The sequence below is a fragment of the Algoriphagus boritolerans DSM 17298 = JCM 18970 genome (genome assembly GCF_900108085.1).
Lineage (GTDB): Bacteria > Bacteroidota > Bacteroidia > Cytophagales > Cyclobacteriaceae > Algoriphagus > Algoriphagus boritolerans.
In genome coordinates this window covers 1-57,671 of the sequence record NZ_FNVR01000026.1, presented here as the reverse complement: position 1 = coordinate 57,671, position 57,671 = coordinate 1, and the positions used below count along the sequence as shown (strand labels likewise).

The window sequence follows — 57,671 nt, the reverse complement described above, 5'->3', positions numbered from 1 at the left end:
GAGTACAGCAAACCTGTTGCTTATGTTATCTTGAGGATATTGTTTATACAAATCCTTTTGTAATTGTCTTTGGAACTCACTTGGAGAAGGTGATTTTAACTCAACTTCTTTACTAAGTGCTATTTTAGCGTTTCCACAGGCCATATTTTGATCTTCTGTATAATATGCAAAAGCATAATAAGTCTGCCCAATTGACGGAAACGAAATTGTTTCCAGACCTAACAGAAAGATTAATGGAAATAGATTTTTTTTGGAAATATTCAGCATAATTGGTAAACTTAAAGACTTTTTATTTTAAATCCACTATGTGGAATGCAACCCTTAAATTTTCATTTAATATTATCAGCCAGTTAGAGCTTTGTATAAATAAACTATTTAATTTTGCGCAATTAGTAAGTCAAATAACCACATTCCTTTTACCATTCAGGTTTAATTTTAATACCCGAATTCTTATTCAATTTCAAATTATAAATATTAGTCTTCGCACTTAAGTAATGTGGATTTCTCTTATAGCCTGATTTCCCTAAATGCGCAAGGCTAGAAAGTCCGACAGCAAGCCCACCACCAAGTCCTCCATACACAAGAATAGAAGTTGCCACATCACCTTCTTCTTCAAGTTCTGTATTTACAGTAGAATTTAAAACAGCAGCAGCACCCACTGTACCTAGCAAAAATAAAGATGCGCTCCAAATTGCCTTTTTGACAGCCTTTTTCTTATGGTATTTGTTCCAAAATTCAAAGTTTGATAAGATGCTATTATAATGCTCCATTAATATATTTCTCGCAAGATCATTTTCAAATTCATTCACTAGGTTAAATAAAAACTTCAGTTTGCCGGATTCATCTTTGAGTTCATCATAGCCTTCTATAATTTTAAGTACAGCCTTAGGATTTCCTTGATTTGCCAAATTAAGATTGTCCTTCATCATTGATCGCACCACCTCATTTTTTCTTGCATCTGCTTTAGCTTGAATTTCTCTAGCCTTTGCCTGCCTTTCAGCTTGCACTTGTTGCTCTTGTTCTTTTTTGATTCTTGCCTCTCTAATATCATTTCCAATTAAGCCACCAAGAGCTACTAGCCCCTCTACGGCCACAACGAGTTCATCTCCTTGGGAATAAGAGCCTCCCAAAAGCGAGGATGCACTTGCTACTTGACTTGAGGTGTTATTAGCCATTGTTCCCCATTGTGGCTGCCTTGATACCAATTCTGGACAACAGATTGGATCTCCCATGTTTCGAATATTAGCCTTAGTAGCTGTAATTAAACTACCGACTTTCGTTTTGTCAGTAGGGGTCACAGAATAAGTAGCTGAGCAAAATAACATGGCTAAATAGGCGCATTGTGAACATCCCTGAGCATCCTTTTCTAGTGTTAACCTTTTATAATGAGCCATTTCACTATTCTTGGCTTCAGTACATTGTGCCTTCAAATTGAATACAATTATAAAGCATAATAAAATCAAAAAAACAAACTTTTTCAGTGATTCATTCTTTACTTTAATAACCCAATCTAATAAGATGGCTGGTGCTTGGATTTGATGAACAGTAATTCTCATAGCAATTAACTAGTATTACAAATACGACTTTAATTTTTTATAATTACTTTCTTAAATACCCAAAAGAAGCGTTCATTATTTAATAAAATACCGCCTTGTTTAATATAGTAATGCTCGGTTATCAAAATATCAACATTTAACATTTATCCTTTTTTTTACAAAAAAACAAATACTGTAAAATTTTATAAAATCGACCCGCTTAGCGGGTAGTTATATGATCAAATGATCAAATTAACTAACCCTTTGACCTGGCTCAGGGCTAATCCCTGAGGCAGCGGCAGGAATTCCCATAAGTCCTGCCGAAGCCGACGCCTCTGGTGAGACTGCCACTTGACCTGCTCAGGTATCGACCCCAATCACTACCATCATTCGGAGAAGAACTCCACCAGTACCCACCAGAGCCAATGCTGTTGAATCCTCCAGTATCGGACCGGTGGCCTCCTGGAAGACCTGTGAAACCTGACTCATTGGTTGCTGCTATGTTTGGGGTATCCCAACTCGTAACCGATTTCATCTTGCCTCCGGCTAAAACCTCTCCTCCTAAATAATTCGTTAATATAGTCCACTCCGCATTCGTAGGAATATGCCAACCTTGTGGACAGAGTGTACCTGTATTTACCGCATACGAGTTGTAAAGTTTCCCATAGACCGCATCATTATTGGAATCATTGTTGTAATGAGACCAAGCTGGCCTACCCGTTGGGTTCCCGTTGTTCCAGATTGCAGCCCAGTCTTGTGTAGAGGCTGCCTGAAAGATATTACCAGCGTAGCGCAGGTTTTCTGCAAACCAAGTTTGCGTGCCGATTTTTACAGTTTTATAGACGTTGCCATCTCGGGGGTCGGTAAAGGTGCCGTATTCAGGTCCACAACCTTCGGTGACCTCATTGCCTTTGGCGGTATAGCAAATATCTACTACTGCTTCGGATGAAAGCCACTGGTATCCGAATGCTCCAGTATTCATTGCTCCTGAGGCGAAACTGAATAGCTTAAGCTGTTTTAAAAAAGATCCGAAGAAATTTTTATTCGGTTCAATTGTTACACAATCTTCAAGGAGACCACCGATATTATTTAAGGTTATCTCGGATACAGTTAACAGTACTTCACTTAGACTTGGATTGGTTCTCAGAGATGTTAGTGTTGAAATCGTGCCATAAACATTCGATGAAACCGAAATTAGACATCCCGCAGTTCCATCTCGGTCCAATTGTGGAAGAAGCCCAGTTAAAAGATTAATTGAATATTGTTTTAAACTCTCATAAAATGCTTCATCATGCTCAATGCTGCCATCACCTGCGCCGGGTTTTCCTGTCCGGAATTTGAAAGTGTATTCTCCATCCCCGGGGATACTGTAGGGATGATCAACTGGAGTCTCGAAAGTTCCTCCTGAAGCAGTCAATAATTCAGTAATAGAACCAGCAAAGATCTGAACCCCATCAACGGTAATTTTTTTTACTCTATCATTACCTTTGTAAATTCCAATCACGGTAGAAAATGAATTTCCGCTGTTATTAAAAGTAAAGTTCTTCCCAGCCATAAAAAGATTTACAGGTAGCTCTTTTTCATTTTGTGCTACTCTCAAGCCCGCAGATTTCAAAATAGAATTAAGCGTTGCGATCAGTGCCACATTTTCGACATCAAAAAGAGATCTGCCCTGTACGATGTTTTTTTCAATCTCTGCCTTCAGCGAAGGAAAATTGCTGTCTTTCAGAATAGAATCGATGAGTTTTAACATCCCTTCCTCTGTCAAATCAAAAAAGATCGGGGCCATTAAGACTAATCCTAAGGCTGTTGTGGTAGAATTAATCTCATTAGTTGGATTTCCCGGATATTGAAATCCCATCAACACAACCTCATCATTGGGATTGGAAACATATAATCCTGTAAATTTTCCATCCTTGGACAATCCATACTCCTCCCCTTGCACAGGGCTGTTTTCAATATTAGAAAATACAGTAAAAGAATTCACATCCAGTTTGCTTCCTTGCGGGAGAATAATTTTTCCTTTTACTTCCTGAGTGGAATTAATCCAATCATACCCCAAATCAATAGTTTGGCAGGCTGACAGAATAAATAAAATAAAGAATAAGACTAGTCCACCTATTCTATTTTTAATGTTTTGTAAGTCACGGTTCACTTTCTTTCTATAAAACTTAATATTATTGTTAATTGAAAATTTAAACACTTCTACTTTATCGATTCAAGGTTTTAAAAATCGTAATCAAGAAAGGCATTCAAAAACAGAAGTTTGTTGTTTGGTTTTATAGCATATAAATAGGTACGCCTAGTGCCTAAATGACGAACTAATAACATATAGTCACTTCCACTTGTGTTTTTGTAAGTTAGATTTTTCTCAATGCGCCACAGGGAGTTATCACTACTATAGGTACCTGTAAAGTCTTCCCTAAAAAATAATTTTGTCGATCCATTATCTTCCCATTCTCCTGGCATTTCAGAGTTATAATAATTTAAGGAATCAAATGCAGTAATTTTCGTCTGAAAAGTCAAAGGGCTTCCTGCAATATGATCTCCTTCTTTATCTTTGATTTCTGCGGAAAGCGTTCCCACAGCGTTGGGTTCGTTTGGCAGCTTCCAGACCACGCTTGCTCTTCCTTCTGCATCAGTCACCGTACTTCCGAGGCTGAGTGTTCCATTTAGAGGTGGGACGCTCCAGGTAACTTTAAATCCAGATTTCTTCCAGTCTCCATATTGGGATAGCGTATCCAGATTTATCTTCACCAACAGTTCCGTTCCTGCCGAATATTCCTGATTTATGGATCCATCATTGACCACTTTTAGGCATGCCTCAATTAGGTTTCCTTCATATAGCTGTAACTTTTCAGCCAGTTCAATTCTCAAGGAAGGTATTAGTGATATCGCAAAAGGTCCTGCGGGGCTTGCATTATAAATAAATTCGGCAGCTTTGTAGAGGTTACCATACAGATTCGCTTTAGAAGCCACAAACTTAACTATTCCAAGCTTGTTCGTTATAATGGCACAATCGCCTGATAATAACGCTTGAAAAACGACTTCTGCTACCGATTTTGTTGCTTCCCCCAAAAGCTCCGTTGGGGAAACATTAGTTGCTTCCGCAAGTGTAATACCCAATTTCGTGGCGATTTTCGCGGTCAACTCCGGCGCACAGCCTTTGATACCAATACCAATTACCGCATCCAGGAATGCAGAAGTCAAAATTGTCCCCATCCGAACAACATTTTTTGAAACCACTTCGCCATTTGATTGATTTATCTTTACTGAGTAACAATCATCTTTTAAAGCTAAAGTCGCACGTTCAATTTTTGGTATTTCACTCTGAAAACTTGGATTGATTGGCCTTGGCTCCAAAATATGACTAACCGGATTTCCTCCTGAATTTGGAATAAATTCTAAAAAAATATGGCTACTCACCTGATTGAAAACGGTCAATCCATTGTCCTTCTTTACAAAACTCGGAAAGTCTTCTTTTCCCACGTTGATCCTTCCTCCATTCTGATTAAATTCAGGAAAATAGGTCTTCAGAATATAGGAATTAACATTGAGCAATTGACTGATGAATTCGGGTTTGCCCGAAAATATAGGTTCTTTGTTTTTGAGAATTTCTCCTACTGTTCCTTTTAAAAGGCTGTACACCTGCTCATTTTGAATTCCCTGAATTAAGTCCCACTTTTGTTGTGGGGTCAAAGAGGGAAACATTGGAGCGAGTCCGACTACTCCAATTGTCACCGTCTCTTCAGTGATATTTACTTCGGAACTTGCACTATCAAGCTGCACCAAAGCCGTGATCTCTCCTGATTCGTTGTCTGTAAAAAATAAAATTGACTGGTTCCCTTTAGGACCATATAATTTCTCATTCGGATTATCCATACTCATAGAATCCAGTATGGTATGCGCCTTGTAATTACTGAAATCCAAAGATGAATCCACTATAATTTTTATTTCCTGGGAATCTAGGGGCTGAGGCTTGATGGCAATAGATGGTTCTAGTTCTATTTCATTGCAAGCGACAATAAAACAGACCAAACCTGCATATGTAAGAAATTTGCATAGGTTCATAAAAAGGTTAAAATGAAAGTTGGAACGAATAGGTCTTATCATTTTTTCTCATTGACTGGAAACTTAATTCCGATATAAATATCTGTGCTCTTAGATGATGAAGAAATAAGATTAGACAAGATTGAACCCGATCCCAACATCAAAGGACCCAATCTAAAGCCCACACCCCACATCACTCCAGAATTATATTGACGAAAACTTATAGGGCTATATATGCTTAGAGCTTTAGATTCAAATCGAGGGGATATCACCAAAGAATTTACGATGGAATTGGAGTACTTAAGTTCCGATCCTGCCAAAGAATAGGCCCCATGTAAGCTCAAATAAAGTCGCTTCTTCCAATTATAGTCCGCAAAAAATTGAAGGGAAGTAGGAAGCCCAATTACAGGATTAACGAGGGATTCTCCCCCTTCATAATTTTCATCTAATATTTCATCCAGCGATTTATCCTCAAAATCAGAAGCATTAATACTGGCATTCATTTCATAATTAAACTCAGAAACTCCAGTATAATTGACTTTCCCAAAATCAACTAAAGATAAACCCAAGCGAAGTTTATATGGACTAGATAGATAAAACGAATCAAATGCATCATCTTTTTTCAACTGCATTTCATAGACCACGCCCAAATCTCCCCCTATCCCAGTGGTACCTGATAGGATTGATTGTAGAGTAGAAAAATCAGTATTCTGCAAGTCCAATCCTTGAGTGGAAGCATAGCTTAATGTACCGCTTGTATTGAGTGTGTTGGAAATAGAATTAAAATTTACTCCCAGAGACGAGCTTGAGATGAAGAGACCTCCGGCACTTGTCAAGTATTTAATCGTGCCACCTACTCGAAGCCTTCTGTAGTTATTTTCAATTAGGACTCTTCCATAGGTAAGTCCCAACTCACCCCAAATGTGAACATTTCCAGACAAATTAGTCATTTGGGACTCAAAATCAGATTGATCATCAAATCCTTCTTGAACGCTTTCCAATAATTGGCCACTGATATTATTTACATTAAAAAAACCCCGAACTCGTGAGCTAACCGCAAGACCGCTTTTATCATTCAATCTAAACATGACAGAAGGGCCTAAAATATCAACATTCCCAAAAAAATTATTGTCGTTTGACGGAGAAGTGTCAGTGTCAGAATCAAAATTGAACTGAAAATCATTCTTTTGAAGTTCTCCGATATTTACACTTATGTAGTCATTCCCCACGAAAGCACTAATAGAAATGAAATTAAATTCTGCTCTAGTATTAGAGCCAGATACATTTGCAGGATTGAGCAAAAGTGAGTTAATACCCGAATAATTGTCTAGTGTATTACCAATAAAAGTCTGAGACCAAACAGAAAATGGCAGAGCAATTAGTAGAAAAACTGTAGCTATTTTTTTCATAATAGAATTGTATTTTTAAATTTCCAAGAAATTACTTTTTTATAACCCTATAAATAATCTTTAATCATTTTATTAACCCTTTTATCAGCATAGGAAGGGAAACTGCTGTCCAGATATAGGTCAGCTTCAATTAATTGTTTAGTTCTTAATGCACGTTCCAGGTAGGTATATCCGGATTCTATCTTTTTGTTTTTAAAGTTTAGCATAGCTAGGCTGTATAAAAGACGAGCATTATTGGGCTCTATCTTTAAAAGTTGGTCAGCTGATGATTCGAGATCTAATAGATTATTTTTAAATACATCTCTAGTTATTAAAAGAGTTTCAAACTTATTAGTCAATTTTTTGTCGGTATAATAAGATTTGATTTTATCAAAAAACGCTTCTTCATTTGTGAGATCTTCCAATCGAAGCGAGATTAAGAAGGCATATTCCAAAACCTTTTCAAAATCTTCAAATTGGTTGCTTATCAGTTTAAAGAAATTAAAAGCTTCAATAAATTTCTTTTGCTTAAAATTTAACATGGCTAAATGATAATTACTTCCATCCATTAAATCAGGGCTTGAAACTGATTGTAAAAAATTTATTGCTGAATTTTCATAATCATTAATATTAAAATAAATCATCCCTCTCAGGTAGAGGAAATTTAGGTTTTGAGGATCTAATTTCAATCCCTCGGAAGCAGTTGATAAGGCTTCTTTGCTAAACCCCAAATTCGAATAGGCATTAGCCAGCAAAAGAAGATAAGAGTAATCTGTTGAGCTTTGAATTTCCTTAGCCTTGCTGTAATACTGTATAGCTTCAGAATATTTTTTATTATTAAAAAATAGGTTACCCAATCCTACGTAGTTTTTAAAGTATTCCTTATCATAGGCAGAAACAGCATTTTGGTTAAAATTATAGTTTTTAAGATACTTTTTCCTCGAATCTTCAAGGTTTGAGATGATTTGGGAAAAAAGACTAAATGATTGGTCAAAAAGACCAGCTTGCGAATAATTTTCTGCCAATTCATATTTAATACTTTGAGAATTGGGATTTAGTGTAAGCAATCTTTCTAAAATAGGGATAGCTTCTTTATACTCTTTCTTGTATTTTAGTAGAATTGCCAGTTGTATCAAAGCACTTGGAGAATTTTCATTCACTTCCAAGGATTGATTGACAAGCTTTTCTGCAAATTGATAATTACCAGACCGAAGAATACCTTCAAATTGAAGGGAATAATCAGCCAAAACTTTTTCAATTTGTCTCTCCAATTTGAAATCAATATCAAGTTCGCGGGAAATTTTCAAATGATCCAGTGATTTCAGAAGATCAATTCCTCCAATGGCTCGTGCATAAAAATAATGGAAGGCAGGATTTGAATACTGGGAGCTAATGCATTGTTTTAAGTGATATTCAGCATCTTCCAAGTTATTTCCTGCTAAATAAATTTTACCTAATTCGAAATGACCATCAGGGGCTATTGGATTAATTTCTGTCGATTTTGTAAAATCAGCAATTGCAGCCTCAAAGTTATTAGCTAATAAGTGAATCCTTCCTCTTTCTATGTAAAAAAGGTAGTTTTCACCATTCTTGGAAATCAGATAAGAATAATCATTCAACGAGCTTTTATAGTCAAGAAGTATAGAACTAATTTCAGCTCTTGCCAATCTTGCTCTGATAAATTCAGGCTCTCGGGAAAGAATAAGATTCAATGGATCTAACGCATTTTTCAATTCTTTAGGGTCTTTGGAACTTTCATACATCTTCTGGATAAGTAGTGCCTTTCCCAATTCATACTCGATATTACTATCCTTCCCTTTGGATTTTTTATTAAGATCTTTAAGAAGGTCGTTATTGGCAGGCAATGTCAGAAAAAATGTAACATCCCCCTTTGCTAACACGCGTTTTTCTAAGATATCCAGATTCCTAAGAACATTTGAATCCTCTTTTAATTTTAGAATAGATTGATATCTTTTAATAGCAATTTCAAGATCCCCATTTTTATGTGAAGTGAAAGCTTGCTTAGAATAAAGCTCTATCAAATATTCCTCGGAGTTAAGTAATTGAACTTCATACAGCCGTTTGGACCGTCCCAACATAACTGTATTATAAGAATCATAATTTTTTATTTGATTTGCCTTTTCAAAATAAAATGTAGCGTCATCATACCGTTCCTCATTAAAAGCATATTCACCATCTCTAAGAAGAGAATAATATTCGGCGTCATAATTTGCTTCTGTATTAAAAAACGATTGCTCTTCTGAAGACACGGAATCTGAGTCACTATCTGATAAAAAGGAAATTGTTCTGTTAGTGGATTTTGTTACTTGTACTTTATAGCTTAGTAAGTGATCAAAATTAGGCTGCATCGTATTAGTCAAACTGGCAATCGTAACAAACCATTTACCATTATCATTTTTAACTAATTCCAATTCCAAACTCCTTTTAATTGGGTTGTATAATTTTTGTTCCTCGGAAAATGAACTTTTAAATGAACTTGTGTAATTGACAATCAAAAAATAATAATTCTTATTGAATACATCAGAAACTGTAATGTCATCAAAAAAAACAGAGAAGTCACTTGTTTTATTGTATTGCAGATTGAAATTTGCTAAATAGGTATTGATATCTACATTTCTTTTCTTATTGATCAATTCAGGATTTAGATCATCTTCAACAATTACTTTAGGGTCTTTAAAAAGCCGATTTACATTTTTAGAATCCAGAGAATTCGCAATTATTTCTTCGATTTCAGAATCATACATTTGATTATTCGAGATCAAATTTAATAACCCTTCAAATTCCTTTACAATTAATCTGGACTTAGATTTAATCTCTTTCACATCCCGTTCCTCTAATCCCTGTGCAAAAGTCGAAGAAAAAATAAAATAAATAAGTGCAATCAAGATCTGTTTCATCTGCTTTCTAATTTTTCAATATTCGAAATAAGCCAACCGGACTGTTTACCTGAAGTGTCAAAATAGGATACAAGTACTTTATATTTATCTAAAATCTTAAAACTATAATTAACATCAGTTATTGATTTAATCGCCATATTACCCCTCATGATTTCGTGAATTATTATTGAAAGATTATCCAATTCAAAACTCTCCTCAAAAATCCCCTGAATATCATTTTCACCATTTATAATTCTAAAAAGATTCGAAAATCTTAGATTATGATTACTTGGATTTATAAATTTCTGAGGATTCTGTGCGATAGTATTCCAAGGGTATGAGGTAGAATTTACATCCACAATTACCCATTTCATAGAACCATCGTTTAGCTTCTCTATTTTTAAATGAAAATTAAAATTAAATTGCTTTTCATAATATATAGAAGCTAAACTCAAAATACATTTGATGTCATCATCCCCAAATTTTAGATAATAGCCTTTTGCATCAACCAAATTCACAAACTCATTTACAAGTTCTGTATTTTTAACATTCTCAGAATATATCAGGCTAGACAGCAGTTTGCTTCTAGTCTCAGGAGGTAGTTTGTTTTTAATTATGTTTCCATTGCTGATGAAATTAAGTTCATTGTTAAATCGATCTACAAAGTCATCAATTTGTTTTACTTTAAGAGACCAGGTTTCATCGTAAAAGGAATTTTCCAAAGCTTGACTGTATACGTCAACAATGGATAGTTGAATAAGGATGACGAGAACATAGAAAGTTTTCATTTGGTATCGACAACTCCAATATCAGAAAGTAAGACATCCCAGACCATTTCTTTTTGTCCTTGCATGGACTTTTCCATTCCTTTTATGACCACTTCTACATCCTTCTGCGTCACATCTGAGTAAACAACCTGATTGTCTTTGTATCCCCGGAAAGTTTGCATGACAGTCAACGTCCCATAGTAATTACCGTCAGGGGCTTTTCTAAAATTTGATACGTAATTGATCTCAGCCCACTTTATTTCCACTTTATCATATTTGAGTAGTTTAAGGCGGGTCAAATAATCCCGGATCTTACGCTTCACTGATTGAGAATATCCAGTAGTTGAAACCTCTACCTGTACATCCTCATTTACAAACAATTCTACTGCTAGGTCAATCGCTTGATTTGCTGATTCAGGATAGGTTTCTTTACTGGATATTATGGCTAAAAAATTTGTGAAATCTTCAATTTTCTGAAGTGCCTTGTCGCTAAACTCTGCAAAATCAATATCAGTAAATTCATCTTCAGATTCGTTAAGGATTTGTGGATTACTTTCTTTTTGTAAGTTAACATTTGAGTCTATTTGATTTGAATTGGAACTATTGCTGTTCTCAATTCTAGAGCCCTCTGTAGATACTTGGTTAGATCCACCTAATTCAGTTCCATTGTTTGATGACGGATTACTCACCGTTTGCACCGTAGTGGTACTTGGCGCAGATGCCAAATTTGATGGTCTACCTGATGCTACAGGTGCTTGAGGTTCAGTTGAATTTACTGGAGTTTTACCTAAAGCGATAATTTTAGGTTGCATATATTCCAAAATAGCTTTGACTTCAGTAGGATTTTTGTAGAGAATATGTTTACCTGAACTATAGATAGCCAACAAAACTTCTTCTCCTTTAACTTTTAAAGTTGAATTTGTTTCAGAAATGAAAATCTCAACCTCACTTTTTGATATATTTTCGATTTTACCTTCCAAAATTTCAGCATAACGAGTGATTATAATGTCCTTATTGAGTTTTTTAGAAGATCTAATTTCTTCATAATTCACTTTACTCTCAGGCAGGAGAATGTATTGCCCGTTTTCAAAGAATATAAATGAAGCTTGAATAGTTTTTAAGGACTGGGATTTAGAGGACTTTTTTGTTGGGAGGTATTCTATAGTATTAGAATCAATACTTTCGACAGTACATTCAATCGGAATACCATCAGATTTGTATATCACATCTTGGGCTTCAACTCTAATGGAAAAGCTAACAAGAAGGCTTATAGCTATTATTTTTAATGAATTTTTCATATGATTATAATTAATTTTTAAAGGCAATATGGAATCTCGCTTGTTCGATAATCATCCCAGTGTGTGTCGTTTTCGACATACTCGATTTCATATGTTTATAATTTGTTTTTTAAAGGCCACATGGAATCTCGCATAGTTGATAATCATCCCAGTGTGTGACTTTTTAGTCATGCTCGATTTCATATTTATTATTTGTTTCTAATGACGGTCTGATTATGATTGGAAAGAGTCAATTCACTTTTTGTTAATAAGAAAGTTACAAAACAATAAATATTTATCTAAAGCTTTTAGAATTCTAAGGTCAATCTTTTTTAATCCTTTAGCCCAAATACGAATTTTGCTTTAATATTCACTGTGCTTATACTTGAAAACACTAAATCTAAACTTTCCAATTCCGGGTATTTCTCGTTATCCAAAGAAAACATAAATGGATCAGCCGATATACTTGAATAATCCAGCGTAAACTCTAAGTAACTTTTGCCATTACCGATTGGCATCAACTTTCCCAATCCTACGGTATATCCGTTCAATCTCTGATTCTTGATTTCGGGATTCGAACCTGTGAGACTAAGTCCAGAAGAGGTGATACCAGCCGATATAGTAAGTGTTTCTTTTGGATAAATATTGATTCTTAAAGTGGTGGGCAATGTGTTTAATTTAATTTGATCTTTGATGACTGTTGTAGAGTCTCGATTAATCTCCGGCAAAAACGAAGCATGGCTTGTGTATCCTTGGCTTATAGTTACTCCAAGATATTTAAAGGGATTATACGAAAATCCCAATTCCCCACCATACCCAAACCTTAAAGCCAGCCCATCTTCAGGAGAAGTCCATTGTTCCGGTCCGATGATGACTGGTGCTAACAGTCCAATATGGGTCGAAATGAGGGGAAGGGTGGATTCATTTTTTGAACTTTTTGAGATTAATCCTTCTTTTGGAGCTGATGAAACATCACTGGAATTGCCTGAGACTATCAAATTCTCTGGTAGCGGTTGATTAAAAACTTCTTCAAACCCATTTGAATAAATGATTTTCCAAATCGTGGATAAACGAATTGGGGTTTTAGATCCTAGACTTGTCTTTTCTTCAAAGATAATTTGAGTGTTGTCGATATTGACAACTGTCCCTTCTTTGATAGAGCGGTCGACCATAAATACTCTATCTTTTGCTTCTTGACTATATCCAGAAAAGGATAGTATTAGAAAAAACGAAGTGATCCAGAATGATTTCATATTATATTTTATTTATAAATATTATTCAAAACGTTACTATTCAATCAATTGCTTTTGAGTAATTAATTAAAAACTATTGATGCTTTTCTGCTGATTACTATCCCATTAAGGTCCTTCACTACTAAATTAATGTCATCTCTAACCCCTGAGTCAGCACCGGGAACGGTTAAAACATATGATTTATCAGGTTGAGTAGCTGAAATAGAAAAACTTATATTGTCTTGATATCCATCTGATCCTAAGACTGAAATCTCAACCAAACTACCAGAGGTTAAGCATTTAAAATCAGCAACTGCTCTATAGTCTTGTCCGTCTTGTGGAAAAGCAGGATCAATATTCAAAGTTCTAAGTCCAGTTTTTGCACCTAAATCAACAAATAAATCAGGGAAGGGTCCATTGGGGTTAGCCTTTTCAGAATTGCCGATCTGGTAAGGAATAGAAGAATATACCTTGGGGTAAAGAATTATATCTTCTTGGAACTTTCTATTTAAAAATTCAGAATTAGCTATATCAGCAAATTTAAGCGCCTCACCTACCAAGCAAGTTGCAGTAAAAGCAAATGCTAAACCTTCACATGCCAAGAATACTTGAGGGGCTAGAGCCCCTAAGCCTGCACATAGAACCTGAAATGCTGAGAATTCCCCTACTGCAAAATCTGGGTTATCAATTGTGCAAACATTTTCAAATACCTTTAATGATGCTTTAACATAATCTGCCAAATCAAACACAGGAGTTAACCCCTTTGGAATACTAGCTTCATATTGTCCGCTTAGATTTTGCTTAGCTGGAAATGAACCTAATAAATCTGATCCGAAAAAATCTTTGGATTCTTTCTTAACGATTACCCATACATCATCTCCTTTAGAGTCAGCGTTACAGGAGTTTATCAAAACCTTAACATTACCCGTAGAATTTAATGAAAGATTTTGATTGTTAGATTTAGCAAAAGGAAGTGATTCAATTTGGATTGACTTGCCGTGACGAGAATTTACCCCCAACCTATTTGAAGAGTTATTAGATCTCTCACTTCCAGAGCTTTTATTAACTAAATCAAATTGGGTATTCACTTGTGTCAAGCCATCACTACTCAATACGGACACGGCACCTTCCGTATTTGAAATCCAATCAAAATCAAACCTTGTACGATCTTGTGAAAAGGCCTTAACAGGTCTGCCAAAATTATCAATGAATACTTGAGTAGTATCTAAATTTGAAACAATGGTGATTTGATTTATAGAAATTGGAAGACCTAGTTCATCTTTTTCGCCCCAGAAATCATAAGAAACACCTTGGGTATCTACATAATTCAAGATAAGATTATCATCCGGACTTGTCATAAAAGTAAAACCGGATTTCTCGCTTTCTGAAATATCAATTTCAAAACATGATGTAAGCTGAAGTACGACTAAAATCCATGCAAAACAATGTTTTTTCATATTCAAGTCTTTAAAATTATTTAACTTCTATTTTCAGAATAATATGTGGCGATATAAATTTTAGCAGGATATAATCCATTCTTATCAACAAAAAGGAGAAAGGATAATATTATAGTTATCTTCATATATGGAGCGTTCTATATTTAAGCAATTTTCACAATTGATAATCGATTAATCCTTGATGCAGCGGCAGGACTGAGCACGTACCTTCTCGTAATACACTAGATAAGGATTGCTATCTGTATAATAAAGACTAAAGGAGTATGCATCTCTATCATCCCGGGTTGAAGAACTCCACCAAAACCCATATTTCCCCAACCCATAAAATGCTGCATTAGAGTTAAAATAACGCTCTCCTCCCGGAAGTCCTGAGAAACCTGACTCATTCGTTGCTCCTTGATTTGGGGCATTCCACCCAGTTTGGGATTTCATCTTTCCACCACCAACTAAATATCCCCCAAGAAAATCGCGTAAATACTTCCATTCCTCAAAAGTAGGAATATGCCAACCTTGAGGACACAGGGAACCCGTATTTACCGCATACCAATTATATAGTTTACCATAGACTGAGTTATAATTGGGATCATTGTTATAGTAAACCCATGCTGGCTGACTTGTTTTGTTGTAATAAATTTTCAGCCATTCCTCTTTTGAAGCCACCTGTGGAATATTGCCAGCATACCTCAAATTCTCTGCAAACCAAGTCTGAGTACCTATTTTGACTGTTTTATAGACATTTCCGTCTCTTGGGTCGGTGTAGGTGCCATACTCCGGGCCTTGAATTTTCACTTCTGCACTTAGACTTTTTTCGAGTCGGCCAAAATCCTGATTTTGGTAAACTAGTTTAAATTCAAACTCCTGAGTTTCTTTTTCATCGGTTTTAAAGGTTAAAAACAAGCTTCCATTTTCCTTTTTTGCAGATCCCGTAACCTTTGAATTTGTAATGCCAGCTATACTTAAATGGTCGCTATGTACTAAAGAGGACTTGGAGGTGAATGTTGGAAGCGTTGCCGGATTGGTTGGCTGATAGCCCAGTCCTAAGGAAAGTTTGAGTTCCACCTTTACCCAATCGGTCAGCAGCTGACTGAAGCTGCTCAGGTAATTCTTTACCTCAGGGTTCGTAGAACTTTCGTCCCCCTTATACAGGGTCCGGTAGTTCCTGGAAACAAACAACTCATAATCTTTACCATTTTCAAATACATAGTTCATCAACCTGTACCTACTCTCCATAGCATCATCTGCCACTTGTTGGACAAATTCTGCATTGGCATCAATCTGGGCAAAAAGCTCTTTGATGTCGAGCATCAGATTCCCAACTGCCCATCCTGCCCCAAGAACTGCTCCCGCAAAACTCCCGACGATAGGAATAACCGAACCTCCTGCAAATCCAAGTGAGGCAGCAGTTACAATCTTAGGAATATGCTTCACTACGGCAATCACGGCTTTCGTAAATTTCTGCATGAGCAGGCTGGACCGTTCTTCGATATTAATTCGGTGATCATTTAGAATTCTTCCATTGGGAAGCGCCGAATTAAATTCAGCTAAAGCAGCAACCACCTCATCCATCCACTCTCGATTGGCTTCTAAAAAATACGCCATGTCAGCCAATTCACTTTCTTTAAGCAAGGCCATTTTGGCAATCAAATCCTCGTTCTGCTTTTTCAAAATGGAAATATCACTTTCCAATAAGACTTTCTTTTCGCCTACTAGAAGATCTTTTGTTCTTTCTAGGTCTTGGATTCTCTCCTGTGATTGGGTGACTAAGGATTCCACAAAGCCTGAGGGAGCTCCGCTTAGGGTATGAGGTTTCACCTCAAATAAAATATTGAAAGGGGTATTATTTTCCTTGAATACCAACTTGTAGCTCCCCTGATTCAGCTTAGGGACCATAAAAGTCAGGATGTTGTCCTCAATGATCAAGTCAATTTTTTCTCCTTCCAGCGTGGTGCCCAAAATTTGACCATCAGAGAAGGTTGTTTTACCTAAGTCAATCGAGACAATCTGAAAAATAGAGAAACTCAGTTCCTGATCCTTGATCTCAAGGACTTCACCTTCATCGATTTTATTGGTCTGATCCAGTTCGATCTGGGAACAGCCTCCCAACACCATCAGGGAGATCAGAAAGGATAAAATGAGTGACTTATTCAAAGCTATTTTAATCTTATAATTAGAAAATATTACTCAAAATTGAAATTGTGCCTTTGTACTTGGGGATGAAGAGTAAGAATTTGGTAGGAAAAGCAGAGAAATTGGAAAATTCACTTTCAGCTAATCTCATTTTACATATCCTAACTTTGAATTATTTCTGATGGAACTTTACTTTATTTTTTGAAATCAAAAAGTCGCGTTGTTTTATCAGACTTTTCACAATAACTATATGCTATACCACTTACAATCGCAATTTTGATTGCGAATGAATCTCATTCAATACCTACTTCTAGGTATAATCGAAGAAAAGCTTAACTCCTTTAGCTTTTTTAAAGAAAATTCCCATTGACTGTCTTTTCATTGCGCAAGAGTGTACATAAGTTCTTAGTTCTACACATTTGAAGAGTTCAAACTCCCATGAAATAATTTGTCGATGCAAAGTGCAATTCATCACTATCAAACACATTTTAGTAAAAATCAATAATCTTTCTTCTTAAAAATCCGGAGTCCACTTCCATAAAAAGTTGCAAATCAGAAACTAAAGTCGTTTTTTTAGTCAGTCTTTTGATTTGTTCCTTATTTTTTGGCTGTTGATCCGGTTTTTACCAAATCATTTCGGATTTGAATCCAAAAATTGCCCAAAGGACCTTTAGTTCCTATACCTAGAAGTAGGTATTATTTAACTTTTGAAATCAATTAAATACATTTTGTGACACCATTTTTGACTCAGATCACCCACATTAGTTTTTTATTCTTTGGGCTGATGCTCCTATCATCCTGTGATCTTCCATCTCAAAAGGAGGGAAAACAGACTCCATTGCCATTTATCATATTGGCTGAAGACGGTCAGTCTGTAACCGATGCCTGGAAAAGTATAGAAGGTGATACCATCACCACAGGCAGGTTCAATCCTGGGATCAAGTTAAATCGCTGGTGGGTGAAAACTCAAGTAAAAAATAATTCCAAATTTGAAGATGAGTTTTTCTTAGTCCTCAATAATCCACACATTAACATGATTGAGGTATATATCAATGGAAATAATCATCCCGCCTTGATCACGGGCGATCGGTTTGCTTTTGATTCACGCCAATATCCCAGCAGAGATTTTGTATTTCCTTTTGAGCTCAAATCAGGTGAAAGCAAGGAAGTCCTGATGATCCTCGATAAGCGCGGGGAAACATTCCACATAGATCCAGAATTATTAAACGAAGGGGAATACGATGATAGAAGAAGGAATGAACATCTGATAATGGGGGTAGTATCAGGTTGGATGGCTTTAATTATCGTAATCACACTTTTTTTCTGGTCCGAACTCAGGCACAGAAGTGCCTTTTACTATGCCATTTTCGTCCTTTCGGTATTCCTATGGATCTTTTCTCATTGGGGAATGGGATTCCAGTACCTCTGGCCAGAAAGTGTGACTTGGGTAGGCAAATCCCGACCGGTGTTTAACCTCGCTTCCAATGTCGCTTTAATGCTTACGATAATTAACTTTTTCCCCCCAACTTCATCCCGAAAACATTGGAAAATTTTATTCCGAGGACTAATTTGGATCAACGGCCTTTTGCTAATTGCTTTCTTAATAATTCCGGAAAGTAATGTCAAGCCTGAAATAATTGCATTTTTTCTCAAAACGGTTTTGGTGCTTTCTGCCATTCAGATTTTGAGCATATTAAGCTACTTGATAGTTCAATATTTGGCTAAGACTAAATTTGCGGGATACTATCTAGCCGGGATTTCATTTTTATATTCCTTTTCCATCTTGATTTACCTGGATCAGGTCTCGGGATCTCTACAGCTTTCTCACTATTTATTGAATTTCGGAAGTGCTTTTGGCACCATGGGAGAAACGGGGCTGATTACATTCGCATATATGCGCCAGGCTTCACTGGAAAAGAAAGAAAAAGAAAAGCTCGCTCTGGAAATCCTCAAAAAGGAAAAGGATTATGCTGACCAAATCATATTGGCTCAAGAAGAGGAACGGAATCGATTGGGAAGAGATTTACATGACAGCATCGGTGGCATGTTAGGCACCCTTCATATGCGACTTCAGGGACTTAGGTTAAAAACCCAGGATCCCGAACTTCAGGCCATTCAGGTTTTGGTACATCAGGGAATCCAGGAAACACGGACCCTCAGTCATAACCTCACCCCTCCTCATTTGGATGAACTTGGACTGGTAAAAGCACTTGCCAACGAGGTAGAATTGTTAAATCAGGAAGTGAGCGTAAAAGTCCTATTCTATCACAAATTGGAAACTGAAATTCCCAAAGCGACAGAAGTGATGGTTTACAGAATTGTAATTGAATTAATCTCCAATTCTTTGAAACATGCCGAAGCAAGCGAAATTGCAATTCAACTGATTTCGGATCCCGAGAAGCTAGAATTGATCGTGGAAGATGATGGAAAAGGTTTCTCCGATGAACAAAAAATAAGAGGTCTTGGTCTTAATAACATCAACAGTCGGGTGAATTATCTGAAAGGTGAGTTGACGATTGATTCGAATTCCAATGGAACGACGACCTTAATTACAATACCAAATTAGAATCAATGTCAAAAATTACACTGTTTCATATCGATGACCACCCTCTTTTTTCTCAGGGTGTTTCTTCATTATTAAAAGGAGATCCTCAATTTCAGTGGCTAGGAGAGGCAATAGATGCTGAATATGGAAAAAGACAAGTCGCCTATCTCCAACCTGACATCGTTCTTTTAGATTATTTTTTGCCAGATACAAATGGAATTGCCCTAGGAAAGGAAATTTCAAAATTTTCACCACGATCCAAATTAGTGCTTTTTACTATGGAAAATAGCCCAACTGTGGTAAAACAAGCCTTAGAATCTAGATTCTTCGGTTTTATTTCTAAATCCGTGGAACGAGAGATCCTGATAAAAACTCTTACGAGTGTTGGTAATGGAGAAAAAATATTCCCTCAATTAAAAGATAAGGAAATCGAAAAAAATCTTGATTTATCCTTGTTTAATCAATTGAGTAAACGAGAAAAAGAAATTGCTTTAATGGTAAAAAAGGGATTCACTTCAAGTGAAATTGCAGAAAAGCTATTTATCAGTCTTTTGACAGTCAATACGCACAGAAGAAATCTTATTCAAAAGTTAGGTTTTAAAAATGTAGCGCAACTTTCTGCGTTTCTAAGTAATGTGAAAAATCATTAAGACCTATTTAAAATTTTAGGCGATGCGGGAGGCTTTAAGCTAGCGAGAACTGTGCAGCCGCTTTGTTTACAATGGAATAGGGGATATAAGTAAATAATGAATAGTTTATTTATATAAATACATCTTTGTTCATTTACACCACAACCCCAAACCACTTTGATTCAAAACCGTAAAGTAGTATGTAAAGTATCAAAGCATCTGATTATGTGGCCGACAATAAAACTTTTAGGAACAGTTTTCATCAGTTTCATCGCAATGATCGGAGCATTGGGCGCAGAAAATCCCTTTCCCCTTTTTGCTGTAGCCTGGGGGATTTGGATAATTTATATCGTTAGCCTACGATCAAAAAGAAAAAAGGAATTAGACAAAGAGCGGCTAATCAGGGAAATCCTAGATAAACTCTAGAATCCAAAAAGAAACTTCAAAGATGCAAAGGTTCCCAACAGGAAGAAGCTAAACGAACCAAAGCTGACAAGCGTAAAGGCCATTCTGGAAAGAAAGGGCTTTTTCAAGTGTCCGTCTTGGACCAGTGAAAGTATAAATCCAGTTCCAAGAAATAGGGTAACGATTAGAAGTGAATTCAACATATTAAATTTTACGGTTTGAAATTAATACTAGTTAAGCTGAAAAGACCAATCATCAAATTAAAAAGGGGGATTACTCCTCCCCCTCCTGGTCAATTCCAAGGATGTAATTGGCCGCTTGATGTGCCTTTTGGGCGGCATAGATCAGCATTTTTGGATCTTCCTTAAGCGGCTTAAGCCATCCCTTTAGATAAGCCAAAGAGTTTTTGAAATTGGCATCTTTGATCCCTGCAAAAGCATTCAAAAAGCTGGCTCCCATTTCGGCAATCAGTTCTTCTTTTGAATATTCCACCGAACCAAAGCCAACCAAAGCCGGTCTTTCTGCAAATCTTCCCAATCTGCTGGAATGACCTGTGCTATGGATCATTTCATGAAAGAGAACAGAATAATATTGCTCGTCTCCTTTGAAGGATTCCTTTTCAGGCATATTGATAAAATCTCTAGAAGGGCTGTAAAATGCCTCGTCTCCTTCATGAATAATATTCGGACAAGTGATGTAGCCTGAAATGATGGATTCGCAAGTTTCGATTGGGGAAAAAACCTTTCCTCGGTACCTTCGATGGAAAAGTCGATTCCTTCTATCTGATCGATGTTGAAAACTGTCTAGATAAAGGGGGTAAACTTCCTTCCAAAAAGGTCCTCGTTTTCTCCTTCTTCATTGGTAGCCTTTCCTTTTACAAACTTGGAAATCTTCCAGAATACGACTTTAGAGCCTTTTTCATTCTTCTTGACATTTCCGCCAAGTTGCTTTGCCTGATTGTAGGTCAGGAAATAAGGACTTTTGAATTTCTTGGAGATGGTCACCCAGGCAAGCCAAAGTGCATTGAATCCAAGATAGGGACGGTTCGAAGCATAATTCTTCGGAGAGTTTTTAGGACTCCATACTTGCTCCCAAGTAAGGTTTTCATTTTGGATACCTTCGATGATTTCGTTGGTAACGGTCTCCGCTAATTGGTTGAAATTTTCCCAAGCTTTCATGGTTGTAGAGTGTTAAAGTGTGACAGAAAAGGATTGATAAAGCGATAATTGATTTGTCTATCAGCCACATAAAGCCCAGTTATATCCAAGGATATTAGGAAGATCGACCCGACACTAAAACCGAGATTTTTCCCGAGTACAATGGGTAATTTTTTGGAAGTGAAGGGCGATATGTGGGCGTGAAGTGACATTTTTTTTATCCACTGGTACTGAGGTTCTGACCGACATGCAACCCATAGAGTGTGGTTCTGCGTAGGGCAAAAGCCTAGGATAAAAAACTGGGAGGCAGTCCGTAGGAGACCCTGTTTTTTAGATCAAGGCGGAGCGCACTTTTGACTGTTGCAGGTTCGCACTCAACCTTTGCATCGTCGTGTCATACACCGAAGACCGGGGGATATAGAAGGAAAAAAATGGAATGGAGCGCTCATCGACCGAAACGGACAAAAATCCCGATGTGCTCGGGAGAAAAATCGAAAAGAGGCTTGCCCCCCTAAAGGAGGCTCGGGCTATGGCTTCACGAAACAACCTTCCCAAGTCCCAGGCTTACCGGGTCTTGGGAGAAGGGTAAGTGGAGTGAAGCGGTAGCCGTGGGGAGTGAAAGCCCTTTCCTAGAGTGGAGAGCAAAGAGCTGTCATTTGCAAAATGGCGCGAATGAATCGAAACGAAAGGAGTGGGCGAAACGGAGAAACAGCTTAGAGATAGGAACAGAAATACTTTTGAACCTGACCATGGGTTTCAATAGATTGGAGGGATAGCCGGACCTAAAAAAGGACCTCCTTACTAACCTTAAGCGTCTTCTTCAGAATTAAGCAACACAAATGAAGTCCGGTAAATCCTCCCACTATAAGGTCCTTCTGAGTCTCCAACTCCTCCATAAATCACCAACTCTCCTTCCAGGCTTCTTAGGTGGGAGATAATTTCCTGAGGCAAAACAGGAATGGATAAATCCTCTTTTTTCAAGAACCTCATCAACTCGTAATTGAAGTAGAGATAATCAGTGGGATCAAACTTGAGGAACGTCACCGGAACCTCACATTTTGAAATCTCTCTGCTGTTAATTTGAGTGAAAGTATCATAGTTCAGTTTCTTACCCCAATAACTCAACAACACACAGGCATCAAAACCTATAGCTATAAAATGACGCTTTCGTTTTTTGGCTTGAAATTGTGAAGCTGAATGTTGCTGAGGCTCTGAAGCGGAAAAAGGAAGTGTTTTCATGAAGGAACTCCGGCTCTTAGGAGAGAAGACTTAGTATAAACTAATTTTATTTTTTACACATTTCAAGCTATGTTCAAGTAATAATTGTAACAGTTTACATTGCTTCGTCTCCATTTCAAATAATGTTTACCACTCCCCTAAGAGCAGAAACTGGATTATGGTTGTCGTCATGGGGAAAAGGATAAAACAAATTCTTTATTGCGACATTTGGACAGGCAATAGTGATTTTTGAAATCCCAAAAGACTTTAACTTCCCTGCAATTGAATTAATTTTTAATGAATCAGATACAGTGTTGGTCATCAATGAGTACTTTACGATTGTCTCTAAACACTTTAAAACTTCTTTCTCATTGGTCATTCCTATTATTTGAGGAACTTCTAAATAAAAAAAGGAAAAATCAGGTGATGAAAACACAGTATTCACAACATGCGATATTTGACTTCTTAATGGATCTTTGACATTCGAAACAGGTAACCAAGGATTTGATGGATTTATCAAAATTGAAGGGTTTAGAAATCCCAATCCCTTTTTCTCTCTCCAGAAAAGAGCAAAGCTCCTGGCATAGGCAAGGAAATTAATTGGCGGCTTCGTTGGTTGATAAAGTCTCGGGATCATTATATCCCTTTTTGGAAAAGCAGATTTATACACAATTGATTTGAAAATCACATAAGTGCAGGAATTGCTTTTGATTTTTTTAACATGTTGAATAACCCTCTGAAGATTCCAGTATTTCTTTCCCCTCACGGTTGATAATCCAACGTAGTAAGGAACCTTAAAAGGAGTTAAAACATAAATTCCTGGGGTCTTTTTTATAGAATTAGTTCCTCCAAAAGATTTAATATCTGAATTTTCCCCTTCAAGACTTCTCTGAATTTCTACAGCTTCTTCAAATGTTTTTAAGTCTGAAAAGTTTAAGTTTAGTTCCATGATTAATGTTTGTTTCTATGTAATATTCTATAAATCAAATTCAACTCCGATAACACATGGGCAAGCATGGAAATAATGGTGATTTCGAAACCCAATCCCAAAAAGATCAAGAGGTAAAAGCCGATAAAAAAGGCATTATGTAAAAATACGGGTTTCCATTATTTTTCCAAATTTTATAATACAACTATCTATTCATGTCTGAGGTATCCTCGGACAATATTTTTAGCCCGCTCGAGCACAGCATCTTTCAGCTTGACCGGTCGAACTACAATGATCTCATCTCCATGAGACAGTATCTCTGATACAAAGTCATAATTGATCTTGACCTGAAGCCTGACACGCACTCCCTCCTCTCGTTCTGATACCACCACCTGTGAGGAATGAAAAGGCATGGACTTGATGTATTGAGCCTTTAGTTTGCCGATGATCAACTCAACCTCTTCCACCGGCTGATCAAGTTCATTGCTGATTCCAAATACCCCGTTGTAATATTCCCGGAGATCAAAATCAGTACCCTTTCCCTTTTTTTTCACTTTACTGATCTCTACTTCCAGAATCCGGTCAAATGCAAATCGCTGAATCTGTCCATCTTCACTCTTTCCGATTAGATACCAGCGATTTTTGAATTCCTTAAGCACTAGGGGTTCGAGCCAGTGGTCACTAGGTTCGGTTTGGGTAAATGCCTGAAAGCTTATTTTGACAAAAAATCCATTTTGGATAGCATAGACCAAACCGAAGAGGTATTCGGTTCCCTTGGCTTTCCGCTCATCAAAAGAAACAAAACCCCCAAGACTCCTGGGCAAATGAAAGGCATTGATCAAGTCAAACGACGCCAAAAGCTCCATCTTATAAGGACTGGATTCCTTTTCGTCGATCTGATATTTCTGGAGCCGTTTATTATATTGGATGTCCACACCGTGCAAATCCCGAATCTCCTGAAGATCCCGCTGGAAAGTTCGTTTGGTGATCATTTTCAATTCTCCCTTCATCTGATAGAAGTTTTCTAACTTTCTGGAAATTTCTTCCCAAGAAAATCCTCCTCTTTTCTGTGCGAGATTGAGGATAATGGAGATGCGCTCGTAAACTTCCAGTTGTTTCATATGATTATAATTGTTTTTAATCAGCCATATGGAATCTTCGCATGACAGATAATCATTCCTCTGTGTGACACCGAAGGGTCATGCTTGATTTCATAGGATTGATTATTTTATTGATTAGATGAGATATTTTAGGGCTTTTTGCTAGAATTGGGAAGTTAAATTTATATCCTTCTCGATTACATACGGACAAAGAACGTAGGGAAAGCGACAAACCATGTCGCTGTAAAATAATTTTTGAAATATTTCCCCCTCGGACAAGTTTTGACGCTCTGAGTCATTGGTTTGTCACTCAAACCAAAACTCAAGACAATGGAAACAGAAAATCTCGCAGCAAAACAAACCGAACTTTCAAACCTTAAAATCTATCTGAAATCCAAGTTTTTCGGTCTAGATCAGGTCATTGATCAAGTAGTCACCAGTATGGCTTCATGGTATATCTTTCCTGAAAACCAAAAACGTCCCCTAATCATCAATCTGTGGGGAATGACCGGAGTGGGTAAATCCGACTTGATTCGACAGATTGTGAAATATCTCCAGTTTGAATCACAATTCTTCCAGTTTGACTTGGGCGAATTGGGACATGGTCCAATAGGAAATCCCCGTACCATCCTCTCCGAGACCTACCAGTTCAAAGGACCCGAGCCTCGGATTATTCTCCTGGATGAATTTCAACTGGGCAGAACGATCACTCGCATGGGAGAAGAAATTCCACATAAGGAACTGCGGGTTATCTGGCAACTTTTGGACAATGGAAAGATTGATCACATCGAGCAGATGATCGCCGGAAGACGAAACCTCAACTCGGTCTTATTCAAATTTGATTACTGGGTTAGCCAAGGAATGACTATCCATCAGGGCATGGTTTCGTCCAATTACTTTGGGTATTTTGAAGATGATGATGATGAGTCAGACGAAGTTGAAGAAACGCCTGAGAATGACGCTCGATTTATTTTTGACAAGAAAAGGCTAAAAGCCATTCTGGAAATCAACAAATCCCGCTTCGAAAATATCCATGAGCTCCGAAAGCATATCAAGACTTTGGGTACCTTGGAGATCAGGAAACTTCTGATGGATAGCCTGGCAAATACGCTGAAGCCTTCCGAACAGGACTTTTCTCAAACCTTGATTTTTGTCGTGGGAAATTTGGACGAAGCTTACCCTTTTGCCAAAGATCAATCACCCGACATTTCCCCGGACAAATTTTACAAACTGACAAAAGATATTAAGCTACCGAATATCAAAAGTGCTTTGTCAAGACGGTTTAGATCTGAGCAGATCTCCAGATTGGGCAACAATCACATCATTTATCCTTCCTTGAACGAACAGGCCTACAGAGCTATTATCGCATCAGAGCTCTTGACTATTTCAACCGATTATTTTGCAAAAACTCAGGCCAGACTTCACTTCGGTTCGACAATTATCGAATGGGTTTTCCAAGAAGGTGTCGTACCAACCCAAGGGGTCAGGCCGCTCAAGTCCACCATCAAGTATGGCATCGAGGATTTGATTCCACTGATTCTCATGGAGCATTTCAAATTGGAGTCTCAAATCTCCGACGTGGAAGCAAACTTCAATGAAGGCCTATCAATTTGCTTCAAACAGGACGAGGATATGATCTTGGAGAAAACCTTTCCTCTAACCCAGAAAGTACGACACCTTAAAGAAAGTCGAAAGGATGATCTGCAGGCAGTGGTGGCAGTGCATGAGTCAGGACATGCCATCGTACACATGTTTCTTTTTTCAAATTTACCGGACAAAATCAACTCGGTTGCAGCAGATTCGGACAGCGCTGGATTTATCACTCATGATGTGGTAATCCTCCGAAATCCGACCAACCTTCTCCATACCATCGCAGTTTTCTTAGCTGGGTTCTTGGCAGAAAAGGCCCTCTTCGGATTTGAAATGGTCTCTACCGGTTCTTCTGGAGATTTCGAAAAAGCAACAGAATTGGCAATGAACCATTTTAAGGAAAGTGGGTTTTCAGACCTTTTGATGAGGATTGCTCCTACGGAGGATCATTTTGAAAACCACTATCACAACATCGGGCCGATTGAAGATAAAGTCATGAAGTTCATGCGGAGTGCACAGGATCTTGCCGCGAGAATATTGGCAAGAGAGCGAGCCCTTTTGGTTGAAATGTCCAAGTATTTGGCTGATCATGCTTCGATGGAGCAAGAAGTTCTCACCCAGCTTGTACATGAGTTTGGAACCTACGACTTGGAGGCAGAATTAAAGGCCAAAAAATCAGGTTATAGACACCTTCTTTTCTCGGTGAATGAAATGGCTACCTCTTTCCAGTAGGAAAATTTACCGGGAATTTATTCGATTAAACTAAAAAATTGGATTGGTTGATTTTACAAAAAAGGGATGGAATTTGAGAGAAACTGCTCTTTCCATCCCTGCTTTTTTCTTCATGAATCAAGCCCAAATGATCCTTTTACTAAAGCTTGATTCTTCATTCAATTTCTTTTGGGAAAAGCGGAAAGTCAAATTCATGGACCACTAAATAATGTCCATTTCCTGACAGAAACTTTCCTCCATTATCCCAGTAAAGGGTAAGCATCCAATATCCTTTAAAATTGATACTGATCTTCTCCAAATTTGTATCAAAATCCTTTCTTGTACGCTTCAAGAAATCAAATCCTGTCATCAAAAAATCCCAATAGGAACTTTTCAATCCATCCACATTTGATAGATCAGGAATCCATCGATCAAAAAATTCATAATCCAAAAACTTCAGGCACTGGATTGGCAAATCCATTTCTCTAGATGCCATCGCCTCAAATTGAGTTCTCACCTCAAGGAATGAATTTCTAAAGTCAATAAAATTGTTCTTGTCCTTCAAAAAGAATACAAAGTCCTTAGGATCTAACGCATCGCTGTATCGCCCTATTTCTTTCATATAAAATTGAATCAACTGATCCCTATGCAAAGGCAATTGAATCTTAACCTCTTTTTCATACAGGTGGACATTCTGATCCAGTCCAAAATCCATTAGGGCAATGGTTGTACTTTCAGGGTTGCTATTATTCGAAAACCCAAACCAATTGATCACCAAATTCCCATTCGATAAAGCCTCATAGGTTTTGCCGGCCAGTGACACCCGTAGTAAAGTGCGACTTTTGAACCATTTATTTAGCTCGTTCTTTATTGCCTGCACTAATTTTTCATCAGAATCACAATTCCTCATCCAATACTCAGCCTCCGGAAAGTAAGTCACCGGGGCAAATCCACCAGTTGACAGCATCATGTGAACTATTGCCGAAGGCTCTGAATAATCACAACTATGGATCTGAAGTTTAAAAAAATCTTTTCCCATCCAACCCAAAGCCTTCAGGACATCATAAAGCACTTGCTTTGCCTCGGCTTTGGATTCAAATCCTAAGAGGTTAATGAAATGTGACTTTGTTTTGTCTTGCCTTCCCATCCATATGGGCTGGATTTTGGAAAAAAATTCGTCCAAAAAACTTTTATAATTTGGATGAATCTTTTTTAATGCACTGACAATACATTCAAATTCTTGGCTCTTTTCCATGCTTCAAAAAAAAGGAAGACTCCACCAAAAGATGTCGTTCAAAAATATTTAAGAATAAATTTTCGCCTCATTGAACTGGAAAACGGACAAATCTCTTCTTACAACTGTTGGGAAAATCGAAAAAATGCTTGGCCCAGTAAATGGGGTTAGGGCATTGTTCCCCGAAACGGCCTTTCCAGGTCCTCTGCTTACATTAATTTAATAAAAGGTATAGTGAAATGGAACTTTGCCCATGGGAAGTGAAAGCCCTGTTCCAGATTAAAGAAACGAAAGCTGTCGTCCGCAAAATGGTGCTTAAGGACCAAACTCGGGAAGTAGGCAAAACGGGGAATTTGCTTAAGGATAGTAGAGTAAATTCTTTCTCAGCAAAAGGGAAAAATAACTAGCAGAAAGCCTGACCGAAGGAAAAGCCCAATAAATAAAAAAAGTGAAAACTTAAATTCTCCACCTTTACAGTTCAAATCTATCAGCCATGTCCACCCAAATCTATGTCAGCAAAAAGCTGGAAAAACTGATCAAAAATTACATCACCCCTTCTGGTTCGACTGAAAACACAGGAATCTTGGGAAAATGGAATGCTACTGTCTTTTTTACCAGTGGAAGAAAAAATTGGTTGCTTTATAATCCAAAAACTCATTATTCCCTGATTTTGGAAAACCTCTCGGCGAAAGACTTGCCGAATATTAGGGAGATGATCGCCGAAGAGCTTCAACTCCAGCTAACTGTAGATGGCATCGATGCAACTCAAGAGCAAGTCAATTGGCTAATGGATGAAATTAACTTCCTCCCCACAGATGCTGATCGAAGCGCTACTGCTCATATCAACCAGCTCTTGTATATAATAGAATTTCATCAGCATCCTGAGTACTACAAGAGCCTTGCTGAGCTCAACTTCGATTTAAATGACAGAATATTCAGCTTGGATGGCTCTTCCAGATTTACTCAACTTACCAAACCAAAAGAGCAAATGAAAAAAATACTGGGTGTCTATCTGGCTTCAAGTCAAGACAAGCCCATCAACCCAAGCCAGTTGAATTGATTATTGAAAAACATTTTATATAAAAGCATCAATAATCAATTACTTCTTTTTTTGCAGTGTATTAATCATTTCGACTGTTTTATCCCCAGATGGTTAGCCTCGAAAAAGGCTTTCTTGGAAAATTAAAACAGAAGGCAGTATGTTAGGAGTCCGTGTCTCTTAGAGTTTTTAAGGCATTGTCCAACCCCGAATTTCAAACTATTATTTATTGTGCTGGATTGGGAAATTTACAATCGAAATCCCAGGCAACTGCCTGAAGCTTCGCCTTTAATCCCTTCAAATTATTGATTAAATCTTCAAATGAGGGCTTATCCCCATCGTAGATCATATCCTCTTTCATTTTGGCATAATCAGCCTCCCACTCTTCTATCACTTCAGCCGGGGGAATGGAATTCAGTGTTTTAGGGTTGTGGTGATTATAATCCACCTCCCCAACTCTTGAAAATTTGTAGCGGTGGGACACGATCGTTTCATACAACTCCTTGTCGCCGAATGCCGATGCTGCAATTCCTGCTTGGGCTAATTGGTGTACATCGTAGAGATGTCGACTTAGCCTATCTACTCGCATTTTTTCTGCCGGGCGGTGAAACTCCTCATGCAAGAGGAAAAGCTTTTCCAAAAATGTGCGTTCCGGATTTACTGTAGGAACTTCGAATAGAGGTGCCGCAAAATCTCTTTCTGCATACACTTCATCTATTAATGCCCCAAATGTCTGAAAAGTAAATGGCTCTCTCAACGAACGGCAACTGACCTCTATTTGTACTCTTGGCAGAACATATTCAGTACTTGGAACAATGAGATTCGGATAATAGATTTCCAGGACCCTTGGATCCTGATCGCTGTCTTTAGCTTCTATTACTTTGAATTCAAGTTTAGTAAATCCGTTTTCACGAAACTTTTCTTGTCTCTTCAAAGAAAACCCCTGTGGTATAGGCTCCCGCTTCTTTCCGTAGTCTGGTGATTTTCGTTTTTGAAATGTCGCCTTTGTAGCCATTGAAGAACTCCTTGTCGATTGCCAAATCAATATCTTCTGAAAACCGATTGATAAGTTTCCAGGCTTTACTGAGAGAAGTTCCGCCTTTGAATACCAAGTGTGCAGCGATCGGCATCTGAAAAATGATATCCAAGGCGCGGCTCACCCACCAATCTTTTTCTACGGCAAAGGCTGACATACCCATCTGCTCGGCTATTTGTATGTATGCATTCCGCTTGGTAGGATCAGGTACATTGAGCCACTTAATCATTGTTTGTTGTGTTTAGGGCTTTTCGCATAATGATCCTGATCCACTCTGGAGCCAGCTTGATATCATGTTCCAAGCGGTAGGGATCTTCTTTTGCCAAATGGCCTATGATGATATTCTCTTCCTCTTCAGTGACCTTGTCTTTCCCAATCTCTTTCAATGCCTGTATCACCAATGTGCTGATTTTTCCAATGGTGGCTAAATTTCTTGGGCTTGTTTTCTTAAAAACTATCTTTCTTTTGCCCAAGTCAATTTTTCTTGTAGAGCCGTCTGTGTAGTAAACCACATTCATCTGCACTTGTGTAGATAGTCCCAAAGCATTCAACGCCAAACTACCGGCAGGAACTATCCTAGCCTTATCTCTTCGCCTGATGGCTTCTGCAATATCTTCCGTACTTGGTTTTAACGGTCCTAAAATCGGGTCTTCAGCCAAGCGGGCATAGAGACCTCTTGCTACCCGATTCAATTCTTGGCGTTGCACCAGACGCTCCAATGCTTTTGACACAGCTTTAGCATTGCCTATTGATAAGAAGTCATCGACAAAAAATAGCGAACCCCTTGCCGCTTTTTTTATCTTTACAATCACCTTATTATCAATACTTTGAGTCATATTATTTGGCGTAATATGTCGCAAATATAGTATTTTTTTGCGACAAAATAATCATTTCATCCTTAACAAAAAGAGAAACTATTTATCACAGCGGTCAATCTGAGTTGTCACAAATCTTGTCGGAATTTGTGACAGGCAGCGCCCCACTATTACAGGATTTATTACCAATCCGCAACACTTCTCCCAACGCCCATTCAACTCACTCTGGATTTGAGGGGCTTAACCTCATGTAAAAACCCACACTTCAATCGTATGGAATTATTTCCAATAAATCCGGGAGGCAGTCCGTAGGAGACTTTGTTTTTTAGATAAGGGCGGAGCATACTTTTGACTGTTGCAGGTTCGCACTCAATCTTTGCATCGTCGTGTCATAGACCGGAGGATTAAGAAGGGAAAAATGGAACGGAGCAATCACCGACCGAAATGGACAAAAATCGATGTGCTTGGAAGAAAAATCGGAAACAGGCTTGTCCCTCTAAAGGAGGCTCGGGCTACGGCTTCATGAAACGGCCTTCCCGAGTCCCAGGCTTGCCGGGACTCAGGAGCAGGGTAAGTGGAGTGAAGCGGTAGCCGTGGGGAGTGAAAGCCCCTTCCTTGAGTGGAGAGAAAAGAGCTGTCATTTGGAAAATGGCGCGAATGGATCGGAACAAAAGGAGTGGGCGAAACGGGGGGAAATCACTTAGTGTAAATCGTATTAAAATCAAAGTAGCCACTTTTCTGAAAAGCGTCAAAAAATAGAAAAAAGCCATTTCGGGCTTTTTTTAAAATTCTTCGGAATCCGGTTCTTTGACGGAAACGTAAACCGTGTGGGTTTTTCCGTACTGATCAGGTTCTTTTAGCTTGGCGACATTGAACTTGATGTAAGTGTCTCCTTCATATTCAAAGGTATGGTCATGTAGCTCTTCCATTTTCAGGCTCACTTCCACGATGTTCTTATTTTCGACTTGCTTTCCTTTACCTACCTAATACTACAAAAGTAAAAATCGAATACTTTGGGTCTGAAAAATTTGCAAAGGCAAAGGACTTTTATCTTTTAAATTTACTAGACCAAATTTGACCCTAATGGATCTTCAAAAGAAATTAGATTCTTTTCAAAAATATGCTTTAACTGTAGTTTTTATGGCTCTATTATAAACTGAACTGGAAATTTCGCTTATGTTGGCGAATCCATGTTCATAAATTAGTTGTATTTGCAAGGTTTTTGAAGGGCTATAGCCTAGACCAAAAACTCCTGCAATGTCATTGTCTTTCCACAAAGCTTTTGCATCATCTCCCTTCACGGTAATTTTATCATCTCCTTCTCCAAAAATCATTGCAGAGGATAAAAGAAATGATGGCTGGGGTCCGCCAATAATACTGAACCGTTCTCCCAATTGAAAATCAAAAAGTAATGGAATATCTAAATAGCCATTTCTCACCAATGAATTAACATTGTCTAAATTCGTCTTAGCACCCTTAGTTGCAAAGTCAACACCAGGTTCAAAACGAATAGCACTTGAAATTGGAAGGGATGTAAAGGCGCCCAACGAAAATCCGTTTCGGAAATTGGTGTCCTTCCCTCCAGAATCTTCTCCTTCAAAGGTGGTTATAGAAAAACCCAACCTAAATCCATATTTAATGTCCTGAGCATTGATGGAGGTTGAAAATGCAAAAGCGAGTACTAAGAAGAGAATTCTTAACATGGCCATTATTTTTGAAGTGAATTGATTAAAGTGGATTTTAATATGTTCAAGAAAAAAATTTCATTGACTTCTGGACAAAATTTAACATTATTTAAGCGCTCATAATGTCTGGTACGACAACCATAAGACTAATGTTTTCCCATTATTAAATTATTATTTTTCCTGGGGTTAATTGATGATACTACACCTTTTTTAATTCCACAGAGATTAGGCTATAACCAAGTTTGATTCCTTTTTTGACAACTTATTTGCACCATCAGAGAAAAAATAAACTTCAATGAAAAAAGCCCTTTCGGGCTTTTTTCAAGATTCTTCAGAATCAGCCTCTTTGACGGAGACAAAGACCGTGTGGGTTTTGCCATACTGATCCGGTTCTTTGAGCTTAGCCACATTGAACTTGACGTAGGTTTCTCCTTCGTATTCAAAGCTGTGATTTTGGAGTTCAGCCAAGTTGAGGCTTACTTCCACAATGTCCATGTTTTCGACTTGCTTTCCTTTTCCGATGTACTTTTTTGAGAACGCCATAGTATTTTGGTTTTAGTTAAAATTTATGCAGGTCATTTAGGATGGCCAGGAAAGTGAGCAAAAATTAGAATTTAAAAACCGGGAGGCAGTCCGTAGGAAACCCAGTTTTTAGAAAATTCTGCTGCAAGCCCCAATTTTTTGAAACTGACAGGCCGTACGACCTTTGTGCATACAATTGGATAAAACCGGAATAGGGCCTCGTTTACTCGGTTGGGATTGCTTTGAAAACAACGATTTGGAAGTCTATTGCCAGCAAATGTTCAAGACTCGCCTTTGACAGAAACCTTCTGCTCTTTTCGAGACCAGAACCTACATCAGTTTACCAAAATCATTGAACGCGTTTTCCCTCAATAATTCATTCAACTTCCCTTTTCTAACCTTGTTGGCTTCCATCTGCTCGAAAGACAGCAGAAGCTTCATCAACATAAATCTCAGATCCTTATCGGTTAGATCAATCCCGTTCTGCCGAAATGACTCCTCTATAAAGGATTTGGCATTGTAGGGATAGACCACTTGACCTTTGAACGCTGCGTCGGCCGGGTGGACCACTTCATTATACATGTCCATAAGAACTATTCCATCATCAGCCTTGTCCAGTAGATTCAAGGCATTTTCTATTACTTTTTTGATACTCATAGGGGTGTATTAAGTTTCTTATTTAAAATTTGGCAATTGTTAGATCTGAGGAGTTTATCATTTGATCGAGGGGAATCCCATCAGAAAGTGGAACAGAAACCTGTAGGCCAACACGCGACTAGAATCGTCAGACCATTCTCAATAGGCTCGATAAAAGATGCTCTCTTCTAGAAATGGAACTGTATAGAGAAATGGGTAGAGCTATTTTCTATCTTCATTTTTCAAAACATCATCAGCATATTTAAACATTCTCCACCAAACATCTGAAGTTTCTTCTCCTCTTAAAATAGCTTTTGAATTTACTATTGATCCTCCCATTAACTCTAAATGCCCCAGTTTTGGAAAATTAAATATTGCTGGCAAATGGAATGACAAATCACGTTTAGGAGTTCTAACTATTCTCCATTTAAGTCTTGGATGATTCTTAATGATCAATTTTGAGACCAAAAGTGAAATATCCGCAGCAATGGCCAACCCTTTATTGGATATCACTTTACCTGATGATTCATCTGTTGAAAAGGGTGCTATTTGCAAAGTTTCAAAAACTTTTTTCCCTAACCCCTTTAATAATTTTTCATTATCACTAGAAAATTCTTCATCAAAAACTGTGAGCAAATACTCAACTCTATGGTCTTTTATAGACATGAACCAATCAAAATAAATCTTTGCTTGAGTATAGCTCCACTCTCGTGGCTTTTGAGAATTTACCTCTTCGGGTGGAATGAATAACGGGTAGTCTTTAATATTTATCATGAGCAATAAATGGGACTCTAATTCTATTTAGTTCAATTTGAAAATACTAGCAAGGACCCAAACCGGCCAAGAGAAAGGGATATCACTTTCAAACTCCAATTGAATGACTAGAACTTTACCAAGCTATTCAAAGGTAACCTCCTCTGCTAGTGGCAAAGTAACCTCTCCAGGAGGCAAAGCCTCATAGTCAAACTGCCGATAGACTGCCCCATCAGCCAAAACATTGACCGTCGCTGAAAGTGGCTGGAAAGAATCATTTGTTTCTCCTCCCAAGTGAACGGCGTTGAAAACTAGGCCTAGGCTATGGATCGGGGCTGAGGAAGTGGCTGAAATGGTTGGAACTTCTGGTTCAAAAGAAAGCGTGTAGGTATTACCTTGTTGGATCACTTGAGTCCAGTTGAGTTCGCTCGGTTGATCCAACACCAGAGCGACAAAAGTAGAGGTACCGCTCAACATACTGTGAACTGAAAATGTCACCAGATATTCAGTGTAGTTACCATCCATTTCAACTTCGATGGTCACCGATTTTTCAACAAATTTTGGAGTCTCATTCTCTGAGGAACAGCTATAAGAAAAAACGGATAAAGCGATTACTAACAGGTATTTCAGATTTCTCATGGCGTAAAATGGTTTAGTTTAAAGACTTGGAATAGTTAAATGTAAAAGACTGGATATGAATAAAATAAATGATTTGGCAGACCTAAATTCACCTACCCATTTCTTGCGTCTGATTAGGTAAAACGTCCAATTTGTTAAAATCCATGTCATAAAACTGGATTTTCTTCGATTCCGGATCTGCTTCGATAAATACGGATTGACTATTTTCCAAAGTGGCTTTTTGGCTATTACCCCGTCCTAAGCTGGAAAGTAGCACTTCCTTTTCCTGAAAATTTTCAAGCTCCTTGATCGGGAATCTGCTCAGTTCAGTTTCCAGGTGGAATCCATGATCAGGATAGAACTTTTTGTAGGAGAAATTCCCCTGCTCATTCCGCTTTTCAAAATCCAGTTTGATCCAGATGGAATCAATCATTTCTCCTGAGCCTTCCTTCATCTGACCGACTTCGCTCGAAGCCAATATCCTATTATCCATTTGCCTGTTTAGAATGGCTTTTTTATGGATGGATGCTCCTCTGAGTAAATTATAGGCTTCCTTTGCCGTCACGTCATTCCCCTTTCCATACGAAAATGTATTCTGGATCTGATCGTTAAGAGTGACTTTTACGCTATCCAAAAAATAATGATAGGGCTTCGAAGATCTCGAGAAATTCAACTCATAATTAACCTTGTCTTTTCCCAGGCTGCCATCCTTTTGCCTGGCATTAAATTCGGCTGAAACTCCGATTTTAAAGGACTCCTGTCGCTCAGAAACTTTAGCTTCCAGGGCAGCATTTAATGAAGTACCAAAGCCAAGGAATTTCAGGTTCTTTTTGAGGAATTCAAGATTATTATTCTCCATAATTTTGAGTGACAAGCATTTAAATATAGCAAAACCATATTAATTAAGATCTTTCCAATGCAGTTGGTTTAACTGATAAAAGGACTCAACTCCCTTTTGCTTAGGTTTAAATGTTCGGACGGTTTGAATGATTGCTTGTGAAATGCAGTAGGTTCGAAGAGAAAAGGTGAAAATCGATTCCTTCGAGATTTTATTCCTCTTTTGGTTTTTAAACTGAACACAATCATCGGACAAATAATACCCGCATTTCCGATCATAAACCAGATCCTGAACCTTACAATCCATCACCCTTCCCAAAATCGAGGTGCTAAACACCGTATTGAATTTTGCATTTTTTGAGACCTTCTTGAAAGCTTGGGTCAGCAAGCTCAAGTCAAACTTAGCCCCGATGATCAAGAAACCAGCTTCATCAAATGAAATTCTGGCTTTGAATTGATTGGAGAAGCAGATGAGGGAAGCATAGGAGTCGGAGACAAAAATTGCCCGTGAATTTTCTGAAAGATTAAGAGCAGAAATCCCTATGGAAGCCTGTTTATTCCGGTAAAGGCTCAGGATTTCACAATCCACATTCCTGCCTTGCTCATTAAAGAAATCAAAAACGATCTGGCCCGTTTGATCCTGATTGGCAAACTTGGAAAACAGACCTTGGATAGCCTTATCCACCCCTTTGTAGCTCAAAATATCAAAGGTCTCTGTCAAAGCCATTGTCTTGTTCGAAGCGTTTTTTTGGGTTCTTTCCTTCTTCCGTATCGATGCTGTTTAGGCGTCTGATGGCATTGATATCAAATTCTTCTCTAAGGGCTTTCGGGAGTGAGGAATCAGCTGAAATTTTGGAATATTCCTCCTTGATGTTGTTCAAGTCACGGATTGCATCTCTGTCCTTTGGATTTCGGGAAATCCGTCGCTCTACTTGCTTTTGAACTTCCTTGATGGCTTGAAGGTATCCTTCGCTGTAGGCTTTATCCTCCTTACTTTGCTTTCCGAGCAATTTCTGAACACCGGTAATCAGTAGGTAGGACAAGCCTCCATCCAGCAAAACTGAAAGGACTAAACCGGATTTATTTGATCTGAGGCCCTTTGGAGCAGAAGGCGAAAGTTGAAATGCTGTCCCATCTGCCAACAGCACAGTTTCCCCTTCCTTGTATTTCTTCTTTTGCTGTGGATCGAGTTCTTGCCCATTGACCATTTGGGGAGCTTTGATGTCTCGGGGATTGTAGGAGAGAAATTGTTTGGTTCGCTGATCGTACTCGATGATTTCGGTCTGAATATTCCCTTCTTTGTCCACATAGCTTTTTTTGATGTTGGCCAATTCTTTCCGGACCAGCTGATTCCGCTCAGAGTCATTCAAACTGGGATGTCGGTTCGGTTCCATGTAAACCGGATCAATCCGCAAGGCAGGATTCCCATCCTCTCCCCTTACTATGGAAAGTCTAGCCGGTAATTTATCGATGTATATATCCTTCCCTTTCAAGTCAGTCAATTCCACGATATCGGTCATTCCTCCATTTTTCAGGGCATTTACCTCCTTTTCCGGTATGGTAAACTTCCCGTTTTTGAAGACTCCGAAAATTTCCAGATCCTTCATCGGTAATCCATTTTGGCTTTTCATATGATTATAATTTGATTTTTAAATGCCATATGGAATCTTCGCATGCATAATTTATGATGCCTCTTTGAGTCGCATTGGGTATACTTTTTTATGGAAACATGCTTTTCTATCTTTGGTTAAACGACTAGAGAAATGAAAACAATCTCCATCATGAATCACAAGGGAGGAACGGGTAAAACCACCTCATCCATAAATATCGGTGCTGGACTTGCCAAAAAAGGCCTCAAAGTTTTGTTATTGGATATCGATTCCCAAGCAAATCTGACTGAGGGATTGGGAAAAGGTGACCCGGAATTATCTGTTTATGATTCCATCCGAGAGAATAAAAAGTTACCAATCCTACATGTCTCCGAAAACCTAGACTTGGTTCCCTCCTCCATCGATCTGTTGGGTGCTGAAATGGAGATCGTATCCAAAATTGGCCGGGAGCAAATCCTAAACAAATTGCTAAAACCTGTCCGGCCAGACTATGATTACATCATCATCGACTGCCCTCCATCAGTAGGACTATTGACAGTAAATGCGATGGTAGCGAGCGATGTAATATTGATACCGCTCCTAGGAGAATACTTCGCTTACAAAGGTGTAGATCGACTGCTGGGAATAGTACAGGAAGTTCGGGAAAGCCTTAACGAAAAGCTTGAGATCGGTGGAGTTTTCATCACCCAAATCAATCCTAACCGAATCCTAACCAAAACTATTGTGGAGAAACTCACCGAGGATCTCCAGGATAAAGTGTTCGAAACCAAAATCCGGATTAATGTTGCTTTGGCTGAAGCCCAACTCCAAGGACAAACCATTTTCGACTATGCGCCTGAGTCCTATGGGGCGAAGGATTATGAAATGCTGGTCGATGAAATTCTAAACCGATTAAACTGAACAACACATGGCTAAGAAGCTAAACGACCCAAGCAAGGGCAATAAAAACCTCGGCACCAAACAACGAGGTATCGGAGTGCTGATCAATTCAGAACCTGAAGTCCAGCAAAAAGAAAAAGGATCAAGCAAAGAATTTGATACTGAGGATGTGAAAATTTACTCCCTTCGGATTCCTACAGCCATGTTCGATAAACTTAAATATGAAATCGGCAGAGAGACCAAGGCTTCAATGCGGGATATGATTTTGAAGGCGGTGGCGGAGTATTATGGGATTTAGATTGAAATTCTTCTTACCTATTCGACTATTTTTTAAAAATTTTTAATAAATTAAAATTACATAATTGTTTAACTAAACTTTATATGTGATGGATGCACGATATCTAATTCTTTTTTTCCTTTCGTTTTTTCTGTTTTGCACTCCAGTTTTAGCACAAGAAACTGGCGAATGCGAGGAAATTGTCAATGAAGATCCCAATATCCTTAAACCCTGGATCGGTAATAACAACTACCTCCTAGGGGTTCTTGAACAACATGGGATTTTTCTCCCGGAGGATTATTTTAAAAGCTTGGATAATAATGGGAAATACAAGGGAAAGAATTTGGAACTTAGGGACGTAAGAAATCCCAGAAGCCAAGGTAAGGGCAAATCAGGAGCTTCCGGCAGGATCAGTGAGTTCCCTCCCGGAGGCACAATCTATTACCTGCCCGTGAAGATTTATAATCATGCAAATTCCTCCGGGCAGGGGGCATTCTCTAACCAAGACATCTACACATATTTTGGAAATGCCTTTAAAATTTTTAGGACGAATATAGGAACAGTGGAATTTTATATCCAATCTATTACACTCATCCCAAACTCACCCTATTATAACTTATCAGGCGATAATGCCAGAAATAGCATGTATAACGATTACTTTGATGGCAATACATTAAACATCCATTTGGTAAATGAGGCACCAGCAGCAGGAAGTGCCAAAAGACCTGGGAGACGGCTATATATTTCCAAGTTTTGGGCTTCAAAAGAATCCACTTTAGCTCATGAATTGGGACATAATTTCGGACTCAAACACACACACTATATTGGGACAGACGTTGAAGGAGAAGAAAAAATTAACGGGGAAGCAGACAACTGCGCGCAGGAACCGGTAAGCAGAACCATGTTGAAAGGAATTGAATGTGGCAATTTTAACAATTCCAAAAAATGCGAAGTGAACGCAGACGGATTCTGTGACACACCTGGCGATCCAGTTTTAACAGGAGCAAGCACAAGTGGTTGTTCAGTGACAGGGACACCATTGTACCCCACAGATAATTGGGGAGCTGCTTGGCAACCGGACGGTACAAACTTGATGTCTTATTTCCGAGACCGTGAGTGTAGAGATAAGTTATCTTATAGCCAGACAGCAGCAATATTCTGGGAGCTGCAAACCTCGAAATTCGATTTTAAACTTAGCTCCACCCGCAATAACATATCAGGTCCAACGCTCTTATGTCCTAATACGACATATACATATACTGCTCCTAATTTGGCTAGTTCCTACTACCTATGGCAGGTTCCGGATGGATGGTTGTTGGCAGGGCAGGGAAATCAGACTGTTAATATCACGGTTCCCAGCTGGGCACCAGGAAGCCATGAAATTTATGTCAATGGGTTTCCAGGGGCTGCAGTTAGTCCTATGAATGTAACATTCAACGACAATCAATTATCGATCAATGGTGCCGACATCATAGCGGGAGACGAGTATTGCAGAGCCTATTTTGTGGATTATATTTCAGGTTCTACTTACAATTGGACGGTATCTGCACCCGCCGGTTCCGGGGTAGTTATCTGTAGCGGACAAGGGACCAATACCATAACAGTTAAGGCAAGTGGAAATTCACCTTCCTTTTATCTTAACGTCTCCACACCAAGTCCTTGTGGAAGCACAGCATATGGGAGCAAGTATATCACAGTAAGTTCAGATGGAGGAGGGCCCATTGCTAGGACAGCATCTGACAATCTTCTTATTTATCCCAATCCTACCAGCGATTACCTGAAAATAAGCCTACCTGGGGTAGCTGACTTCGAAATCGAAAATGTATACATCATCGATGGGCATACTGGTGAAATCATAGAAAGGCAGGACTGTTATAAATCAAACGAAGTGTTAGACGTTCGGGGCCTACGGGCGGGGATTTACCTTGTCAAATACACAAAAGACGGTCAAATCCAACATTTCAAATTTCTTAAACGATGAAAACTATAAAATATCATATTCTGCTTGCGGCAAACCTCCTATTTCTTTCTTTATCATGTGTGGGAGATAATTCCACTGACCAACCTACCGAATGGTACCATATATTCCGCTTGGTGGATAAAGAAGGACGGGATTTCTTCAGTACCAACTCCGATTATGACCTTGAAAAAATACGGGCTTGTACTGAAATAAATAATATCTTTCGTTGTCTTGATAAAGATCCATTAAATGAATCTAACGATTTCTACATCAATCAAATCGGAGAAAAGACCTATCTATCACTATATAGCCCAATATCGAACTTTAAATCGACTGTCTACCTGGACTTTGGAAATGGGGATACGGATACCCTCACATTTTCGAGCAGGCCAGAAGAAATTCCGAACCCCTTCTGGACAAACATTAGAGAGTTCAATTTTTTGTACAATGGCAGGAAAGTGCATACCTACGACCTAAGAGAGAGGCAAAATGTCCTTTGGACCCAACTTCTAACTAAGAATATGCCGAATGACACGACTCGTGTAAATGAATGGGTGGTCATTACGATCACCAAGGAGGAGCGGGATTCCAATTGAAGTGAGGTGAATTCCGGGAATATTTGGAGGATTTACATATAATAGGTAATGTGGTCAAAATAGTTAGTGACATTGAACTGATATTTCATGCTAAAGACCAACTTTTAAGGAATTAAATCTGCCAAGTGGAATAAAGTGGCTTCGTTTTTCGTGGCTCTTTTTTCATGCTTCATCCTTCTTGTTTTTTGGCTAAGAAAACCCTTTTCTTATTGCGTTTTTGAAACTGCTCTATGTATTCCAGTGAATCAGAATTCCAGAATTTCAACAAGACATCATAGACTTGTCTGGAGCAAGTAACCTTCGGACGTTGGCTTACTTTGATTTTTGGTCGATAAGCCAGTGTGATTTCTGCGACTTCATTAAAGTGGAATGATTTAGTTAAAGCTTCCATAATTTTTTGAGTTTTGGTGAAACATGAATTATGGAATGATCCCAGCCCTGTTCCGAGCAAGGCCAAGCCAAAAAGGAATAAACCAGCGCTGGATTGCGGGTGAGCTTTATGCCGGAAGCTCTTGGCCGCCCCGAGGATAAAGGGCTAACTTATTCTGGAATTCAGGATTACCTAATCACCTATTTTTTAAAAAATTGAAAAATGCAATTGGCTGATAGCCATTTACCAGACAAAGCAATACCCCGTAAAAAAACGGAGCCATCGATTGGGAAATGATGGTCAATGAAATTTTAGGCAAATTATATTTAGCAAAAAATGGCAAAGAGGCTTAACAACCCGAGCAAGGGCAAAAAAACCTCGGCACCAAAAAGCGAGGCTTGGGGATGCTAATAAACTCCACCCTAAGTACCGCAAAAAGAAAAAGTATCAATTAAGCCTAATCTCTTTTTTCCTTAAATATTCTTTATTGCCTTTCCTCTTTCTGCTCTGTCGGATTTTATTTTTTCCCAACGCTCCTTCCCATAGATTTTGTGGAAATACTCATCATCTTCTAACGGTATATGCTGATCCTTATCAGGATCGAGATAAAGATTTCTTAAATCCCTATCTAGCTCTTCGTCTGCAATATTAATTTTCATTTTATAATTCTATTTTTGTTAACTCGATTTCCCTGGCGATGGCTCCGCTAGAATTCCAAAAGGTATCTTTGTTGGTCATAATAAATGAAATCTAGTTTTTATTATATCCATATTTCCCTCTAGTCAACAACACCCTTTTCCACCAACTTTCCCTCTGAAGGATCGTCTGTTTGTCAACAGTTGATTTATAAATATCTAAGATCGAGTATCGGAAATTCTCTTTTATATGCTCGAAATTCAGATTTTTAAAGTCCTCATTCCCCCCATTCCCATTTTTCACATAGTCCCGCCATCTCTGCAAAATCATCTCGTCGCCTGCCGCAGATCCCACATACCGCTTTCCATTTGAAATATCTGTGATCAGATAAACTCCTTTCTGATTCTGCAGAGCTGTTTTCCAATTATCTTTTTCAATCACACGGGATAACTCCTTCCATGAAAGGTTTACATTTTCGTAACCTGGAAAAATATCATTATCGAAGATATCAGGTAAGATTTGGGCAACTTCGCATTCCTCAATCACCGAAGAAGCCCAACGAATCATAGTTTGGGATTTATTCTTAAATCTCACTATCAACCGTCCAAAGTATTTTTCATATTCTCGGATCACTTCGTATTCATATCCAACGCCATCCATTTTATCCAAATCCTTGGTAACCCTTCCAACATGGAACAAAAGCCATAGGTTGTCATTCCTGCTGATCCTAACAAACCCAATCGTGATTTGACCCTCTTTGTATGATTTTTTACTTTTATAATTCCAATACTGACCTTCCAGCAAAACTTCATCATTTCCATTTTTAAAATCCTCAATAGGATCCCAATTGTCCCGAAACATCAAGTTAAACCGAACTTTCACATTCGGAAGATCTTCTATCTTCAGAATATCATTTAGTTTGATCATTCTCAGTTAGTAGTAGTTCTTTAAAATTCATGTCAAATTCTTTTTCCAAAAACTCTCTTGTCGTTCACTGATTTTGAATGTGGCTTAGGAGTATCATGGTATTTAAGGGAACTCAGGGATATCTACTCTTGGATCTCTAATTTCAATTTCAATTGATCTTATTCAAGATCCAAGGAACGAGACCGGAACTGACTGCCAATTCAGCAACTTTATCCAGATTCCAAACTTCAAGCTTTTCCATGTTTGACTGAAGGTTTAATTTTGGTGAGTGGAAAACATAGTAAAACTTATCATAAGATTCCGAACTATCTATTTCTTCAAAACGATCTTCGTAGTCTTGAAATTGCTTCAAATTTGTAGCGCTTTTTACTTGGACTAAAATCCTTTCACCTGTAACAGGTGCAATCAATTCAATATCCTTATCTTTTTGAACACCGCCTATACTATTGGTTCGAAGATATCCAGCTTGTCTAAAAATCAAGTCAATGAAGACTTCAAAGTCTTTCGGCATAAGTTTTTGAATACATGCAGCAAGACTGAATTCCAACCTCCTTAAATCTTCTTTGACTTCAATTACTTCAGGAAGCTCCTCTCCATTAATTTTCCTTACCAGATACTCAAGGTCGTCCACATTACAAATAGTCCCTTGGAACCCTTGTGTTTTAAGTAAATTTCCACTTAGATTATCGGCCAGTAATGGTTTCCCATCAATCGATTTATTGGACCATTCTCCTATTACCATTTTCTCTTTTTCTCCATTGTCTATCCCAACTACTTCCTTTTTTGCGAAACACCAATAGAGATGTTGGTCATGAAAAGTTATCCAAAGCACGCTTTTATCAGATTCGTAGAAATGTCTGATTTGGTTTGCGTAGGAAGTTATTGTTTTAGGAACTTTACCACTATATGCCTTAGAAACAGAACCCGTCAAATCTGCTAATATGTCTTCATGTTTGACTTCTTTATAGCTTAATTTCAAAACACTTTTTTCAAAACATTCCTTTGCCCAACTTCCTTTTCTTCCTAGCTTAATAAACATTGCCTTTGACGGCTTGATTTTATCTTTCATTTCGTATGATTTAAATTAATAATTAATACCCCGGATACTTCTCTCCCCATTCCTCATCCGGCTCATAGGTATTCCCCTTAACCCCAATAGCAAGGTCCTCTCCCATTTGAAGCACGATATCCGAAAACTTAAGTCCTGATTTCCATTCCTCTGGAATTCCTTCTAAACCATGGATCAAGCCAAGTATATTTCCGGTAATGGAACCTGTAGAATCGCTATCTCCGCTGTGATTGACTGCTGCCAAAACTCCTTTTTTGAAATTTTCCAAGTAGTGCAGCGAACAGAGTAAACTGATAGCCAAGGCTTCCTCCGCTACCCAACCACCACCTAGCAACTCAATATGTTCTGCTTTCAATTCTTTTTCCTTGAGTCTATCATGAAGACCAATGGCGCGAAACAAAACCCTATCAAGTTCTTCAAAGCCTGGTTTTCCCATCAATAAGTCAATCACTTTATAGATACATTTCTCCAAAGGAATATGCTGACAAAGTCCAGAGATTATTGCCGCAAAAAATCCCCCACTCAGATATCCAGAGGGATGCCCATGAGTCAAGGCAGAAAACTTGCATCCCATATCAAAGGCTAAGGCCATATCGTCCGAAAAAATCAATCCCACAGGTGCCATTCTCATGACTGTCCCACAACCCTTGCTATCATTAATCGGCTCATCGATGGTCCCTGCTATTCCCGAAGCCAAGGAAGAAATACAGGTATTACCGGGCGCTCTTCGTTTATATAACTCCTTTCTTTTGATAAGCCAACCCTTTTCTATGTCATACACTCCTTGGGTAGGTTTGGCCTGAAAAGGAAAGTCTTGGGTAAAAAGCCATCTCAAATAAGAATGATAAACAATGGTATTCTCTGCCCCTCCAATACCCCGCTGCATGGATCTATTCCATGCGCGCAAAAGTCCTTCTCCAGTGAAAAGGGTCATTTGTGTATCATCGGTAAATTCTCCGAAACCATCTTCAAATTCAACAAAAGAGTCAATTCCGTTGACTCCATACTTATTTTGAATTTGTGGGAACGATAAAAATTCTATTGGTGCACCAAGTGCATCTCCGATGGCCCCTCCCATTAGGCAACCCTGACAAACATTCTTTTTATCGAATTTCTTCAGCCCATAATCATGCATGACTGACCAGACTTGATAATAGGCTTGCAGCTTATCTTCCTGACTCGGCGTTTTGGCTATTTTCCCTTTGAAATTTGGGTAATCTAATTCTGCCATCTGCCGAAGAAGAATCTCTCCCATCTCCTTTTTAGATGCAAAAACTCTCCAATGATAATCCCCTCCCGGAGTATGATGGATTCGATCTTCGGGAAAAATTTCCTCCAAATCCCTTTTCACCCTTGCCCTCACCAAAACTTGCTCGGAATCATCTCTATGCTGTACGATCGAGAAAAATCCATTTTTGCTAGCTATCCACATAATTAAATCAGTATGCATAAATCTAAAAAATTAAGCGATATAGAAAAAGGCAACTCAATACTTTAGACACTAAATGTCACAGATATTTTAACTTAAGATGATCTGTTTATCAGATCATTTAAATCCTCATAACCTGTATAATAGCCTCTCTGATCAGTAACCTCCGTTTCTACCCTCCAAATCTCTACCTCTTTTGAGGGCTCGATTTTTAAGTTGGTTATCTGCTTGCAAAGTTTGTCCCTACTCCCTCTCAACATTGTCAAATCCCAATCGATAGATAATCCCTCTTGGAGACAGTATTGGTACAGTCGAGCAATTTTCATAAAGCTATTGGTATATCTCTCGCCCGTAGTGTCATTATCCAAGTAGAGCTCTACTTTCTGCCTTTCCTTTAAACTATCTAGCATCAAACGCATACTTAGATTAGCTATACTGTTCAAAATGATGGCTTTGAAATCTGTCGCTCCGGAAAGCTTCAGATAGCTAAGAAAGTCAAACCACCCTTCAAAAACCTTAATGCTTTTAACAGTCCCAAGGACCTGAATCGAAATACCACCTCCAAGAATATTACCCTTAAAAATAGAGGATCGGAGTACCCATCCACCCGATTCATTTGGAAAACCCACTGCGAAATATCGCCTTCCCTTGTTCCGCCAATGCACCTCTTTGGCAAAGGCAAGCACTCAAAAAATGGTCATTTGGAAAGATTGATACAGGGGGCTGCTTTAAGATTGATTAGAACTGGCAGAAGCTTCAATGTGCCTAAGTGTTTTTGCAGTAATCCCCACTCAATCTGGTTCCTTGGCTTCTTCCCAATTTGTTAATGAAAATTTCCTCACGAAAGTAGAGAATTCCTAGATCGGCAGGGTTCACTTCTTTCCAGCTTTACTACCCCACCCTCGATTCCGAGTACAAATCGTATGCTGCCACCAGCAACTGTCTCCCGGGGGAATATCCATACTTCTCATGCTCCCCGATTTCACTTCGATTTATAGCAAATCCGGGTAGATACTTTTCGTCCAACTCATCCCAAAAAATCAACAAATAGCAGTAAGAAATCGGGCTGGCTCTTCCTGCCTCCATCCAGGAGTTAAAGAGCGCTTCGTCAAGAGATTTCGGATATTTCAGTCCTTCAAACATGCAAAAAGAAAGGTATGATCTTTGGCAAAAGTAGGGAAACCTTATAAATGTCAAGTCGGGAAACAGCTCGAACTGAAATTTGAAAAAATCTTAAAATGCATACTCCAATCCTTCACCTCGAAAGTTGGGAGTCCGGATAGGATTTCTTTTTGGACTTCAATTCATTCAATACACGTCAATAATCCGATATCGAAGTCCATTGAACTGAATAGTCTCCCCCTTTTTCTTTCCTTTCATCTCGGTATAGATCGGAGCATGGGTGGACAAACCAAAGACTGAAACTTCATTTACATCCACTGATTCGATGGAAGTGCTGATGAAAAATATCCGTTGATCAGTCACCACCACAGCACCTTCTTCTATTTTATCACAACTCAAGCTCGAATCTATATTTTCCAAAGTCATCAGTTCATTTTTCAAAAAGAGAAGCTCATGCTCCATCCTTATCAAGAGATCATTCTGCTCTGAAGTACCTCGACCTCCTTGGCTTTCAGATTCGTCTTTGGTAGTGATCTCTGCTTTGAGCCGAGCTACTTCTTTTTCAAAATCGGAAATAGTCAGTTGCTGCTTGATGATACAGGCGTGTAGAATACTGCCTTTCGAAGGTCTGGAATGCATGATTGAGTCAGATTAATTACCACAATGATACCTAACGCCAAACCTGATTCATATGACGAAAATCAGCAAAGAAAATGATTTAGGGATGAGTCCCAGTTGACCGGCAACAAGCCAAAATATTGGTAACCTTTCTTTGCCCGATGAATTATGCCAATCCTCCACTTCCACATAATCCCTTAAATCATGACCCTGTTCCCTTTCTCCGCGCTTTCCAAAATTGCTTCAACAATTCGGATATCTCTCAGACCTTCTTCCCCCGGCACCAGATAGGGATTCCCGGACATTATCGCAAGTGAATCCTGATCCATTTGATTGGCTTGCTGCCAGGGCACATCATAAGGAAAGTTGATTTCTCCAAGGGGACTTTTGCCTTTATTACCCGCATAGCCTTGGAAAGGTGACATTTCGATCATCCCCTTTTCACATTGGATCGTCAGAAAGTTGATATTCTCCGCAAAAGAGGTCTTGATCTTTCCGATTACCCCTCCCGGAAATTCCAGCTCAGCTTCTACGATTTCACCCAATCCGTCTTTGTAGATTTCAGGACGCTCTGTCCAGACTTTGGCAGAATTTAGGGCAACAGGTTCCATATTAGCACCTAACCTTGCACCCTGAATCGAATAGACGCCCATATCATAGATCACCCCTCCACCCATTTCACGCTTTTGCTTCCAGTGATCCGTTCTTCCTTCCCGATACCCTGCTGCGCAATCCACCCCCAGTACTTTACCCAATAAACCTTCTTTGACAATCTTTTGGAAAGCCTGGGTATTCGGTTCGTGCTGACAGCGATAGCCGATGGATAGGCCAACGCCATTTGACTTACAGGCATCGATCATGGCCTGGCATTCTTCCACAGTCACCGCCATGGGCTTTTCGCACCAAACCTGTTTTTTAGCCTTAGCTGCTCGCACCACATACTCCCGATGCATGGAGGGAGGCAATACCACATAGACTACATCGATATCCGGATTATCCGCAATCGTGTCAAAATTCTCGTAGTTGTAAATGTTCTTTTCCGGAATATTGTATTTAGTTTTCCAAGTCTCAGCCTTGGATGGTGTACCAGTGACAATACCGGCCAAATAACAGTGCTTGGTGATTTGGAGTGCCGGAGCCAGCAGGTCTGTGCTATAATAGCCCAGGCCAACCAAAGCCACGCCGAGTTTGTCTTTTCTTGAATTAGTAGTGCAGGCAAAAAGGCTGGAAGGAGTCAAAAGTCCGATTCCGGTGGCCAAGCCGAGGGTTTTGAGTGAATCGCGTCTGGATGTCATTTTTACTGGTTTAATTAGGTAAATGCTTAATGATATGAATGCGTAAAAAGCAGTTCAATTCTTAAAATTCAATATAGTTTAAACTCATTGAGTATCAAAAAAATGATAAATTACATCACACAATCCTTCCCAAATTTCATGAAAAAGCTCCTTATCGTTATCCTAATGGTTTTGCCAATCCTCTCCTTTGCTCAAACCAAACCTTATCTCACCGCAGCGGATGCTGAAAGAATTACAGCTGCGGCGGAGGCCAAAGCCACAGCCGAAGGCTGGAATGTCGTAATTGCCATTCTGGATGAGGGCGGAAATTTACTTTCCTTAAAACGAATGGACGGGGTGCAAATCGGTTCGATCGATGTCGCCCAAGCCAAAGCCAAATCCGCTGTTTTTTTCAAGAGACCTACAAAAGTCTTTGAAGAGGCCATGAAAGGTGAAGGTGGTGCCCGAATCGCTACACTTCCCAATGCCGTAGGTGTCGAGGGCGGACTTCCCATCTTCAAAGACGGGATCATCGTCGGCTCAATCGGTGTCTCTGGCGTGACCTCTGCCCAAGACGGAATCATTGCAGAAGCTGGAGTGAAGGGGTATTGAAGAAGAGTGAAAGATAAAGTCTGAAATCAGAAATGAGACATTAGGCTAAAGCCTCATAAAGAATAGGCTCTTTGATGGAATGGGCTAAAGCCACATTCCTATTCAACATCTTCGGTAAACAAAAAACGGCTGAATCGCTCCAGCCGCTAGATTGACCTTTGAGGTTTTCAAAAACCTCGAAGGTCTTTCCTTTTAGGCAACTTTTATATTCCCCCAAATTTGAATAATTTTTCTAAATGAAAGACAATGAACTCATTCCAAGTGACTTCTACCACATTTTTTCAAGAACCGTTGGTCATGAAGTTCTATTTCGAACTGAAGATAACTATTCCTATTTCCTTAAAAAATATCACCAGCATTGCTCAATTTCCTTCCAAACCTTTGCTTATTGTCTTCTGCTAAATCATTTTCATTTTTTGGTCAAAGTGAATGAAAACACAATTTCAAAAGCAGCACTTGCTTCTTTTTCTAATTTCCTTAATGCCTATTCAAAATCATATAATAAATTCTACGAGAGGCATGGGGGATTATTTCAAAGAAAATTTAAAAGGAAACACATTGATCAAGAGAGTTACTTAACACAAGTGACCATTTATATCCATCAAAATCCCCGTAATCATGGAATCTTAAATGACTTTACAGAATGGAAATACTCTTCTTATCAAGCGTTAGTTTCAACCAAGCCAACGAATCTTGAAAGAGAATATGTTCTAGATTGGTTTGGGGGCGTGGATCAATTTCAGGAAAACCATCACACTACGACTAAGTTTGAACTGCCTGAAGAGCTTTCATTGGAATAAAAAAGCCCTCTAAAATATTCAAGAGGGCTTGGATGAAACCCTTAGGATTTATTAACTCAACGGTCATTTATTTTTTGAAACCTTCGAGGCCTGAAAGACCTCAAAGGTTAGGTATACATCGCTCCATTCACATGCAGCACTTGTCCGGAGATGTAGCTGCTCATATCTGAGGCTAAAAAGACACAGGCATTGGCCACTTCTTCCGGCTGTCCGCCCCGCTTCATCGGGATGCCTTCTCTCCAGCCCTGAACCGTCTTTTGATCCAAAGCTCCCGTCATTTCAGTTTCGATAAATCCCGGCGCCACGGCATTGCAGCGGATATTTCTGGAGCCCAGCTCCAAAGCTACTGACTTCGTAAAACCGATAATTCCCGCCTTCGAAGCCGCATAATTGGCCTGACCTGCATTTCCTTTCACACCAACTACAGAAGTTATATTGATGATCGATCCGGCTTTGGCTTTCATCATCGTGCGGGAAGCTGCCTTCACGGTATTGAAGCAGGACTTCAGATTGACATTCATGATTTCGTCCCACGCTTCTTCGGTCATCCGCATCAGTAGATTGTCACGGGTGATTCCGGCATTATTGACCAAAATATCCAAAGCACCAAAATCTGCCACTACATCAGTAATCAATTGCTCAGCAGCTTTGAAGTCCGAAGCATCAGACCGATACCCTTTGGCTTTGATTCCGAAGGCTGCAAGCTCAGCTTCAAGCGTCTGCCCTTTTTCCACACTGGACAAAAAAGTGAATGCGACATTAGCCCCTTCCTGCGCAAAACGGATGGCGATCGATCTGCCGATTCCCTTTGAAGCTCCTGTGACCAAAGCGGTTTTTCCTGAAAGTAATCCCATGAAGTTTAAAATTTTGTCTGGTCAAAATTAGAAAAAAAGCCCGGAATTCTACTTTCTGAAAAAATGACGATTCCCTTTTTTATTGAAAACCAAATCATTAAATCTTTAAAAATAAATTTCGCAAAAGATAAATGGGGAATTTGAAGATTTGCTAAAATTTTTAACTAAAACTCGTAAAATATTCAGTTTAAGCAGCTTTTGAATGTCACCACCTGTCTGAATTCCAATTTTTTTCTGAAGCCAAAAGGCCTATTTTTGCAGAGTTTCAATTTGTAATCAAACAAGAATAAGATATGTCTTCGACAAAATTTGACTTGATCGTGCTGGGAAGTGGACCTGGAGGATATGTGGCTGCGATTCGTGCTTCCCAACTCGGACTGAAAACTGCCATCGTGGAAGCGGCAGAGCTAGGCGGCATCTGCCTCAACTGGGGTTGTATCCCGACCAAAGCTTTGCTGAAAAGCGCGCAGGTTTTTGAATACATCAATCACGCATCCGACTATGGAATCACTGTAAAAGGTGCTGATGTAGACTTTACCGGAATGGTCAAGCGAAGCCGTGGCGTAGCAGATGGCATGAGCAAGGGGGTTACTTTTTTGATGAAGAAAAATAAAATCGAAGTGATCACAGGTTGGGGTAAAATCCAGCCGGGCAAAAAAATTGAAGTTGCGGATAAAGACGGGAAGAAAACTGTTTATTCTGCCGACAACATCATCATCGCTACCGGTGCCCGTTCCAGAGAATTGCCTTCGATGAAGATCGACGACAAGAAAATCATCGGCTACCGAAAAGCGATGACTCTCGAAAAGCAGCCAAAAACCATGGTAATCGTTGGTTCGGGCGCTATCGGAGTCGAATTTGCCTATTTTTATAATTCCATCGGTACCAAAGTGACTATGGTAGAATACATGGATCGAATCGTCCCTGTAGAGGACGTGGAAGTATCCAAAGCTTTGGAAAAAATCTACAAAAAAGCAGGCATGACCATCATGACTTCCTCTGAAGTGACGGCTGTAGATACTAAAGGTACTGGCTGTAAAGTGACGGTAAAAACTGCCAAAGGCGAAGAAACCCTTGAATGTGATGTGGTTCTTTCTGCAGCAGGGGTAGTTTCCAATCTGGAAAACATCGGCTTGGAAGATGTGGGGATTTTGGTAGAAAAAGGTAAAATCATAGTTGACGAATACTACAAAACCAATATGCCTGGCTACTATGCCATCGGTGACGTGGTGCCGGGTCCAGCTTTGGCACACGTAGCCTCAGCAGAAGGAATTACTTGTGTGGAAAAAATCGCAGGTCATCATCCCCAACCTATCGACTACAACAATATCCCCGGCTGTACCTACTGCTCTCCGGAGATCGCATCCGTCGGCTATACTGAAGCAAAAGCTCTTGAAGCTGGGTATGAGGTGAAAGTAGGCAAGTTTCCTTTCTCGGCTTCTGGCAAAGCATCAGCAGCGGGAGCAAAAGACGGTTTTGTGAAATTGGTGTTTGACAAAAAATACGGAGAACTACTTGGAGCGCACATGATCGGAGCTAACGTGACGGAAATGATCGCTGAGATCGTAGCAATCCGCAAACTGGAGACCACAGGGCATGATTTGGTCAAAACCATCCACCCGCATCCGACCATGTCTGAGGCAATTATGGAGGCTGCAGCTGCGGCTTACGACGAGGTAATTCACCTTTAAATGAAAATAAATAAGCACTAGGCCAAAACATTCGGCCTAGTGTTCTATTTTTAAGGGTATTCCACTACAACCCATTGACTTTTGCAGGAAGAACAACTTATCGAAGGACTTAGAGCCAGAGACCGGAAAACCACGGAATACCTCTACGAGAAATACTCTAGGGCGCTATATGCCGTAATCGCCAGAATACTATCGGATCAGGACATTGCGGAGGAGGTTTTCCATGATGCCTTTATCAAAATCACCAAAAAAATTGACTCTTATGAAGAGTCAAAAGGGCGCCTATACACTTGGATGGCCAACATTTGTCGCAATTCTGCCATTGATAAACTACGCTCCAAAGAAATTTCCCAATCCGGTAAGACCAACGGAATTGATGACTTCGTATATGGTCTTGAAAGCCAGTCAGGAACTATGGAACAGGTGGAGGGGATAGGAGTCAGAGAGTTGATCACTCAACTAAACGAAGATCAACGATTCATCATCGATCACATATATTTCAAAGGATATACGCATTCGGAGGTCTCAGAAGAATATGATATTCCTCTCGGCACAGTCAAATCCCGTGTCAGGGCTGCACTTCAGGTATTAAAAAAGAACTTAGACAGAATCTAGTGGACATTCAATCATACATAGCATCCGGCAAACTGGAACTCTTCCTCTTGGGAGAGTTGACTGAGCGCGAGCGTGAGGAAGTTCTGGCCCTGGCAAAAACTTATCCCGAAATCCAAAAAGAATTGGATGAGCTCGAGGAAGCCATGTTTTCCTTCGACAATCTGACCGGACCTACACCCTCGCCGAAGGTAAAAGACAAAATATTTGCCAGCCTGGAGGCTGACTTCAGAAAAGACGAGCCTAAGAAGGCACCATCTGTGGCACCGGTAGAAACCAAAGTAGTGAAGTTGTCCCCTTGGAAAAACTTTGCGGTTGCGGCATCTCTTGTAGCCCTACTGGCCAGTGCGGCGGCGATTTATTTCGCAGGAAAATATTATGACACCGATCAAAAATTCACCGCATTGCTGCAAGATCAGCAAGTGATGGCAGACAACCTGAATCAGGTCAAGCTGCAATACGAAGAAACGGACAATCGACTGGATCGCTTGGTCGCAGGTGATTTCAAGCGAGTGGAGATGAAAGGCGAAGGTTTTGATATCCAAAAAGACGCCAAAGTGGATGTTTTTTGGGATCAAAGCGCACAGGAAGTATTTGTGGCAGTCAATAATCTGAATTCACTTTCTGCTGAATTCGATTACCAACTCTGGGCGATTGGGAAAGACGGTCCGGTAGGAATCGGGCTGGTTAATCCCGGAGAGAAATTTACACTCCAACAGATGGAAGCTGTAGCAGAAGCTGGTGTCTTTGCCATCACCATCGAACCAAAGGGTGGGTCTCAGTCTCCAACACTTGAAAAACTGGTGGTATTGGGAGAAGTTGCTTAATACCTTAATTACCGAGAACATTAAGCCTGCTTTGCAAAGAGCAGGCTTTTTTCATGTCTTTTGCTAAACTTACCTTTTCAAAAAGCACTAACTATACCCATGGAACTCCAACTCTCCACTCCTGCCCTGCTCTTTTCGGCCATCACCCTATTGATGCTTGCCTTCACCAACCGGTTTTTGGCCATAGCCACTTTGATTCGCAGCCTGCACAAAAACTACCTCAAAGAACCTGATTCAGAGCTAATCGTCGAGCAAATCCAAAATCTCCGGAGCCGGTTGACACTCATCAAAAACATGCAGCTCTTCGGAGTATTCAGCTTTTTATTATGCATCATTTGTATGTATTTACTCTTCCAAGGCTACACTCAGGCTGCCAATTGGGTATTTGTGGCAAGTATGCTTTCCTTGCTGATTTCCTTGGCAATTTCCCTGATCGAAATACAGATTTCAACTAAAGCACTCAATCTGGAACTCTCAGACATGGAGGAAATTTTTGAAAACCGAAAAGGCAGTTTAGATATCTTCTTTAAAAAAGATCCTGAAAATGAAAATGAGTAACTATTACCTCTGGATAACAGGACTGTTCATCGGACTGATTTCCTGCAGTTCTCCCAAGTCCAAACAACATGAAGTTGAACTGGATCAATCGGAGCAGAATTCACATCAAATCCAAGTTAATTCACTCAGTGATACAGAAGATTTTTATACTTGGACCAATGACCGCATTCCCATGGTCTCCGCGCATCGTGGCGGGCCATATCCCGGTTATCCTGAAAATGCGATCGAAACTTTCTCCAATGTGTTGAAATTCACTCCTGCAATCATCGAATTGGACGTAGCCATGACCAAAGACTCCGTTTTGGTGCTGATGCACGACGATGACTTGTCGCGGACTACCACCGGAACTGGCAAAGTAAATGAAGTAACCTATGAATACATCCAAAGTCTATTTTTGGAAGATAATGATGGAAATCTGACGGATTTCAAGGTTCCCACGCTGGAAGAGGCATTGATTTGGTCCAAAGGAAAAGCATTGCTAACAGTAGACATCAAGCGATCTGTCCCTTATGAAAAGGTAATTGAGGCAGTTAGGAAAACTAAGTCGGAAGCTCAAGCGGCGTTGATTTCCTATTCGTTTGAAGCTGCTAAAAAACTAAACCGTATGGCACCGGAACTAATGCTTTCCGTAACCATCCGAAATGAAGAAGAGATCGGCCGCCTGGAAGAGACTGGAATCCCATGGAATCGGGTGATTGCATTTACAGGAGTAGCAGAGCGATCTGTTGAATTTAACCGAGCTATCCACGACAAAGGCGTTTTCACTATCCTTGGTACACTCGGAAACCTGGATAAAAGTGCAGAAGCCAGAGGAGACGAGATGTATATCAGCTTTGTCCAAAAAGGAGCAGATATTCTCGCCACAGATCGGCCCATCGAAGCTGCCAAAGCAATCCAAACTTTAGCACCAAAGACAAGTTCAAAATCAAAGTATTTCACCCATGTTGATTGACTTAAGAAGTGACACGGTGACCCGGCCGACTCCGGGAATGAAAGAAGCGATGTTTGCCGCCCCTGTGGGGGATGATGTTTTTGGAGAAGATCCAACAGTCAATGCGCTGGAGGAAAAAATCGCCAAGCTCTTCGGCATGGAAGCGGCACTTTTCTGCCCTTCCGGTACCATGACCAATCAGATTGCCATCCGCCTCCACACCCGAATTCAGACCGAGGTGATCTGCCATCAGTATTCACATATCTACCTCTATGAAGGCGGCGGCATCATGGCCAATTCCCATGCATCGGTCAAGCTTTTGCCCGGAGATTTGGGGAAAATCACCGCTTCCCAAATCGCCGAATCGATTAATCCTGACGATGTGCATGCTCCGGAAACTACCTTGGTTTCTTTGGAAAACACCATGAACAAAGGTGGGGGAAGCATTTATACTTTGGAAGAAATCAAGCCCATCCATGCGTTTTGCAAAGAGAAAGACATCAAACTTCATCTGGACGGAGCCAGATTATTCAACGCTTTGGTAGAATCAGGCGAAAGCCCGGCTGAATGGGGTGCACATTTTGACACGATCTCGATCTGCCTGAGCAAAGGTTTGGGTTGTCCGATTGGGTCAGTTCTTCTTGGATCAAAAGCAGACATCAAGCGAGCTAGAAAAGTCCGAAAAGTATTCGGAGGAGGCATGCGACAGGCTGGTTTTCTAGCTGCTGCGGGAATTTACGCGTTGGACCATCAGGTGCTTCGATTAAAAGAAGATCATGCTAGAGCAAGAGCTTTGGGGGAAATGCTAGGCAAGCTTTCCGTTGTATCGGAAATTTTCCCTGTGGCAACCAATATTGTGATTGCGAAACTAGAAGGGACTACTCCCGAGGAATTCATGAAAAAACTTGCTGATCATCAAATCAAGTCAGTCAAATTCGGAAAGGACTTAGTTCGCTTTGTAACCCACTTAGATTTTGGGGATGAAGCTTTGGAGGAGTTTGGGAGAAGGTTAAGGATAATTTTCGGATAAGCCTTACAAAGTAATTAATAATTAATTGTCCGGCCAGTCCACTCGAATGTATCCATCCGACCAACCCATGTTGTAAGTAAAAAAATTTTATGTAGGGCGATATTCTTTCCAGTTAGAGGGTAACAGCTGGTAGAGGCTTTTGTGGTTTATACTTTGGATTCGTTCGAAGACATCTTTGAGCCATTCAAACTCATTGATATTGTTTTTTTTGCAGCTGGCCATGAAGGAATACATCGCTGCGGTCATCTCAGCCGCCTCATGGGAACCGGCGAAGAGGTAGTTTTTTCTTCCTATGGCAAGTGGACGAACCGCATTTTCGACCAGGTTGTTGTCGATTTCCATCTGTCCGTGGAGTACATAGGCACTCAGTCCGGCCCATCTTTTATGGGCGTAAGCAATGGCTTTGCCCATGGGGCTCACCGGCCGATAGCGGTATTGGTTGTCCCCCAGCCACTTGCCCAGACTCTCTAGAATCGGATCAGCATACTTTTTTCGTGCTGCCGTCCGTAGTTCCCAGTTCAGATTTTCTTCCCTCATCTTTGCTTCTAGCAGATAGAGCTTCTGGATTTCGTCCAGCACATAGTTGGCCTGCTTTTCATCGTCTTTGACTGCGTCCACGAACTTGCGCCTGGCGTGTGCCATACAAAAAGTGAGATGGATGTCGGGATGGTTTTCAAACAGGGCATCATAGACTACATACCCATCGGTCTGGATGATTCCCTTAAAGTCTGCCAGCATGGATTTGGGGCCGGATTGATCCCGGCCTCTTCGGTAGTCAAACAGCACGAGCCTGTCCACCGG

General features: G+C 39.5%; 59 protein-coding genes (1 of these 59 running past the window's edge). 17 read left to right on the top strand and 42 right to left on the bottom strand.

Annotated elements, in window-relative coordinates; translation table 11 throughout:
- The 11 genes from C4S61_RS17365 to C4S61_RS22105 all read right to left on the bottom strand — a co-directional run.
- Positions 1-267, bottom strand: the 5' portion of a protein-coding gene (locus C4S61_RS17365) for a hypothetical protein (RefSeq protein WP_103926071.1). The gene continues 138 nt to the left of window position 1, outside the view; only the first 267 of its 405 coding nucleotides appear in the window; its start codon is at positions 265-267; its stop codon lies beyond the left edge, outside the window.
- A 149-nt stretch (positions 268-416) separates the two neighbouring features.
- Positions 417-1,556: a hypothetical protein gene (locus tag C4S61_RS17360; protein WP_103926070.1), complete on the bottom strand. Its 1,140-nt coding sequence runs from the start codon at positions 1,554-1,556 to the stop codon at positions 417-419.
- A gap of 259 nt (positions 1,557-1,815) precedes the next feature.
- Positions 1,816-3,597, bottom strand: a complete 1,782-nt coding sequence (locus C4S61_RS17355; RefSeq protein ID WP_103926069.1) for an FISUMP domain-containing protein — start codon at positions 3,595-3,597, stop codon at positions 1,816-1,818.
- A 164-nt stretch (positions 3,598-3,761) separates the two neighbouring features.
- The gene (locus tag C4S61_RS17350; protein WP_146064432.1) at positions 3,762-5,648 is read right to left on the bottom strand and encodes an Ig-like domain-containing protein; all 1,887 of its coding nucleotides are present in this window, start codon (positions 5,646-5,648) and stop codon (positions 3,762-3,764) included.
- Positions 5,645-6,994, bottom strand: a complete 1,350-nt coding sequence (locus C4S61_RS17345; RefSeq protein ID WP_103926067.1) for a DUF5723 family protein — start codon at positions 6,992-6,994, stop codon at positions 5,645-5,647. The genes C4S61_RS17350 and C4S61_RS17345 overlap by 4 nt, the downstream gene beginning before the upstream one ends.
- A gap of 47 nt (positions 6,995-7,041) precedes the next feature.
- Positions 7,042-9,891 carry a tetratricopeptide repeat protein gene (locus C4S61_RS17340; RefSeq protein WP_103926066.1) on the bottom strand — a complete coding sequence of 950 codons (2,850 nt, stop codon included), beginning with the start codon at positions 9,889-9,891 and terminating at the stop codon, positions 7,042-7,044.
- Positions 9,888-10,658, bottom strand: a complete 771-nt coding sequence (locus C4S61_RS17335; protein WP_103926065.1) for a hypothetical protein — start codon at positions 10,656-10,658, stop codon at positions 9,888-9,890. Before C4S61_RS17335 ends, C4S61_RS17340 begins: the two co-directional genes overlap by 4 nt.
- A complete protein-coding gene (locus C4S61_RS17330; RefSeq protein ID WP_103926064.1) occupies positions 10,655-11,935 on the bottom strand; it encodes a hypothetical protein in 1,281 nt (426 codons plus the stop codon). The genes C4S61_RS17335 and C4S61_RS17330 overlap by 4 nt, the downstream gene beginning before the upstream one ends.
- A 311-nt stretch (positions 11,936-12,246) precedes the next feature.
- Positions 12,247-13,167 (bottom strand): hypothetical protein, encoded by a 921-nt coding sequence (locus C4S61_RS17325; protein WP_146064431.1) that lies wholly within the window; start codon positions 13,165-13,167, stop codon positions 12,247-12,249.
- Positions 13,168-13,229: 62 nt separating this feature from the next.
- The gene (locus tag C4S61_RS17320) at positions 13,230-14,603 is read right to left on the bottom strand and encodes a hypothetical protein (protein ID WP_103926062.1); all 1,374 of its coding nucleotides are present in this window, start codon (positions 14,601-14,603) and stop codon (positions 13,230-13,232) included.
- Positions 14,604-14,774: 171 nt separating this feature from the next.
- A complete protein-coding gene (locus tag C4S61_RS22105; protein WP_200820609.1) occupies positions 14,775-16,751 on the bottom strand; it encodes an FISUMP domain-containing protein in 1,977 nt (658 codons plus the stop codon).
- Between the two features lie 763 nt (positions 16,752-17,514).
- On the opposite strand from C4S61_RS22105, the gene C4S61_RS17310 reads away from it, so the two are divergent.
- Together C4S61_RS17310 and C4S61_RS17305 are read left to right on the top strand one after the other, a co-directional pair.
- Positions 17,515-19,296, top strand: coding sequence for a sensor histidine kinase (locus C4S61_RS17310; protein WP_146064430.1), 1,782 nt, complete (start codon positions 17,515-17,517; stop codon positions 19,294-19,296).
- Positions 19,297-19,301: 5 nt separating this feature from the next.
- Positions 19,302-19,925 carry a response regulator transcription factor gene (locus tag C4S61_RS17305; protein ID WP_103926060.1) on the top strand — a complete coding sequence of 208 codons (624 nt, stop codon included), beginning with the start codon at positions 19,302-19,304 and terminating at the stop codon, positions 19,923-19,925.
- A 401-nt stretch (positions 19,926-20,326) separates the two neighbouring features.
- On the opposite strand, the gene C4S61_RS17295 is transcribed toward C4S61_RS17305, so the two are convergent.
- The 3 genes from C4S61_RS17295 to C4S61_RS17285 all read right to left on the bottom strand — a co-directional run bounded on the left by C4S61_RS17295 (position 20,327) and on the right by C4S61_RS17285 (position 21,487).
- Complete coding sequence (locus C4S61_RS17295; protein WP_103926058.1) at positions 20,327-20,512, bottom strand: hypothetical protein; 186 nt, start codon at positions 20,510-20,512, stop codon at positions 20,327-20,329.
- 70 nt (positions 20,513-20,582) lie between these two features.
- Positions 20,583-20,987 (bottom strand): zincin-like metallopeptidase domain-containing protein, encoded by a 405-nt coding sequence (locus tag C4S61_RS17290; protein ID WP_262495026.1) that lies wholly within the window; start codon positions 20,985-20,987, stop codon positions 20,583-20,585.
- A 125-nt stretch (positions 20,988-21,112) separates the two neighbouring features.
- Positions 21,113-21,487, bottom strand: coding sequence for an ArdC-like ssDNA-binding domain-containing protein (locus C4S61_RS17285; protein ID WP_103926056.1), 375 nt, complete (start codon positions 21,485-21,487; stop codon positions 21,113-21,115).
- A gap of 415 nt (positions 21,488-21,902) precedes the next feature.
- Here C4S61_RS17285 and C4S61_RS21900 point away from each other — a divergent pair, with 415 nt between their 5' ends.
- On the top strand, positions 21,903-22,055 hold the full coding sequence (locus C4S61_RS21900) for a hypothetical protein (protein WP_160111266.1): 153 nt from the start codon (positions 21,903-21,905) through the stop codon (positions 22,053-22,055).
- 218 nt (positions 22,056-22,273) lie between these two features.
- Here C4S61_RS21900 and C4S61_RS17280 read toward each other — a convergent pair whose 3' ends face one another.
- The 3 genes from C4S61_RS17280 to C4S61_RS17270 form a co-directional block, all read right to left on the bottom strand.
- Positions 22,274-22,705, bottom strand: a complete 432-nt coding sequence (locus C4S61_RS17280; protein WP_103926055.1) for a hypothetical protein — start codon at positions 22,703-22,705, stop codon at positions 22,274-22,276.
- A gap of 115 nt (positions 22,706-22,820) precedes the next feature.
- Positions 22,821-23,633 carry a hypothetical protein gene (locus tag C4S61_RS17275; protein WP_103926054.1) on the bottom strand — a complete coding sequence of 271 codons (813 nt, stop codon included), beginning with the start codon at positions 23,631-23,633 and terminating at the stop codon, positions 22,821-22,823.
- Between the two features lie 188 nt (positions 23,634-23,821).
- The gene (locus tag C4S61_RS17270; protein WP_103926053.1) at positions 23,822-24,733 is read right to left on the bottom strand and encodes a helix-turn-helix transcriptional regulator; all 912 of its coding nucleotides are present in this window, start codon (positions 24,731-24,733) and stop codon (positions 23,822-23,824) included.
- 309 nt (positions 24,734-25,042) lie between these two features.
- On the opposite strand from C4S61_RS17270, the gene C4S61_RS17265 reads away from it, so the two are divergent.
- Positions 25,043-27,034 (top strand): hypothetical protein, encoded by a 1,992-nt coding sequence (locus C4S61_RS17265; protein ID WP_103926052.1) that lies wholly within the window; start codon positions 25,043-25,045, stop codon positions 27,032-27,034.
- Positions 27,035-27,188: 154 nt separating this feature from the next.
- Here C4S61_RS17265 and C4S61_RS17260 read toward each other — a convergent pair whose 3' ends face one another.
- Positions 27,189-28,196 (bottom strand): hypothetical protein, encoded by a 1,008-nt coding sequence (locus tag C4S61_RS17260; RefSeq protein ID WP_235010074.1) that lies wholly within the window; start codon positions 28,194-28,196, stop codon positions 27,189-27,191.
- A 544-nt stretch (positions 28,197-28,740) separates the two neighbouring features.
- Here C4S61_RS17260 and C4S61_RS17255 point away from each other — a divergent pair.
- Positions 28,741-29,307: a DUF6933 domain-containing protein gene (locus C4S61_RS17255; RefSeq protein ID WP_103926050.1), complete on the top strand. Its 567-nt coding sequence runs from the start codon at positions 28,741-28,743 to the stop codon at positions 29,305-29,307.
- A gap of 205 nt (positions 29,308-29,512) precedes the next feature.
- Here the strand turns inward: C4S61_RS17255 and C4S61_RS17250 are convergent, their stop codons facing one another.
- From C4S61_RS17250 to C4S61_RS17200, 13 genes are all read right to left on the bottom strand, one after another.
- Positions 29,513-30,220 carry a nucleotidyl transferase AbiEii/AbiGii toxin family protein gene (locus C4S61_RS17250; protein WP_200820608.1) on the bottom strand — a complete coding sequence of 236 codons (708 nt, stop codon included), beginning with the start codon at positions 30,218-30,220 and terminating at the stop codon, positions 29,513-29,515.
- Entirely contained in the window at positions 30,195-30,551 is a 357-nt protein-coding gene (locus C4S61_RS22515; protein WP_200820607.1) for a nucleotidyl transferase AbiEii/AbiGii toxin family protein, read from the bottom strand. Before C4S61_RS22515 ends, C4S61_RS17250 begins: the two co-directional genes overlap by 26 nt.
- Positions 30,544-31,158 carry a DUF6088 family protein gene (locus C4S61_RS17245; RefSeq protein WP_103926049.1) on the bottom strand — a complete coding sequence of 205 codons (615 nt, stop codon included), beginning with the start codon at positions 31,156-31,158 and terminating at the stop codon, positions 30,544-30,546. The genes C4S61_RS22515 and C4S61_RS17245 overlap by 8 nt, the downstream gene beginning before the upstream one ends.
- 491 nt (positions 31,159-31,649) lie before the next feature.
- Positions 31,650-31,907, bottom strand: coding sequence for a hypothetical protein (locus C4S61_RS17240; RefSeq protein WP_103926048.1), 258 nt, complete (start codon positions 31,905-31,907; stop codon positions 31,650-31,652).
- Positions 31,908-31,919: 12 nt separating this feature from the next.
- Positions 31,920-32,084 carry a hypothetical protein gene (locus C4S61_RS21895; protein ID WP_160111265.1) on the bottom strand — a complete coding sequence of 55 codons (165 nt, stop codon included), beginning with the start codon at positions 32,082-32,084 and terminating at the stop codon, positions 31,920-31,922.
- Positions 32,085-32,249: 165 nt separating this feature from the next.
- Entirely contained in the window at positions 32,250-32,840 is a 591-nt protein-coding gene (locus C4S61_RS17235; RefSeq protein WP_160111264.1) for a porin family protein, read from the bottom strand.
- 303 nt (positions 32,841-33,143) lie between these two features.
- Positions 33,144-33,365: a hypothetical protein gene (locus tag C4S61_RS17230; RefSeq protein WP_103926046.1), complete on the bottom strand. Its 222-nt coding sequence runs from the start codon at positions 33,363-33,365 to the stop codon at positions 33,144-33,146.
- A 309-nt stretch (positions 33,366-33,674) separates the two neighbouring features.
- Positions 33,675-34,001: a hypothetical protein gene (locus C4S61_RS17225; RefSeq protein WP_103926045.1), complete on the bottom strand. Its 327-nt coding sequence runs from the start codon at positions 33,999-34,001 to the stop codon at positions 33,675-33,677.
- 201 nt (positions 34,002-34,202) lie between these two features.
- A complete protein-coding gene (locus tag C4S61_RS17220; protein WP_103926044.1) occupies positions 34,203-34,754 on the bottom strand; it encodes a hypothetical protein in 552 nt (183 codons plus the stop codon).
- A 123-nt stretch (positions 34,755-34,877) separates the two neighbouring features.
- The gene (locus C4S61_RS17215; protein WP_103926043.1) at positions 34,878-35,372 is read right to left on the bottom strand and encodes a hypothetical protein; all 495 of its coding nucleotides are present in this window, start codon (positions 35,370-35,372) and stop codon (positions 34,878-34,880) included.
- 88 nt (positions 35,373-35,460) lie between these two features.
- A complete protein-coding gene (locus tag C4S61_RS17210) occupies positions 35,461-36,210 on the bottom strand; it encodes a hypothetical protein (protein WP_103926042.1) in 750 nt (249 codons plus the stop codon).
- A gap of 39 nt (positions 36,211-36,249) precedes the next feature.
- On the bottom strand, positions 36,250-36,915 hold the full coding sequence (locus tag C4S61_RS17205; RefSeq protein ID WP_103926041.1) for a hypothetical protein: 666 nt from the start codon (positions 36,913-36,915) through the stop codon (positions 36,250-36,252).
- Positions 36,893-37,819, bottom strand: a complete 927-nt coding sequence (locus C4S61_RS17200; protein ID WP_103926040.1) for a DUF4099 domain-containing protein — start codon at positions 37,817-37,819, stop codon at positions 36,893-36,895. Before C4S61_RS17200 ends, C4S61_RS17205 begins: the two co-directional genes overlap by 23 nt.
- A 132-nt stretch (positions 37,820-37,951) precedes the next feature.
- Here C4S61_RS17200 and C4S61_RS17195 point away from each other — a divergent pair, with 132 nt between their 5' ends.
- The 4 genes from C4S61_RS17195 (at position 37,952) to C4S61_RS17180 (ending at position 41,510) form a co-directional block, all read left to right on the top strand.
- Positions 37,952-38,698: a ParA family protein gene (locus C4S61_RS17195; RefSeq protein WP_103926039.1), complete on the top strand. Its 747-nt coding sequence runs from the start codon at positions 37,952-37,954 to the stop codon at positions 38,696-38,698.
- A 7-nt stretch (positions 38,699-38,705) separates the two neighbouring features.
- Positions 38,706-38,975: a hypothetical protein gene (locus tag C4S61_RS17190; protein WP_235010072.1), complete on the top strand. Its 270-nt coding sequence runs from the start codon at positions 38,706-38,708 to the stop codon at positions 38,973-38,975.
- Between the two features lie 88 nt (positions 38,976-39,063).
- Positions 39,064-40,935 (top strand): T9SS type A sorting domain-containing protein, encoded by a 1,872-nt coding sequence (locus tag C4S61_RS17185; RefSeq protein ID WP_103926038.1) that lies wholly within the window; start codon positions 39,064-39,066, stop codon positions 40,933-40,935.
- Positions 40,932-41,510, top strand: coding sequence for a hypothetical protein (locus tag C4S61_RS17180; RefSeq protein ID WP_103926037.1), 579 nt, complete (start codon positions 40,932-40,934; stop codon positions 41,508-41,510). The genes C4S61_RS17185 and C4S61_RS17180 overlap by 4 nt, the downstream gene beginning before the upstream one ends.
- Positions 41,511-41,679: 169 nt before the next feature.
- On the opposite strand, the gene C4S61_RS17175 is transcribed toward C4S61_RS17180, so the two are convergent.
- The 9 genes from C4S61_RS17175 to C4S61_RS17135 form a co-directional block, all read right to left on the bottom strand.
- Entirely contained in the window at positions 41,680-41,901 is a 222-nt protein-coding gene (locus C4S61_RS17175) for a hypothetical protein (RefSeq protein WP_103926036.1), read from the bottom strand.
- Between the two features lie 452 nt (positions 41,902-42,353).
- Positions 42,354-42,539, bottom strand: a complete 186-nt coding sequence (locus C4S61_RS17170; RefSeq protein ID WP_103926035.1) for a hypothetical protein — start codon at positions 42,537-42,539, stop codon at positions 42,354-42,356.
- A gap of 91 nt (positions 42,540-42,630) precedes the next feature.
- A complete protein-coding gene (locus tag C4S61_RS17165; protein WP_103926034.1) occupies positions 42,631-43,443 on the bottom strand; it encodes a GIY-YIG nuclease family protein in 813 nt (270 codons plus the stop codon).
- Between the two features lie 148 nt (positions 43,444-43,591).
- Positions 43,592-44,512: a restriction endonuclease gene (locus C4S61_RS17160; protein WP_103926033.1), complete on the bottom strand. Its 921-nt coding sequence runs from the start codon at positions 44,510-44,512 to the stop codon at positions 43,592-43,594.
- Positions 44,513-44,534: 22 nt separating this feature from the next.
- Positions 44,535-45,962 carry an ADP-ribosylglycohydrolase family protein gene (locus tag C4S61_RS17155; protein ID WP_103926032.1) on the bottom strand — a complete coding sequence of 476 codons (1,428 nt, stop codon included), beginning with the start codon at positions 45,960-45,962 and terminating at the stop codon, positions 44,535-44,537.
- Between the two features lie 74 nt (positions 45,963-46,036).
- Complete coding sequence (locus C4S61_RS17150) at positions 46,037-46,627, bottom strand: toprim domain-containing protein (protein WP_103926031.1); 591 nt, start codon at positions 46,625-46,627, stop codon at positions 46,037-46,039.
- A gap of 205 nt (positions 46,628-46,832) precedes the next feature.
- Positions 46,833-47,084, bottom strand: coding sequence for a hypothetical protein (locus C4S61_RS17145; protein WP_103926030.1), 252 nt, complete (start codon positions 47,082-47,084; stop codon positions 46,833-46,835).
- Between the two features lie 165 nt (positions 47,085-47,249).
- Positions 47,250-47,702, bottom strand: a complete 453-nt coding sequence (locus C4S61_RS17140; protein WP_103926029.1) for a hypothetical protein — start codon at positions 47,700-47,702, stop codon at positions 47,250-47,252.
- Positions 47,703-47,878: 176 nt separating this feature from the next.
- Positions 47,879-48,976 carry a Gfo/Idh/MocA family protein gene (locus tag C4S61_RS17135; RefSeq protein ID WP_103926028.1) on the bottom strand — a complete coding sequence of 366 codons (1,098 nt, stop codon included), beginning with the start codon at positions 48,974-48,976 and terminating at the stop codon, positions 47,879-47,881.
- A gap of 138 nt (positions 48,977-49,114) precedes the next feature.
- Here C4S61_RS17135 and C4S61_RS17130 point away from each other — a divergent pair, with 138 nt between their 5' ends.
- Positions 49,115-49,567, top strand: coding sequence for a GlcG/HbpS family heme-binding protein (locus tag C4S61_RS17130; RefSeq protein WP_103926072.1), 453 nt, complete (start codon positions 49,115-49,117; stop codon positions 49,565-49,567).
- Between the two features lie 236 nt (positions 49,568-49,803).
- Positions 49,804-50,367, top strand: a complete 564-nt coding sequence (locus C4S61_RS17125; protein WP_103926027.1) for a transposase — start codon at positions 49,804-49,806, stop codon at positions 50,365-50,367.
- A gap of 107 nt (positions 50,368-50,474) precedes the next feature.
- On the opposite strand, the gene fabG is transcribed toward C4S61_RS17125, so the two are convergent.
- Positions 50,475-51,221 (bottom strand): 3-oxoacyl-[acyl-carrier-protein] reductase, encoded by a 747-nt coding sequence (gene fabG, locus C4S61_RS17120; RefSeq protein WP_103926026.1) that lies wholly within the window; start codon positions 51,219-51,221, stop codon positions 50,475-50,477.
- A gap of 293 nt (positions 51,222-51,514) precedes the next feature.
- On the opposite strand from fabG, the gene lpdA reads away from it, so the two are divergent.
- The 6 genes from lpdA (at position 51,515) to C4S61_RS17090 (ending at position 56,870) form a co-directional block, all read left to right on the top strand.
- Positions 51,515-52,912, top strand: a complete 1,398-nt coding sequence (lpdA, locus tag C4S61_RS17115; RefSeq protein ID WP_103926025.1) for a dihydrolipoyl dehydrogenase — start codon at positions 51,515-51,517, stop codon at positions 52,910-52,912.
- Positions 52,913-52,993: 81 nt separating this feature from the next.
- Entirely contained in the window at positions 52,994-53,527 is a 534-nt protein-coding gene (locus C4S61_RS17110) for an RNA polymerase sigma factor (RefSeq protein WP_103926024.1), read from the top strand.
- Positions 53,527-54,351, top strand: coding sequence for an anti-sigma factor (locus C4S61_RS17105; protein ID WP_103926023.1), 825 nt, complete (start codon positions 53,527-53,529; stop codon positions 54,349-54,351). The genes C4S61_RS17110 and C4S61_RS17105 overlap by 1 nt, the downstream gene beginning before the upstream one ends.
- A gap of 99 nt (positions 54,352-54,450) precedes the next feature.
- Positions 54,451-54,909, top strand: coding sequence for a DUF2721 domain-containing protein (locus tag C4S61_RS17100; RefSeq protein WP_103926022.1), 459 nt, complete (start codon positions 54,451-54,453; stop codon positions 54,907-54,909).
- Complete coding sequence (locus C4S61_RS17095; RefSeq protein ID WP_103926021.1) at positions 54,896-55,861, top strand: glycerophosphodiester phosphodiesterase family protein; 966 nt, start codon at positions 54,896-54,898, stop codon at positions 55,859-55,861. The genes C4S61_RS17100 and C4S61_RS17095 overlap by 14 nt, the downstream gene beginning before the upstream one ends.
- Positions 55,851-56,870, top strand: coding sequence for a threonine aldolase family protein (locus C4S61_RS17090; RefSeq protein ID WP_103926020.1), 1,020 nt, complete (start codon positions 55,851-55,853; stop codon positions 56,868-56,870). The genes C4S61_RS17095 and C4S61_RS17090 overlap by 11 nt, the downstream gene beginning before the upstream one ends.
- A gap of 87 nt (positions 56,871-56,957) precedes the next feature.
- Here C4S61_RS17090 and tnpC read toward each other — a convergent pair.
- On the bottom strand, positions 56,958-57,671 hold a 714-nt coding region (gene tnpC / locus C4S61_RS17085), incomplete at its 5' end, for an IS66 family transposase (protein ID WP_146064428.1).

Bases quoted from the DNA above. Each gene is read 5' to 3' on its own strand.
- C4S61_RS17360 (WP_103926070.1), bottom strand. From the start codon at position 1,556: ATGAGAATTACTGTTCATCAAATCCAAGCACCAGCCATCTTATTAGAT.
- C4S61_RS17350 (WP_146064432.1), bottom strand. From the start codon at position 5,648: ATGATAAGACCTATTCGTTCCAACTTTCATTTTAACCTTTTTATGAAC.
- C4S61_RS17345 (WP_103926067.1), bottom strand. From the start codon at position 6,994: ATGAAAAAAATAGCTACAGTTTTTCTACTAATTGCTCTGCCATTTTCT.
- C4S61_RS17340 (WP_103926066.1), bottom strand. From the start codon at position 9,891: ATGAAACAGATCTTGATTGCACTTATTTATTTTATTTTTTCTTCGACT.
- C4S61_RS17335 (WP_103926065.1), bottom strand. From the start codon at position 10,658: ATGAAAACTTTCTATGTTCTCGTCATCCTTATTCAACTATCCATTGTT.
- C4S61_RS17330 (WP_103926064.1), bottom strand. From the start codon at position 11,935: ATGAAAAATTCATTAAAAATAATAGCTATAAGCCTTCTTGTTAGCTTT.
- C4S61_RS17325 (WP_146064431.1), bottom strand. From the start codon at position 13,167: ATGAAATCATTCTGGATCACTTCGTTTTTTCTAATACTATCCTTTTCT.
- C4S61_RS17320 (WP_103926062.1), bottom strand. From the start codon at position 14,603: ATGAAAAAACATTGTTTTGCATGGATTTTAGTCGTACTTCAGCTTACA.
- C4S61_RS17310 (WP_146064430.1), top strand. From the start codon at position 17,515: ATGCTCCTATCATCCTGTGATCTTCCATCTCAAAAGGAGGGAAAACAG.
- C4S61_RS17305 (WP_103926060.1), top strand. From the start codon at position 19,302: ATGTCAAAAATTACACTGTTTCATATCGATGACCACCCTCTTTTTTCT.
- C4S61_RS17295 (WP_103926058.1), bottom strand. From the start codon at position 20,512: ATGTTGAATTCACTTCTAATCGTTACCCTATTTCTTGGAACTGGATTT.
- C4S61_RS17285 (WP_103926056.1), bottom strand. From the start codon at position 21,487: ATGAAAGCTTGGGAAAATTTCAACCAATTAGCGGAGACCGTTACCAAC.
- C4S61_RS21900 (WP_160111266.1), top strand. From the start codon at position 21,903: ATGGAGCGCTCATCGACCGAAACGGACAAAAATCCCGATGTGCTCGGG.
- C4S61_RS17280 (WP_103926055.1), bottom strand. From the start codon at position 22,705: ATGAAAACACTTCCTTTTTCCGCTTCAGAGCCTCAGCAACATTCAGCT.
- C4S61_RS17275 (WP_103926054.1), bottom strand. From the start codon at position 23,633: ATGGAACTAAACTTAAACTTTTCAGACTTAAAAACATTTGAAGAAGCT.
- C4S61_RS17270 (WP_103926053.1), bottom strand. From the start codon at position 24,733: ATGAAACAACTGGAAGTTTACGAGCGCATCTCCATTATCCTCAATCTC.
- C4S61_RS17265 (WP_103926052.1), top strand. From the start codon at position 25,043: ATGGAAACAGAAAATCTCGCAGCAAAACAAACCGAACTTTCAAACCTT.
- C4S61_RS17255 (WP_103926050.1), top strand. From the start codon at position 28,741: ATGTCCACCCAAATCTATGTCAGCAAAAAGCTGGAAAAACTGATCAAA.
- C4S61_RS22515 (WP_200820607.1), bottom strand. From the start codon at position 30,551: ATGATTAAGTGGCTCAATGTACCTGATCCTACCAAGCGGAATGCATAC.
- C4S61_RS17245 (WP_103926049.1), bottom strand. From the start codon at position 31,158: ATGACTCAAAGTATTGATAATAAGGTGATTGTAAAGATAAAAAAAGCG.
- C4S61_RS17240 (WP_103926048.1), bottom strand. From the start codon at position 31,907: ATGGCTTTTTTCTATTTTTTGACGCTTTTCAGAAAAGTGGCTACTTTG.
- C4S61_RS17235 (WP_160111264.1), bottom strand. From the start codon at position 32,840: ATGTTAAGAATTCTCTTCTTAGTACTCGCTTTTGCATTTTCAACCTCC.
- C4S61_RS17230 (WP_103926046.1), bottom strand. From the start codon at position 33,365: ATGGCGTTCTCAAAAAAGTACATCGGAAAAGGAAAGCAAGTCGAAAAC.
- C4S61_RS17225 (WP_103926045.1), bottom strand. From the start codon at position 34,001: ATGAGTATCAAAAAAGTAATAGAAAATGCCTTGAATCTACTGGACAAG.
- C4S61_RS17220 (WP_103926044.1), bottom strand. From the start codon at position 34,754: ATGATAAATATTAAAGACTACCCGTTATTCATTCCACCCGAAGAGGTA.
- C4S61_RS17215 (WP_103926043.1), bottom strand. From the start codon at position 35,372: ATGAGAAATCTGAAATACCTGTTAGTAATCGCTTTATCCGTTTTTTCT.
- C4S61_RS17210 (WP_103926042.1), bottom strand. From the start codon at position 36,210: ATGGAGAATAATAATCTTGAATTCCTCAAAAAGAACCTGAAATTCCTT.
- C4S61_RS17205 (WP_103926041.1), bottom strand. From the start codon at position 36,915: ATGGCTTTGACAGAGACCTTTGATATTTTGAGCTACAAAGGGGTGGAT.
- C4S61_RS17200 (WP_103926040.1), bottom strand. From the start codon at position 37,819: ATGAAAAGCCAAAATGGATTACCGATGAAGGATCTGGAAATTTTCGGA.
- C4S61_RS17195 (WP_103926039.1), top strand. From the start codon at position 37,952: ATGAAAACAATCTCCATCATGAATCACAAGGGAGGAACGGGTAAAACC.
- C4S61_RS17190 (WP_235010072.1), top strand. From the start codon at position 38,706: ATGGCTAAGAAGCTAAACGACCCAAGCAAGGGCAATAAAAACCTCGGC.
- C4S61_RS17185 (WP_103926038.1), top strand. From the start codon at position 39,064: ATGGATGCACGATATCTAATTCTTTTTTTCCTTTCGTTTTTTCTGTTT.
- C4S61_RS17180 (WP_103926037.1), top strand. From the start codon at position 40,932: ATGAAAACTATAAAATATCATATTCTGCTTGCGGCAAACCTCCTATTT.
- C4S61_RS17175 (WP_103926036.1), bottom strand. From the start codon at position 41,901: ATGGAAGCTTTAACTAAATCATTCCACTTTAATGAAGTCGCAGAAATC.
- C4S61_RS17170 (WP_103926035.1), bottom strand. From the start codon at position 42,539: ATGAAAATTAATATTGCAGACGAAGAGCTAGATAGGGATTTAAGAAAT.
- C4S61_RS17165 (WP_103926034.1), bottom strand. From the start codon at position 43,443: ATGATCAAACTAAATGATATTCTGAAGATAGAAGATCTTCCGAATGTG.
- C4S61_RS17160 (WP_103926033.1), bottom strand. From the start codon at position 44,512: ATGAAAGATAAAATCAAGCCGTCAAAGGCAATGTTTATTAAGCTAGGA.
- C4S61_RS17155 (WP_103926032.1), bottom strand. From the start codon at position 45,962: ATGCATACTGATTTAATTATGTGGATAGCTAGCAAAAATGGATTTTTC.
- C4S61_RS17145 (WP_103926030.1), bottom strand. From the start codon at position 47,084: ATGTTTGAAGGACTGAAATATCCGAAATCTCTTGACGAAGCGCTCTTT.
- C4S61_RS17140 (WP_103926029.1), bottom strand. From the start codon at position 47,702: ATGCATTCCAGACCTTCGAAAGGCAGTATTCTACACGCCTGTATCATC.
- C4S61_RS17135 (WP_103926028.1), bottom strand. From the start codon at position 48,976: ATGACATCCAGACGCGATTCACTCAAAACCCTCGGCTTGGCCACCGGA.
- C4S61_RS17130 (WP_103926072.1), top strand. From the start codon at position 49,115: ATGAAAAAGCTCCTTATCGTTATCCTAATGGTTTTGCCAATCCTCTCC.
- C4S61_RS17125 (WP_103926027.1), top strand. From the start codon at position 49,804: ATGAAAGACAATGAACTCATTCCAAGTGACTTCTACCACATTTTTTCA.
- fabG (WP_103926026.1), bottom strand. From the start codon at position 51,221: ATGGGATTACTTTCAGGAAAAACCGCTTTGGTCACAGGAGCTTCAAAG.
- lpdA (WP_103926025.1), top strand. From the start codon at position 51,515: ATGTCTTCGACAAAATTTGACTTGATCGTGCTGGGAAGTGGACCTGGA.
- C4S61_RS17100 (WP_103926022.1), top strand. From the start codon at position 54,451: ATGGAACTCCAACTCTCCACTCCTGCCCTGCTCTTTTCGGCCATCACC.
- C4S61_RS17095 (WP_103926021.1), top strand. From the start codon at position 54,896: ATGAAAATGAGTAACTATTACCTCTGGATAACAGGACTGTTCATCGGA.
- C4S61_RS17090 (WP_103926020.1), top strand. From the start codon at position 55,851: ATGTTGATTGACTTAAGAAGTGACACGGTGACCCGGCCGACTCCGGGA.